Below are 56959 nucleotides of genomic sequence, written 5' to 3'. Positions count from 1 at the left end.
AACAGCAGCCCGGCGTCGGTACGGCTGCCCGCACCGGACAGGCTGGCCGCGACGGTGCCGGCGGCGGTGCCGCTGCGGGTGGCGTTGCGCTGGGTGAACCGCTCCTTCGCCACCGGCCTGGACGTGCAGCGGGCCACCAACCCGACCTTCACCAGCGGGCCGGGCACCACCGCCGTCCCGGTCTGCAACCACCACGTCGACTCCGCGGTGGCCCCGGACACCACCTACTACTACCGGGTCCGGACGACGTATCTCGGTGCGGCGTCACCGTGGTCGACGGTGGCCACGGCGGTCACCCCGCCCCTGCCGGGCCCGCCGACCGGGCTGGTGGCGACGGTCGGCGTCCCCGCGTCGGACACCGCGACGGTGTCGTTGAGCTGGGCGGCGGGCCTCCCGCCGGGGCCGGGGGCCGGGTTCGTGGTGCAGCGCGCGGTGGATCCGCAGTTCTGCCGGGAGCTGGCCAGTTTCACCGTGACCGGTCGGGTGTTCACCAACACCGGTCTGGCCCGGGGCGTCACCTACCACTACCGGGTCCGCTCGTTCAACGTGGTGGGCAGCTCCCCCTGGACCGTCCCGGTGCCGGTCAGCACGCCCCGCTGAGACCGGCTCAGCGGGTGGGGGCGCGCAGGGGTTCGCCGACGGTGCGCAGCTCGGCCAGGGCGGCGGCGACCCCGTGCAGCAGGTCGGTCGCCTCCATCAGCCGGGTCGCCGCCGGGTCGGCGACGACCTCCGGGTGGGCGTCCTCGGCGACGTAGCCGGCGGCGGCGGCGACCAGCCCCTCGTAGGCGGTCACCCCGGCGACCAGCTGGTCGCGCAGCGCCCGGTGCGCCTCGGCGAGCCGGGGGCGGGCCTCGACCGGGGCGAGCCGCAGCGCGCGTTCCACGCCGGCCGTCCGGTCGGCCAGATCCCGCAGCGAGCGGTCGGCGGCAGCGGCCTCCAGCACCGCCGGCTCGGCCAGGCCGGTCAGTCGGGGCGCGATCCCGGCCAGGGTGAGCGCGGCCCGGTCCAGCCGGGCCCACGACTCGGCGGCGGAGGTGCCCCGCAACGCGAACCGGGAGCGGAACCGGCGGGCCTCGGCCAGCACGCCGGGGCCGACCGGGAGCCGTTCGACGGCCGCGACCAGCCGGGCCCGGGAGCGGGCGGCGGCCTCGGCCGGGTCGAGGGCGGGCGGAACCGGGCGGGCGGCGAACGCCCGCAGGTCGATCCAGCGCCAGGCGGCCAGCGCGACGGCGCTGCCGGCGGCACCGGCCCAGGCCGCGTCGGGCAACCCCAGCCCCGCGTACGGCGTCAGCACCGCCGCCGCACCGGTGAGCCCGCCGGCCAGTACGCTCCACCGGCGGGCGGAGCGCCGGAGTCTGCCCAGTCGACGGAAGTGTCGCGTTCGCTCGTCGGCCACCCGTACCTCCTCGTGCCGGCCGCTCAGCCGGCGCTGCTGTCCCCCACGCCGCGGTCGCGGCCCATGCTGGCCCGGATCTCGTCCAGCCGGGCGGCGGCGGCCGGGTCGGCCGTCGGCGCGGCGGGCTGCGCCTGCTGCTGCACCGCCGGCTGCTCCTGCCGGCCGCCGAGCTGGTCGCCGGCCATGCTGGCCCGGATCTGCTCCAGCCGGGACGACCCGGCGCTGTCCAGGGTCGACTTCTGGATCTCCAGCATCCGCCCCTCGACGGAGTTGCCGGCCAGCTCGGCCCGACCCATCGCGTTGGCGTAGCGGCGCTCGATGCGGTCGCGCACCTCGTCCAGCGACGGGGTGTTGGTGGGCGCGGTCAGCGAGGACATCGACTCCAGGGAGCGGGCGACGCTCTCCTGCATCTTGGCCTGTTCGAGCTGGCTGAGCAGCTTGGTCCGCTCGGCGAGCTTCTGCTGGAGGATCATCGAATTGTTCTCGACCGCGCGCCGGGCCTGGGCGGCGGCACCGAGCGCCTGGTCGTGCAGGGTCTTCAGGTCCTCGGTGGCCTGCTCGGCGGAGACCAGCTGGGTGGCGAGCACCTGGGCGGACTGCTCGTAGCGACCGGCCTCGGCCTCGTCGCCCTTGGCCCGGGACTGGTCGGCGAGGACCAGCGCCTGCCGGGCGTTGCCCTGGAGCCGCTCGACCTCGGTCATCTGCCGGGAGAGCTTCATCTCCAGCTGGCGCTGGTTGCCGATCACCGCCGCCGCCTGCTGGACCAACGTCTGGTGCTGACGCTGCGCGTCCTCGATGGCCTGCTGGATCTGCACCTTCGGATCGGCGTGCTCATCGATCTTGGCACCGAAGAGCGCCATCAGGTACTTCCAGCCCTTGACGAACGGGTTCGCCATCTCCGCGGTATCCCCTCAGTAGCGTCGCTGCGCCTCGGCCACACCGGGGGCCGGACGGGCCGCACGGCACGCCCCCATCGTCGCAGCCGGACGCCAGCAGGGCCGTTCGTACCGCGGGGTGCCCCGGCGGCCTGCGATCAACACTACGCGGCGTCTGCCAGCCCGGCCACGGGACGGACCCGGGTCAGGCGGCGCAGACCACGTCGCGGTCGCTGGGACGGACCCGGGCGCTGCGCAGGGTGGCCTTCAGCGGGGAGTCCTGGCGCACCGAGACGGCGACCGCGCCGTCGGTGGCCATCTGGCGTACCCCGCGGCCGGTGGCCTTGCGCACCGGACCGGCGGCTGACCCGGCGGCGACCGGCTCGTCCTGGACCGGCATGAGCACGCCCGGCAGCTGCTCGGCGAGCGCGACGGTGTCGCTCACCTCGCGCAGCAGCTCGGACAGCCGGGCACCGAGTGCGTCACAGATGGCGGCGAGCAGCTCGCTGGAGGGCTCCTTCTGGCCGCGTTCGATCTCGGACAGGTAGCCGAGGCTGACGTTGGCGGCGGTGGAGACCTCGCGCAGGGTGCGGTGCTGACCCTGGCGTCGCGCGCGAAGTGCGTCACCGATCACCCGGCGTAGCAGGACCATCGCACCTCCCCCTGACGGGATCTACTCTCCGGGCGGCTGATCGCCCGCGCCGGACGCGGTGGACCGCGCCGCCGCCGACACCGTACGCCGGAGCCTTCCCGCAACCGTACCCGTTGGTCGGCCCGGCGACATCCCGCCCCGCCTGTCGGATCTGGGCAGGGCCGGTCAGCGCCGCCGGGTGCCGGTCGGCGGGGCGTCGGACGGCGGCCCGGGGCGCGGGGCGGGGCCGACCGCCGGGAAGGACCCGTGAATCCGCTCCGCGAGCAGGCGCAACGCCTCGGTCACCGCGGTCGCCCGGATGCGGTCGCGGCCCCCGTCGAGGTCCAGCCGACGGACCACCGGGCCGCCCGGCCCGGCCACCGCGACATAGACCAGGCCGACCGGTCGGCCGTCCTGCGGCTCGGGACCGGCGACCCCGGTGGTGGCCAGCCCCCAGTCGGCGGCGCAACGCCGCCGGCCCCCCTCGGCGAGGGCGACGGCCACGTCCGGATCGACCGGTCCGCGTTCGGCCAGCAGATCCTCGGGTACGTCGGCCAGCCGCGCCTTCAACTCCGTGGCGTACGTCACGAGCCCACCCCGGTAGACGGCGCTGACCCCGGCGATCTCCACGATCGCGGCGGCCAGCAGGCCACCGGTCAGGGACTCGACGGTGGCCAGGGTCTGCCGCCGCTCGTGCAGGCTGTGCACCACGCCCGCCGCCGGGCTACCCACCGTCGGGCTGCCCACCGTCGGCCCGTGTTCCGTACCGGTCCCCATGCCGTCCTCCTTCCCCCGGGTCACCCCGCTACTCATCTTCCGGGCCGCCGGTCCGGCCGCCCGGGGGGGCGACCAGCCGGCGTCCCCACCCGAGGGACGGCCAGCCGGCGTCCGTGACGGGCGGTCAGCGGGGTGGCCGGCGTCCCCGGCCGGCAGGGTGGTCAGCCGGTGAGCCCGACGTCCCGGGCGAGCAGGGCGGCCTGCACCCGGTCGGCGACGCCGAGCTTGGCGAAGACGGCCGAGAGCTGGTTACGGACCGTCTTCTCACTGAGCCCGAGGTGCCGGGCGATCCGGGCGTTGGTGTCCCCGCCGGCCAGCCGGCGCAGGATGTCCCGCTCCCGGGGGGTGAGCCGGTCGAACGGGGGCGGCAGCTCGACCGGCTGACGACGCAGGCTGGTCAGCACCTGCGGACCGACCCGGGGGCCGAGGACGAGCCCGCCGCCGGCCACCGTGCGCAACGCGTCGACGATCACGTCCGGGTCGGTGTCCTTGAGGACGTAGCCCCGGGCACCGGCCCGCAGCGACCGGCCGACCACGTCCTCGTCGTCGGCCATGGTCACCATCAGCACCCGGATCTCCGGTCGGGCCTGCACGATCCGCCGGGTCGCCTCCACGCCGTCGCCGTCCGGCAGCGCCACGTCCATCGCGACCACCCCCACCGGCTCGGTCGCCGCGATGCCGACCGCCTCGGCGCAGGTGGCGGCCTCCAGGACGCCGTCGACCCAGGCCTCGCCCTCCAACATGGTCCGCAGGCCACGGCGGACCACCGGGTGGTCGTCCACGATCAGCACCCGGACCGCCCCGCCGCGCGTCGCCCCTCCGGTCAATGCCCTCCCCCTCCCGCAGCGTCTTCCTCCACACGACCCCCACCCGCCGCGCCCCCCGCCGGGTTCCGGGAACCCCCGGTGATCAAGAGCTTGGCGTCATCCTCCGGCCGGATCCTGACGCAAACCTCTTGATCACCGGAAGCGGGTGGGCCGGGGGCGGGGCGGCGGGGGTGGGCGGGGGGTCGTCGTCGGACGGGAGGGGGAGCCGGACCCGGACCAGGGTGCCGTGCGGGACGCGGGCGACGAACTCGCAGTCGCCGCCCAGCTCGGTGGCCCGCTCCCGGATCGAGTCCAGGCCCACCCCGCCCGGCCGGCGGGCGACGATGCCGGTGCCGTCGTCGGACACCTCGACGACCAGCGCCCGGCCCCGGCGTACCACCACGTCGCAGCAGGTCGCCCCGGCGTGCCGGGCCGTGTTGGCCAGCGCCTCGCCGACGATCCGGTACGCCGCGACCTCGACGGCGGCCGGCAGCCGGTGCAGGGCGTCCGGCACGCTCAGCCGGACGGCCAGGGCCGGGCCGTCGAAGCGCTGGCACTCGGCCCGCAACGCCGACTCCAGCCCCCGGTCGAGGGCCGCCGGCCGGAGCTGGTCGACCAGCTGGCGTACCTCGCCGGTGCAGGTGAGCAGGTCGGCGGCGAGCCCGTCGAGGATGCGGGTCAGCCGCTCCTGGTCGGCCGGGACGATCTTGCGGGCCGCGCGTACCTGCATGGCCATGCCGGCGAGGGTCGGACCGAGACCGTCGTGCAGGTCCCGGCGCAGCCGGCGGCGCTCCTCCTCCCGGGCCGTCACCAGCCGCTCCCGGGAGTCCCGCAGGTCGCCGATCAGCCGGGCGGTCGCGGCGGCCACCGAGGCGTGCATCGCGACGTCGCGGAGCAGCCGCCGCTCGACCGGGGTGAACCGGGTGCCGGCCGCCCGGTGGGCCACCACCAGACGACCCACCCGTTCCCCGTGGGTGACCATGTCGAAGCGCTCCAGCGAGGTGGTGGCCCGGCCGTACGCGGCGTGCACCCGCCCGGGGTGGCCCGCGTCGACGTGCTCCCCGCCCAGCTCCACCGCCACGTACGGCACCTGGAGCGAGCGGGCGATGGTGCCGGTGAGCAGCGGCAGCACCGCCTGCGGCTGCACCGTCCGCTCCAGCAGGTCACCGAGCCGGGCCAGCACCGCGTACGGCTCGTCGCGGTCGCCGTAGAGCAGCCGGTTCACCCCGCGCTGCACCCGGTGCCGCAGCGGCTCGAAGGTCACCGCGATCAGGCCGGTCGCCACCAGCGACGCGTTCGAGGTGTCCCCGCGCAGCACGAGGTCCCGCAGCAGGGCGACGACCCCGACGAAGGCGGCGATCACCAGCAGGCTCATCACCAGCCAGACCAGGGTCCGGTTGATCACCTGTTCCAGGCCGTAGAGCCGGTAGCGGAGCACCGCCAGGGTCATCGCGCCCGGAATGGCGATCACCATCAGCAGCCACGCGCCGGAGAGGCCGAGCCAGTCCAGCAGCAGGCCGAGCAGGAACAGCGTACCGGCGGCCAGCAGGCAGGCGAGCTGCTGCCGGACCTCGCCGACGGCCCGCCGCCAACGACGGGCCAGCGACCCGAGCACGGCGGCCACCAGCAGCAGCTCCACCGCGACGGTCAGCAGGGCGAGGCGGACCAGCAGCCGCGCGGTCGGGTCGGCGGCCGGGGCGGCGGACAGCAGCAGGCCCCGGGGGTCGCTGGTGGCGGCCACCGCCAACGCCACCGCCACCACCGCCGTGGTGACCACCAGCCCCACGGCGACCGGCCGCCAGCGCCGGCCCGGCAGCCGGCCGTCCGGGAAGACCAGCAGGGCCAGGAAGACCAGGCCGTACGGCGGCCACCAGAGCCACTGGCTCAGCCACGCCAACGGGGTGACCACCGACCAGCTCAGCGCCAGCACCGTCGTGCCCGCGACGAGACCGGCCGCCAGCATCAGCCGGCCGACCGGGTGGCCGGGCAGCCCGGCGAGCACCAGCCCCCCGAGCGCGGTGAACGAGACGGCGATCGCGCCGGTCAACGCCGCCGGCCCGGCCGCCGCCGGGTAGGGATCCCGCCACTGCCCGACCAGGACGAGCACGGCGACGACCAGCCCCACCCCGGCCAGGACCCGGCGGGGGGTGGACAGCGCGGCGATGGTCGACGGCACGGCAGGCCCTCCGGGGTGGTCGTCGGTGGTCGGGGCGGATGTCGGGTCAGTCCGCCCAGCCGGCGGCGTGCATGGCGTTGTGCAGCCAGTTCCCGGAGTCGTGTTCGAGGTGCTCCGGCAGGGCGCCGATGACCTCGGAGAGGTCCGGGTCGTCGAGGCGGGGCAGCTCGGACAGCGCCCGCTCCAGCGAGATCCGGGACCGGATGAGCACGTCCGGATGGTCGTGGACGTACCGCGTCACGTGCGCCACCACCGTGGCCAGCCGCTGCCGGACGAGGTCGGGCACGGCCGGGCCGGTGCCGGCCTGCAACGCCTCCAGCCGCCAGTCGGCGGAGAAGACCGGGTGGAGCCGACGCCCGGTGACGTCGAAGAACTCGACCGCCCCGGCGAGCTTCTCGCCGTGGTCGGCGGCGGCCAGCAGGTCGGCCAGGTCCTGGTAGACGTGGCAGAACGTGTCGTTGGTGGCGATCAACAGGATCCGTCGGTCGTCGCCGGCGTGCAGCGTCATGGTCACTCCTCGGATGCCGGGCGCGGACGACGGGGCCGGTCTCCCGGCACCCGTCCCGCCGCAGCGTAGGTGGTGGATCGTCCACAGTGGCACCGCCGGGTGGGCCGGCGGTCGACGGTGAACGGCCGAACCATCGTCGTCCGTCGGCTGTCCCGCCGGCCCGGGGCGGACGTCCCGGGCCGGCGGGACCGATCGGCGTCAGCCCGCCGGGTGGACGCCCACCGTGGTCGCCCGGGTCATGTCGGTCGTCGCCGTGACCTCCGGCAGCCCCTCGGTGTGCCCGCCGGAGCGGATCCGCGCCGACCAGTGGTCGTACCGCTCGCCGAGCTGCCCGACCCGCACGTACGCCGCGCCGGCCAGGCAGGCGCTCAGCGGGTCACGCGGCTTGTCCGGCATGGTGGCCTGGGCACAGCCGGCACCGTACTGGCCCTGGTCGCGCAGCGGGTCGAAGCCCGACCGGTCCCCGTCGCACGGGTTCCAGTCGAACGTCTGCACGCAGTCGGCGTAGTTGGCCACCGCCTGCGTCATCGCGTTGCGCAGGTGCTGGTGGGCCGACTGGTCGGCGTCGCTGCGCGGCCGGGTGTAGTCGGCGGGCAACCCGTTGCCGCCGAGGAGCAGGCCGGTCAGGCTGTCGTCGAGCTCCAGCGCGGTCCCCCAGCCCAACTCGGTGTACGCCTGCAACAGCCGCAACGCGTCCGCGACGGCCTTGCCCTTCTGCCAGAGCACCCGGGACACCTCCCAGGTGTCGCCGCTCGGCGGGTTCGGCCCGGTGCCGGCCCGCATCACCCGGTAGAAGTACTTCTGCCGGCCGGAGAGCATCGCGGCGGCCTTGGTGCGGGCGGTCGTCGCCTGGGTCGCGTTGACCGGGACCGCCGCCGACTCGAACGCCGGCTTGTACGTCCCCGCCCACCGCTCGGTGAGGTACTTGTTCTCGTCGTGGCAGTAGCCCTGCGGGATCGGGGACCGGACGTCCCACGAGCAGATCGTGCCGACGGGGAACGTCCGGGTGGTGTTCTGCACCTCCTGCCAGTCCCCGCCGGCCCACTTGACCCGCGACCGCAGGGTGATCTGGAGATCGCCGGTGGTGGTCACGAACCGGGGGCCCTCGTGCTCCTCGACGTTGACGAAGTTCGCGTCGTAGCAGGTGGAGAACGCCGGTGCGTGCCCCGGCGGCATGGCGTGGTGGGCCAGGTGGAAGGCGTTGGGCAGGTTGCTCCGGCGTACCGTCGAGGGGGTCGGCCGGGCGACCCGGGTCGGGCCGCACCCGCCGATCGACTCGGTCTCGGGAATCCGGTTCGCCGCCGGGAGCTCCTGGTCGGGGCTGCCCCACATGTCGTGCACCGGCAGGGTGTCGCTGCCGTTCCAGACCACCGCCTTGCGGACGTTCTCCACCTGGGCGTTCCACCCGGCGACCGCGGTGCGGTAGTCGGCCATCAGCGCGGTGAACAGCGGGTTGGTGCGGCCGTCGGCCGTCGGTTGGCTGAACTGACGGACCCGCTCGTTGACGGTCCGTCCGGCCTCGGTCACGGCCTCCCCCCGGCCGGCGGCGACCTGCCCGGCGAACTGCGGGTTTTCCAGCTGCAGGATGTTGTAGACCCGGGCGGCGGTGGTCCAGGCGGCGGCGTTGGCGACCGGACCGGTGGTCCACTCGCCACCGACCCGGTCCCTGGCCCACCGGCCGAGGTAGTTGATCGAACCGGCCGGCAGGTGGGTGTCGAGCACACTGACCGGGTCGGCCAGGCTGGCGCCGGCCGGGGCGGTGAAGGTGCCCTCGTCGGATGCGGTGACGGTGGCGAAGGTGAAGGTCGGCGACTCGGCCTTCGGGAAGTAGGTGCCCAGGTAGTCCGGGATCGGCTGCCCGGTGATCTCCCTGTGGTGCACGTACGTGGTGATCACCTGGTTGAGCGGGCTCTTGGCGATGTTCTCCAGGGCCACGTGGGTGGCGAGCGCCATCGAGTCGACCTTGCGCTCGATGGTCTGCAACTGGGTGGCGATCCGACCGAGGTTGGCGCGTACCTCGTCGAGGCCCTTGGTGAGCGCGTCGAGCTGGGCGACCAGCCCGGCGTACATCTCCTTGAGCGCCGACTCGATCCGGTCGAACCGCTTGTCGATCCCCTTGGCCAGCCGGTCGATCTGCTGGCGCAGCTTGCCGATCTCCGCCTGGATCGCGGCGTTCGGATCACCGCCACCGGCGAAGAGGCCGATCAGGCTCACCGCCGCGCCGAGCAGGTTGCCGGTCAGCACCGCCGTGCCCATCGCCGTCGCGGCCATGGTCAGCCCCTGCCCGAGCACCGTCGTCACGTACGTGTTGATCGCGGTCACCGAGGTCACCACGGCCTTGCCGATGGTCTCCAGCTGCTTGCCGAACTTCTTGTCCACGAAACCGACCAGGGTGGACAGCACCGTGACGGTGGACCCCAGCCCCTCGAAGATCTTGCGGTTGAGCTCGGTCTTCGCCTTCTCCGCGTCGACCACCGCCTGACTCGGCTTCGGGTCCTGGTTGAGCGGGTAGCTGTTGGCGTAGCCGACCACCTCGGTGATCCGGTTGTTGCCGTCGGTGTCGAGCACCTTCAGGGCGGCGTACGCCCGCTCCTGCACCAGCGTCCGGAAGGCGGCCGGGTCACCGCGCAGGTCACGGATCGCCGCCAGCGGCACGTAGTGGCCGAGGGTGCCGGTGTTGCCGTCGGCGCGCGGCTCGTGGATCCGCGCGGCCAGCAACCCGTCGACCGGGGTACGCACCCCGGTGCCGGTCCGCCCGGCGAAGGCGCTGTCCCAGCCGGCGGCCAGCGCGTCGTCGGTGGCGGCCCGTCGGTGCAGCTCCCGCCAGGTGTCCTGGGTCAGGTCCCGGGAGCGGGCGTTCCACGCCGCCTCCTGGTAGCCGCCCCGGACCAGGTTCAACGCGTCCGGCACCACGTTCGCGCCCTCCGCGCCGACCGTGCTGGCCAGGAAGGCCCGCACCGCCGGGCCGGTGGTCACCGCGCCGGTGGAGTCGCCGAGCCGGGCCAACACCGCCATCGCCACCGCGAACCTGGACCGGTCCTCGGCCCGCGCGTCGCCGACCGCCGCGTCGGCGACCGCCCGGGTGGTGGCGACGTGCCCGGCCACCTGCGTCGCGTCGGCGCCCGGCTGACCGGTGCGCCAGTCCAGCAGCTCGGCGGTGAGCAGGGCGTCCTTCAGCCCGGCCGCCCCGGCGTCGCGCAGCTGCACCACCGCCCCGAACAGTGCCCCGTGCACCGCCTGCTCGTCGAAGGGCACCGGGTCGGCGGCACGGGCCGGGGTCTGGTGCATGGTGACCGCCAGCACCGCCGTCAGGCCGGCGGCCCACAGCCGTCGGCCCCGCCACCCGCCGCCCCGGGAGCGTCCCCGGATCTGTCTCGTCGCTGTCCCCACCGCTGTTCCTCCCGCCACCGGGCGCAGACCGCCCGCCGTCGCCGGGCGACGACCCGACCGGGCCGACGCCGCACCGGACCGCAGGGGCCGGTGCGGTGACGACTCTGCGGGGCATGGCGTCCCGGCCGGCAGGGACAGCCGTCCCACCTGCCCCGGGATTCCGGTGCGGTCACCGAGGCGACAGCGGGACGCCTCCCGGTCAGGCGGTGACGACGGGACGCCCGGCCGGGCGGTGACGGTGGGAAGCTCCGGCCGGGCGGTGACGGTGGGAAGCCCCGGTCAGGGGCGGGGGCGGCGCAGGCGCACGGCCTGGGCGACGTAGTCGAAGCCGGTGACCACGGTGACCAGCACGGCGGCGGCCATGATCCAGGGACCGACGGCGGCGAGGGCGGCCGGCATCGGCCACAGGTACCAGGCGATGGCCAGGATCTGCAACGCCGTCTTGAGCTTGCCGCCCCGGCTGGCCGCGATCACCCCGTGCCGGATCACCCAGAACCGCAGCCCGGTGATGCCCAGCTCGCGGGCGAGGATCAGCACCGTCACCCACCAGGGCAGCCGGTCGTAGACGGAGAGCAGCACCAGGGCCGCGCCGGTGAGCGCCTTGTCGGCGATCGGGTCGGCCACCTTGCCGACCGAGGTGACCAGGCCGAACCGGCGGGCGATCCAGCCGTCCACCAGGTCGGTCATCGAGGCGAACGCGAAGATCAGGCAGGCGGCGATCCGCCACCCGGTGTGGGTCATCCCGGAGGCGGTCACCGAGACCGCGAAGACCGGCACCAGCACCAGCCGCAGCAGGGTCAGGCCGTTGGCCGCGTTGAGCACCGGCACCCGGGCCACCGGCGGCGCGGACTCCGCCGCCCCGGTCACCGCCGGACCCCGCTCCGGCCGTCGAGGCCCACCTGGCACCGCCCCACCTGGCTCCCCCGCTCCGTCCGGGCCCACCGTCACCGTTCCGCGCCGGGCGCCGCCGAGATCATCTCATCCGGCACGGCCACCAGGTCGACGCCCTCGGTCGCGGTGACCGTGGCCCGGACCAGGTCGCCGGGGCGCAACGCGGCCAGGTCGACCCCGCCGCCGACCGGGGCGACCAGAGTGGTCGAGCCGTCGACCTCGGGGGCCTGGTGCGCCGCCCGGCCCTCCACCACACCGTCGTCGACCGTGTCGACCAGCACCTCGACCGTGCTGCCGAGCCGCTCCTCGGCCCGCTGCGAGCACAGCTCGTCGGCGAGTGCGGCGAGCCGGTCGTAGCGGCGCTTGACGGTGGCGGCGGAGAGCTTGCCGGGCAGCCCGGCGGCCTCGGTGCCGTCCTCGTCGCTGTAGTCGAACACGCCGATCGCGTCGAGCCGCGCCTCGGTCAGGAAGCGGGTCAGCTCGGCCACGTCCTGCTTGGTCTCGCCGGGGAAGCCGACGATGAAGTTGCTCCGCGCCCCCGCCTCGGGCGCCAGCGCACGGGCGCCGGCCAGCAGCTCCAGGAACCGGTCGGTGGAGCCGAACCGGCGCATCCGGCGCAGCACCGGCTCGCTGGAGTGCTGGAACGACAGGTCGAAGTAGGGGGCCACGCCGGGGGTGGTCGCGATCGCCTCGACCAGACCGGGCCGGGTCTCGGCGGGCTGGAGGTAGCTGGCCCGCACCCGGACGATGCCGTCGATCGCGGCGAGCTGCGGCAGCAACTTCTCCAGCGCCCGCGGGTCGCCCAGGTCCTTGCCGTACGACGTGGAGTTCTCGCTGACCAGCACCAGCTCGCGGACGCCGGTCTTGGCCAGCCACTCCGCCTCGGCGAGCAGCTCGTCGGGGGTACGCGAGACGAACGCGCCCCGGAAGGCGGGGATGGCGCAGAACGCGCACCGCCGGTCGCAGCCGCTGGCCAGCTTCAGCGAGGCCACCGGGCCGGTGTCGAGCCGGTGGCGCAGCACCTGCCGCAGGTGTGCCGGGGTGTGCGCGTCGGTCTCCGGTGCGACCCGGGTGGGGGTGCCGTGGCCGGGCAGGGACACCGCCGACTCCCGCCGGGCGACCGGGGTCAGCGGCAGCAGCTCGCGGCGGTCGCGGGGGGTGTGCGCGCCGATCGCCTCGCCGGCCAGCACCGCGTCGAGCCGGGCGGCGATGTCGGGGTAGTCGTCGAAGCTGAGCACCGCCTGCGCCTCGGGGAGGCTGTCGGCCAGCTCCCGGCCGTACCGTTCGGCCATGCAGCCGGCGGCGACCACCTTCGCCCCGGTGTCGGCGGCGGCGAGCAGCGTCTGGATCGAGTCCTGCTTGGCCTTCTCCACGAACCCGCAGGTGTTGACGACCACCACGTCGGCGCCCTCGCCGTCGGTGGTGACCTGCCAGCCGTCGGCGTGCAGTCGGGCGGCCAGCTCCTCCGAGTCGACCTCGTTGCGGGCGCAGCCCAGGGTCAGCAGGGCGACCCGGCGGCCGTCGGCGGGCGGCTGCTCCGGGGCGCGGCGGGACGGGCCGGCATGGTCGGGCGTGGGGGTGGCAGACACCATCCGAGGGTACCGGGCGCGGGAGCGGGCCTGACCGACGGCAGCGCGCGGTGTCGGCCGGTTCACCCCGCCGCCCGGCCCGTCGTTGATCAAATGACGAAAATGCACACGACACGCCGGGAACACTCGCCGCCACCGCAATCTGATCGTGGCGCATCGGCGGGGACGTTCAGCTGGTGATCGCCGCACCCACCCGGACCAGCCGGTCCAGCAGGGCGACCTCGGTGCCGGCCAGCCCGGTGGAGCAGAACACCGACACCTGGTCCGCGCCGGTCCGGCCGGGGACCGCGCCGGCCAGCACCGCCCCCAGGTCCCGCAGCCTCCCCCGGTACGGCCCGACGGCGGTCAACAGCGGCGGGTCGTACGCCGCCGCCTGGGCCGGCGAGTCGGTGACCAGCAGGTCGGCGGCGTCGAGCAGGTCGGTGCCGAACTCGTGCCGGTGCACCTGCTTGAAGCCGACGGTGTTGACGTGGGTGCCGGGGGCGAGATCGGCGGCGGCCAGCACCGGGGTGACGCTGGTGGTGGCGAGGACCACCACGTCCCGGTCGCGGACCGCCCCGGCGGCCGAGCCGACGGCGCGGGCGGGGATCCCCAGCTCGGCGCGGACCCGGGCGGCGAACGCCTCCCGGCGGGCCGTCGAGCGGCTGTGCACTGTCACCTCGCGCAGCGGCCGGACGGCGGCGGTCGCCCACACCTGCGTCCACGCCTGCCCGCCCGAGCCGATCACCCCCAGGGTGGCGGCGTCCGGGCGGGCCAGCGCGTCGACCGCCACCGCGCCCAGCCCGCCGGTACGCCGGGAGCCCAGCTCCGCGCCGACGGCGATCGCCCGTACCGCCCCCGTCCGGGCGTCGTGCAGCACCACCAGCTGCCCGCCGGCCGGGTGGCCGAGGGTGTCGTAGGAGCGGAAGCCGTACCACTCGTCGGTGAGCTGCCCGGCGGTGAGCACCATCCGGCCGCCCGTCAGGGGTGCGGACGCCCGGGGTGGGGCGACGAGCCGGCCGGCGTGGGCGGCCAGCAGGGCGTCCCGCATCGCCGCGACGGTGGTCGGTGCGTCCAGGGCGGCGGCGACCTGCCGGTCGTCGAAGAGCAGCGTCATGTCGTCATGCTGCAACCTGAAGCTGACTTCAGCTCAAGAGGTGGTGGGAGGGATCACCCCACCCCGGCACCCGGCGGTGCTAGCGTCGGTCGTGGTGGCCCGCGCGGCCACCCCGGACGAGTCGTGGGCGTACCCGGTCAGGCCAAGACGCCCCGTACCGAACCGACTCGTCCCCGGTCGCGGCCCGGGACCGACCCACCGAGGTGATGCCCGATGGCCTGGATCGTGCTGGTGCTCTCCGGACTCCTGGAAACCGCCTGGGCGGTCTCCCTCGACCGCAGCGCCGGGTTCACCCGGCCGCTGCCCTCGGCCGTCTTCGCGGTCACCCTGGTCGCCAGCATGGTCGGCCTGGCGTACGCGCTGCGCGACATCCCCGTCGGCACCGGCTACGCGGTCTGGGTCGGCATCGGGGCGGTCGGCACCGCCGTGGTCGGCATGGTGGCGCTGGGCGAGTCGACGAGCCTGCCCCGGCTGCTCAGCCTGCTGCTGGTGGTGGCCGGCGTGGTCGGCCTCAAGCTCTTCCACTGAGCCGACCCACGGAAGCGGCCGGGCCGACCCACGGAAGCGGCCGGGCCGGCTGCCGGTGAACGGCCGGTCCCGGCCGCCGGGCCCGCTCCCAGGGAGCGCTCGACGGGTCAGGGCCGGCCCGCCTGCCGCAGCAACCGGAGCTGGCCGATCTCGGCGACGTTCTTCATCAGCTCGGCGTTCACCCAGGCGACCATGTGGGCGACGGTGTACGCCGGGTCGTCCCGCCAGGGGAACGATGCGGTCGCGTCGAGGTCGATGTCGCTGAGCTGGTCGAGCACCGCCAACCAGGTGGTACGCAGGTCACCCAGCCACGCCACCGTCCCATCCCGGTCGCCGGGCCAGCCGATCTCGGTACGCTCCCGCGGCCGACGCCCCCGGGCATGGTCGCCAGCGACCGTCCACCACCAGCCGATGTGCCAGGTGATCCAGCCGATCGTCGGGACGGGAACCGGGTCAGGCTCGACGTCGGCCCAGTCCGGCACCCACCCGCCGTCGGCATCCCGGCGCATCGTCCAGCAGAGCGGCCCGGGCTCCCAGAGCAGGTCCGCCGGCTCCAGGCGTTCCAGGTGGTATTCGAACAGCGCCCAGGTCAGCTCGAACTGCGCACGCAACAGGTCACCACGGGATGCCGGCATCGGATGACCCTGCCACACCGGCAGGCCCCGGATCGATCGGAATTCCCGGGCCGACGCCGACGGGCACGGGGTGGGAGGTCGCCGCCCGGTGCGTAGTTTTCGTCCGGTGTGGGTAGTGAGCGATCAACACCGCACTCAATGCTCCCGACCACGGAGGACGTCATGGCCGACACCCACGCTCCCGCCCGCCCGCGTACCAACGCCGCCCGCATCTGCACCATCCTGGCGTTCGTCTTCGCCGTCGTCGCGCTGCTGATCGCGCCGGTCATCTTCGGCATCATCGGCCTGGCGCTCGGCATCGTCGGCGCGGTCCTCGGCGACAAGCCGCTCGGCTGGTACGCGGCCGCCGCGAACGTGGCCGCCATCATCCTCAGCCTGGTGCTCGTCAGCGCCATGATGAACAGCTGACCCGCCGCCTCCTCACGCAGGGCCTGCCGGCACCCCGGCAGGCCCTGCGTTCAGCAGGGGTCGAGGTAGTCCGGATTAGGTCGACTGTTATCCTCCAACTCTGGCGGAAAGTGATGGCTGGCGTAGTACGTGCGCCAGGTGTTACTGCGAATAAACTCTTTGATCGACGCGGTGAGTAGCTTGCACATCGCCGTGTCGCCATGCTTGAAGCCGATGCCGTACTCCTCGGACTTGCCGAAGAAGAGGTCCGGCACGACCTCCACCGCCCCCGCCTCGGCATTGACGAATCCGTGCAGGATCAACAGGTCCGTGGAGACGGCGTCCACCTGGCCTGCCTTCAGTAGGTCGACGCACTGCTGGAAACCGTCGAGCAGCGTGAGCCTGGTGACCCCCTGTTGACCAAGTTGCTCCTCGGAGGTGGTGCCGGCCACCGTGCAGACCGACCTGGGCTGTAGATCGTCGGTGGACCGGATACGTTTGTCTCCGGCCCGCACCAACACGCCCTGCTGGGTCTTGAGATAGGGGCCCGCCATCCCCACCACCTCGCGACGCTTGTCGGTGATCGAGTAGGTGGAGATGACGATCGTCTCGCCGTCGACGTCTTCCTGGATGACCTTCTCACGATCTTTGGAGGCCACCACGAAGGGCTTCGCGTTCCAATTGTTCTGACCCGTCAACCATTGCACCAGCTCGGCATCGAAACCGTCGTACTTTCCCACTCCGGTCATCACACTGAAGCCGGGCTGGTCCCCATCCACGCCGACGGACTTGACGAGCGGACCGCCCGGCCGCACCGCCGGCGTCGGGGTTGCCGTCGGCTCCACCACCGGCGCAGCAGGGCAACCGGCGAGCAGCATCACGAACGCCGGACCCACCCACGACCACTTGCGCCACCCCACCATCAGCGACTCCCTGGGCTAGTTGAAGAGGACTGCCTGCCGCACGTCCAACCGGTAGGAGCACTCGGAATCTTCGCGTCGAACACCGACCTTGACCTCCGCTCGCCTGGTGGCACCGGCCAAGGGCAACTTCGCCTCCTTGCCCGAGCGCACCTCGACCGTTGCCGCCGCCACCCCGTCGACGGTCGGCTGCAGAGTCAGAATTGCCGGCCCTGCGCAGTTGCCGGTCTTGTCGACATTCTCCAGAGCGAGCGTCAACGCCAGCCATCGTCGTCGAGGGGGGCCACCGGGTACCGGCAGCGTCAACTCGGTGCCGGGGCCGAAGGCGGCAGCGGGCACGGCCTCGGCCATGTCGACAGTGACGTTGAGATTGTTGCGCCCACTGACACGCCACACCACCACGGTGCACACACAGGCCAGGACCGCCGCCACGAGAGCCACCCACAACCGCCGCCACCGTAGGCGGACGGGAGGGCGGGCCGCCCGGGGTCGCCATCTCTTTTCGTAAACGGTGACCAGAAGGGACACCATGGCCGCCGTAAGGCTCAGCACCTGGGCGATATCGTTACCTTTTGTTCCCAGGGCGAGAAGATAGACGGTGCCCGCTCCGAGTCCTACCACGAGGAGCAGAATTCCCCCCAGGGACGACCAGGTGCCTTGAGCATCTGCGCCGCGGGAATCCGCACTGCGAGCAGATACTTCGTTCGGCACGGATCCCCCTGGCCCCGGTGATATCGGATGCCCACTCTAAGGCACCGACACCCCACGAACCCCATACCTCGATTGTCGTTCTTCCGATAAACGATGGTTAATGGGGGCTCAGTCCACGTCGCCGCGCAGGCCGTCCAGGACCTCTTCCAACTCGTCCGGCTTGACCAGCACGTCGCGGGCCTTGGAGCCCTCGGACGGGCCGACCACCCCCCGGGTCTCCATCAGGTCCATCAGCCGGCCCGCCTTGGCGAAGCCGACCCGCAGTTTGCGCTGGAGCATCGAGGTCGAGCCGAACTGCGAGGTGACCACCAGCTCCACCGCCTGCACCAGCAGGTCGAGGTCGTCGCCGATGTCCTCGTCGATCTTCTTCTTGCTGTCCTGTGCCGGGGCCAGCACGTCGTTGCGGAACTCCGGCTCCCGCTGGTCCTTGCAGAACTTCACCACGTCGGCGATCTCGCGCTCGGTCACCCAGGCGCCCTGGATCCGGACCGGCTTCGACGCGCCCATCGGCAGGAACAGCCCGTCGCCCCGGCCGAGCAGCTTCTCCGCGCCCGGCTGGTCGAGGATGACCCGGGAGTCGGCCAGCGACGAGGTAGCGAACGCCAGCCGGGACGGCACGTTCGCCTTGATCAGGCCGGTCACCACGTCGACGCTCGGCCGCTGGGTGGCCAGCACCAGGTGGATGCCGGCGGCGCGGGCCAGCTGGGTGATCCGGACGACCGAGTCCTCCACGTCGCGCGGGGCGACCATCATCAGGTCGGCCAGCTCGTCCACGATCACCAGCAGGTACGGGTACGGCCGCATCTCCCGCTCGCTGCCCGGCGGGGCCTTGATCTCGCCGTTGCGCACCTTGCGGTTGAAGTCGTCGATGTGCCGGACCCCGTTGGCGGCGAGGTCGTCGTACCGCATGTCCATCTCGCGGACGACCCACTCCAGCGAGTCGGCCGCCTTCTTGGCGTTGGTCACGATCGGGGTGACCAGGTGCGGGATGCCCTCGTACCCGGTCATCTCGACCCGCTTGGGGTCGATCAGCAGCAGCCGCACCTCGTCCGGCGTGGCCCGGGTCAGGATCGACACCAGCAGGGTGTTGAGGCAGCTCGACTTGCCGGCGCCGGTGGCCCCGGCGATCAGGATGTGCGGCATCTTGGCGAGGTTGGCCACCACGAAGCCACCCTCGATGTCCTTGCCGAGGGCCACCACCATCGGGTGGTGGTCGCTGGTGGCGGCCCGGGAGCGCAGCACGTCACCGAGGGCGACGTTCTCCGGGTCGGTGTTGGGGATCTCCACGCCGACCGCGCTCTTGCCCGGGATGGGGCTGAGGATCCGCACGTCCGGCGACTTCACCGCGTACGCGATGTTGCGGGAGAGCTGGGTGATCCGCTCGACCTTGACCCCGTGGCCCAGCTCGACCTCGTACCGGGTGACGGTCGGGCCCCGGGTGAAGCCGGTGACCTCCGCGTCCACCCCGAACTGGTCGAAGACGCCGGTCAGCGCGGCGATCACCTCGTCGTTGGCCTTGCTGCGGGTCTTCGGGGCCGCGCCGCCGGTGAGCATGTTGGCCGGCGGCAGCACGTAGTCGCCGGCGAGCCCGGTCAGCGCGAGCTGCTCGGCCCGGGTGGGCGGGGCCGAGTGCTCGGGCGGCTCCACCGGTTTGCGGCTGGCCGGCACCCGGCTGGCCGGCCGGCGGGGCAGCACGATCGTCTCCTGGAGATCCACCTCCGGGCCGACGTCGTCGAAGTCGTCCGGGTCGACCGGCGGCGGCGCGGCCTTGCGGGGCCGGCGACGGGCCGGCTTGGCGACGGTCTCCGCCGGCTCCGCGACCTCCTCCGCCGGGGCCTCGGGCGGGGCGACCAGCGTGCCGGCGAGCAGGCCGAGCCGTTCCGGGATCCGGTTGATCGGGGTGGCGGTGACCACCAGCAGCCCGAAGACGAGCAGCAGGATCAGCAGGGGCATGGCCACCCAGGCCGTCATCGCCCGCTCCAGCAGGTCGCCGACCCCCGCGCCGATCAGGCCACCGGCGTAGTCACGCTGCACCGGGTCGACCGGATTCTGTCCGATGTGCAGCATCGCCGCCGTGGCGACCAGCATGGAGCCCCAGCCGACCAGGCCCCGCCCCCGGTGCTCCGGGTCCGACGGGGTACGCATCAGCCGCCAGGCGCCGATCATCAGCAGCACCGGCACCACGACCGCGATCGCCCCCAGGAAGAGCCGCACGGTGTCGGCGAGGCGCGCGCCGAGCGGGCCCGCGCCGGAGAACCAGATGCCCACAGCGCTGAGGATGGCCAGGCCGAACAGCAGCAGCCCGGCGCCGTCGCGGCGGTGCTCCGGGTCCAGGTCCCGGGCGGAGGCGGCCTGCCGGCCGGCGGCCCGGAAGCCCCAGCCGACACCGTGCGCCAACCCCATCCACAGTGCCCCGACGGCCCGCCCGACGTACGCCGCCGGAGCGGGCCGGGCCACCGGCCGCCGCCGGGGGGTCGCCCGGGTCGTCTTCTTCGCCGGCTGACGGGCACGACTGTTCGTGGTGCCACGCGGCGACGCGCCGCGCCGCCGACTCGCCTGAGGGGTACGGCCCGCCATAGAGTCACCGTAACGGCGTTACCCGGCAGATCGCCGCTTTTCCGGGTCGTGTCCGCGCGTCGCAACACGGACCACGCCCGCAGACGTGTTATTCGCCATAGAAGGGATGCCCGATGGCGTCGCCTGCCTTCGCGGACCGTCCGGACCCCCTGGCGGGTGACCCGCAGGCCCTGCGTCCGCTGACCGCCGAGCTGGTCGCCGCCGTGCTGCGCAACCGGGGGTACGTCGTCGTCACCGACGAGGACGGCGACCTCCTCGGCCGCTGGGACGACAGCCTGGTCTGGTTCCTGCGCCAGGGCGCCCTCGGCGAACTGCTCCAGGTCCGCACCCTGGCGGCGCCGACCTTCGGCATCGAGCACGTGCCGGCGCTCTACGCCTTCTGCAACGCGTGGAACCGCGACCGGCTCTGGCCCAAGGCGTTCGTGCACGTCGACGACGACGGACGCGCCCAGGTCTGCGGTGAGGTGATCACCGACCTGGAACGCGGGGTCACCCCGCACCAGCTCGACCAGCTGCTCGACCGGGGCATCACCACCGGCTGCCAGCTCGCCGCCGCCGTCGGCCTGTTGCCCGGCGGGACACCCGGATGACCGCCGAGTTCCACCCCCCGACGGACCGGCCGGCCGTCCACCGCGACCCCGGCCTGGCGTCCGCGCTCACCGACGCCGCGGAGCTGCCCGACGGGGAGACCCGACTGGCCGAACTCGACCGGATCGCCGCCCGCGCCGACGCGCTCGGCGACCCGCACTCCGGCCTGGACGCCCGTTTCGCGCTGGTCGAGGCGTACCTGCGGGGTGGAGGCCGGTGGCGGATCGTCGAGCCGGTACGCCGGCTGCTGGCCACCGTCGACCGGTCCCCCGGCCTGCTCGACGCCCGCCCCGGCGACGCGGAGCTGCTGCGACGGCACCTGCGGCAGGCGGTGGAGGCCGCCATCGGCACCCCCCGCATCGGGCTGACCCAGGCCCACGCGCTGCTCGACGCGCTGGCCCGACGGGTCGGCGAGGACGCCGCCGTGGTCGCCCAGCTCCGCTGCCGGCTCGCCGACCACCGGGGTGACGAGCCGACCGCCCGCCGGTGGTACGACCGGTGGACGGCCACCGACCCGGACCCGGCCGCCGGCTGCCCCGGCTGTCTGCCGGTCCGTCGGGCGGAGCTGCTGGCCGGCTGGGGGGACGACCGGGCGGCGCTGGACGCGCTGCGGCCGGTGCTCGACGCCGTGGTCGAGTGCTCCGACCAGCCGGAGGGCGCCCTCGCGGTGGGTCTGCTGCCCTGGCTGCGCACCGGGGCGACCGCGCGGGCCGCGTCGGCGCACCTGCGGGCGTACCGGCGGCACCGGGGGGAACGGCGGGCGATGCCGTACCTGGCCGCGCAGCTGCGGTTCTGTGCGCTGGCCGGGCACCCGGAACGGGGCCTGGACATCCTCGCCGAGCAGTTGCCCAGGCTGGACCACCCGTACGACGACCTGTCGGCGCTGGAGTTCGCCGCCGCCGGGGCGCTGGTCTGCGCGCTCGCCGTCGAGTCCGGACGCGACGGTCGACGGGTGCACCGCCCCGGCCACGCCGACCGGCCGGCCGCCGACCTGGACGTGGCGACCCTCGGCACCGACCTGCTGGCCGTGGCGACCCGGCTGGCGGGCAGCTTCGACGCCCGCAACGGCACCGGTCACCACGCCGGCCGGATCGCCGCCTGGCTGGCCGAGCGGCCGACCGGTGACCCGGTGCCGGTGCCGGCGGGGGAGAGTGTCGCCGAGCCGGACGACGAACCGGCCCCGCCCGCGGCCGACGAACCGGCCCCGCTGAGCCTGGCGCAGCTCACCGCCGTGCTGGACGCCCGGGGTGACGTGTACGCGGTGGACGCCGGTGGCGTGGTGGTCGGCCGCTGGGACGATGCGGTGATCCAGTTCTCCCAGTTGGGCCGGCAGGGGGAGGTCCTGCACGCCCGGGTGGTGGCGGCCCGGCGGCTGGCGGCGGGACGGCTCGCCGAGGCGTACGAGTTCTGCAACGCCTGGAACCACGACCGGCTGCTGCCCAAGGCGTACGTGCACGAACTGCCCGGCGGTGAGCTGGTACTGGCCGGCGACGTCAGCACCGACCTGGCGTACGGGGTGGCCCCGGCGCAGCTCGGCATCCTGGTCGACGCGGCGGTGAGCACCGGCGTCGCGTACGCCAGGGCCGTCGCCGCCCTGCCCTGACCCGACCGCCCTGGCCCGACCGCCCTGACCCGACCGCCCTGACCCGACCGCCCTGACCCGACCGCCCTGACCCGACCGTGCCGCCCTGACCCGGGCGGCGGGGCCGGACGCGGAGCGGCCCCCGACCCCCGGGCGGTGGGGGTCGGGGGCCGCGGTACCGGTGGCCCCGGCGCGGCCGGTCGACGGCGGCCGGGGCGCGGGGTGCGCGCTCAGCGCACCGATCCGGGGGCGGTCCGCGCCCGCAGCCGGGTGTTCGCCTGCGCGTCCTGCCGGCCGTCGGCGGTCACCAGGGTCAGGTTGTTGCGCTGGAGGATCTCGTTGACCGGCTGGAAGAAGGTGACCCCGCCGACGGTGCAGTCACCGGAGCCGCCGGAGGTGACGCCCTGCGCCTGGTCGCCGGAGATCCACGAGCCGCCGGAGTCCCCCGGCTCGGCGCAGACGTCGGTGCGGGTCAGCCCGGTGACGGTCCCCTCCGGATAGTTCACGGTGGCGTTGCGGGCCTGGACGACACCGCAGCGGGCACCCGTGGTCGAACCGGAGCGGCAGATCGACGCGCCGGCCGGCACCTCGGTGGAGCCGTTGACCGGCACCACGCCGCCGTTGAAGTCGCTCACCACCCCCTGCGGGGTCCACTGGCCGTTGGTGCGGACGAACGCCCAGTCGTCGCCGGGGAACGACGACGCCGCGAAGACGCCCTGCCGGGCCTGGTTGAAACCGGTGGTCCGGTCGCCGACCCGGCCGCAGTGCCCGGCGGTGACGAACCCGCCCACCACCGAGAAGCCGATCGAGCAGCGACCCACGTCGTTGATGAAGAACGGCTCGCCGCCGACCAGGTCGAACAGGGGGCGCGGCTGCTCCCGGGAGGTGGTGATCCGCACCGCGTCGGCCGGTGCCCCGCTGCCCGCCGCCCACCGGCGGGCCCGCGCCTCGGCACCCGGCTGGGCGAGCACCACCACCGTGTTGGTGGCGACGTCGACGTACCAGCCGGTGATGGCGGGCGACGCCTGCCGGCCCACCGCGTCGAGCCGGCTCTTGGCCGCGTCCAGCTCGCCGACCGGGCGGTCGACCTGCTTGGGCACCGCACCGGCGGCCCGCACCCGGTCGGCCTGGGCGGGGTCGGCGACCGCCACGTTGAGGGTCGACCCGTCGCCGCTGATCCAGGCCCCGCCGTAGGTGTCGCCGAGGGTGGCCCGCAGCCGGGCCAGCCGCCTGGCGGCCTGCTGCTCGGCGGTCAGCCGCCGGACCGCCTGGTCCCGGCTGATCCGCAGGTCGCGGCTGAGGGCGTCCACCACCTCGGGGGCCACCCCGCCGGTGGCCCGCGCGTCGGCTCCACCGGCCTCCGGCGCGCCCTGGTCACCGGCGAACGACGGCAGGGTCACCGCCGCCGTCAGGCCCGCTGCCGCCAGCACGACGCCGATCGCTGTCATCCGTCTGCGGTCCATCCGTCATGCTCCTCCCGGCCGACGCGGGGTACGCCCGCCGGTCGGAGGTACGGAAACGGACACCGCCCGGTTGAGGAGATCCACAGATATCGACGGAACGTGTCCACGCCGTCACGCAGCCGGCCGCCCTGGCTACCCCTGACAGGGTGTGGTTGGCCGGGTGGCCGGTGCCGATACTGGGAGTCATGCAGGCATCAGGACAGCTCGGCGAGTTCCTCCGCTCACGCCGCTCCCGGCTCAGCCCGGAGGAGGCCGGGGTGGCCACCTACGGCGGGCGGCGGCGGGTTCCCGGGCTGCGTCGGGAGGAGCTGGCCCTGCTGGCCGGGGTGAGCGCCTCGTACTACGCCCGGCTGGAGCAGGGCCAGGCCACCAACGCCTCACCCGAGGTGCTGGACGCGCTCAGCCGGGCGCTACGCCTCGACGCCACGGAACGCCGCCACCTGACCGGACTGGCCGCCGGGCACCGACGCCCGGCCGTCCGCCGGTCGCCGCCGGAGCGGGTCGACCCGGCCGTACGCCAGCTCGTCGGCGCGCTCGGGGACGTGCCCGTGCTGGTGCTCGGCCGTCGGCTCGACGTGCTGGCCTGGAACACCGCCGGGCACGCCCTCTTCGCCGGCCACCTGGACCCGGCGGCGGTGGACCGGCCGGACCGGCGGCCCAACATGGCACGGCTGGTCTTCCTCGACGCGCACACCCGCGAGCTGTACGTCGACTGGCCGGCCAAGGCACGGGCGGTGGTGGCCACCCTGCGGATGGCCTCCGGGCAGCACCCGGCGGACCCGTTGCTCGCCGCGCTGGTCGGCGAGCTGGCGGTCCGCAGCCCCGAGTTCGCCGCCGGGTGGGCCGACCACCGGGTCAAGGCCGGCGGGGCCGCCGGCTACGTGATGCGGCACCCGGTGGTCGGCGAGCTGACCGTCACCCAGCAGACCCTGCGGACCACCGACGACCAGGCGGTCGTCGTCGCCACCACCGCACCGGGTTCCCCGTCGCAGGCGGCGATGACGCTGCTCGTGCACGCCGCGGTCACCGGCCGCGCCGCCACCCGGCAGCCGCTCCCGGCCCACGGCTGACCGGTCCTGCCCACCCCTGGCCGACCCACCGGCGGCTGACCCACCCACCGCCCATCGGCGGCCACTATCCACCGGCGGCACCCGCCGCTGCCCTACCGGCGGCAGCGCTGCACTGCTGCCCTACCGGCGGCAGCGCTGTGCTGCTGCCCCCGCCGGCCCCGGCGGGGGCAGGCCACCGGACCCGGAGACGGTCCGGCCGGTCGACGCCGCGGCGACACCGTAGGACGAGGGCACCTGAACGGGTGCCGGATCGTCCGCGCCCGAAACCGGGTCCGCTCCCGGACCCCTCACCAGAAGGACGAACCATGCGCAGCAGAATCCTCACCCTCGCCGTCGCCACCGCGGCGGCCGGCGCCCTGGTCATGCCATGGGCGGCTCCGGCACCGGCGAGCACCCCGGCCGCCGTCGTCACCCCGGCCGGGTCGGCCCCCGTCACCCCGGCCCGGTCGGCCCCGGCGGCCCGGATCGTGACCCACTTCGACCTGGCCAAGGGGCAACTGCCGGAGAACATCGCGCTGGGCCCCGACGGCACGGCCTACCTCACGTTCGCGGCGGCCCGGCAGGTCGTCGCCGTCGACCGGACCGGGCGCACCCGGGTGCTGGCCACCCTGCCGGCCCCGGCCGACGGCGGCGTCGCCACCCCGGTGCTCGGCTTCGCCCTGACCAGCGGCATCGTCCGCACCGGCGACGGCGCGCTCTACTTCCTGTACGCCAGCGGCGACGCCGCCAGCACCGGCCTCTACCGGATGCCGCCCGGCCAGCAGCCCCGACGGATCGCCGCGCTGCCGGCCGCCGGGCTACCGAACGGCCTGGCCCTCGACCCGACGAGCCGGACGTTCTACGTCACCGACTCGGTGCTCGGCACCATCTCGACCGTTCCGCTGGCCGGCGGCACCGCCCGGGTCTGGTCGTCGGCGTCCGCGCTCGCCGCCACGGGGTTCCTCGGCGTCAACGGCGTCAAGGTGCGCGACGGCGCGGTCTGGGTGACCAACCTGGACCAGGGCACCCTGCTGCGGATCCCGCTGCGGCAGGGCCGGGCCGGCAGTGTCGAGACCAGGGCGACCGGGCTGGTCGGCCTGGACGACTTCGCCTTCGCCCCCGACGGCCGGGTGGTCGCCACCCTCAACGGCCCGAACACGGTGGTGGTCGTCGACGGCGACGGGCGGACCCGGACCCTGCTGACCGGTGCCGACGGTCTCCAGAACCCGACCTCGGTGGCCGTCCGCGGGCACACCCTCCTGGTGGCCAGCGCCGCCTACACCACCGCGACCGACCCCAACCTGATCGCGGTGCCCCTGCACCACCGCTGAGCGCACCGCAGGTGCGCGGGCCGGCCGCCGTCGTGACGACGGCGGCCGGCCCGCAACGCTGTCGGTACGACGACCCGCTCAGACCTCCACGACGGTCGGGACGATCATCGGGCGGCGGCGGTACGCGTCGTTGACCCAGCGCCCCACGGTGCGCCGGACGATCTGCTGGAGCTGGTGCGGATCGGTGACGCCGTCCGCGGCGGCCCGGTTCAGCGCCTCGGTGACCAGCGGGATCACCGGGTTGAACGCGGCCGGGTCCTCGGAGAAGCCCTTCGCCGACAGGGTCGGGCCGGCGACCACCTTGCCGGTGACCGAGTCGACCACCACGGTGGTGGCGATGAACCCGCCGTCGCCGAGGATCCGCCGCTCGGTGAGCAGCGACTCGCTGACGTCGCCCACGGCCAGGCCGTCGACGTAGACGTACCGGCTCTTCACGTGCCCGACCACGCTGGCCCGGCCCTCGACCAGGTCGACCACGTCGCCGTCCTCGCAGATGACCACCCGGTCCGGGGCGACGCCGGACTCGATGCCGAGCCGGGCGTGCGCCCGCAGGTGCCGCCACTCGCCGTGCACCGGCATCAGGTTGCTCGGCCGGACGACGTTGAGCAGGTAGAGCAGCTCGCCGGCCGGGGCGTGCCCGGAGACGTGCACCTTGGCCACGTCCTTGTGCACCACCACCGCGCCGGCCCGGGCCAGCCGGTTGATCACCCGGTAGACCGAGGTCTCGTTGCCGGGGACCAGCGAGGAGGCCAACACCACCGTGTCACCGGGGGCGATGGTGATGTGCCGGTGGTCGCCACTGGCCATCCGGCCCAGCGCGCTCATCGGCTCGCCCTGCGAACCGGTGGACATCAGCACGATCTGGTCGGGCGGCAGCGTGGTGGCCTCCTCGATCCCGATCACCAGACCGGCCGGGATGTTGAGCAGGCCGAGGTCGCGGGCGATGCCCATGTTGCGGACCATCGACCGGCCGATCAGCGCCACCTTGCGGCCGTGCTCCAGCGCCGAGTCGAAGACCTGCTGCACCCGGTGCACGTGCGAGGCGAACGAAGCGACGATGATCCGCCCCCGCGCCTTCGCGAAGATCGAGTCGAGCACCGGCCCGATCTCCCGCTCCGGCGTGACGAAACCGGGGATCTCGGCGTTGGTCGAGTCCGACAGCAGCAGGTCGACGCCCTCCGCGCCGAGCCGGGCGAAGCCGGCCAGGTCGGTGATCCGGCCGTCCAGCGGCAGCTGGTCCATCTTGAAGTCGCCGGTGTGCAGCACCAGGCCGGCCGGGGTCCGCACGGCCACCGCGAGCGCGTCCGGGATGGAGTGGTTGACCGCGAAGAACTCGCACTCGAACGGACCGAGCCGCTCCCGGCCCCCCTCCCGCACGGTCAGCGTGTAGGGCTGGATCCGCCGCTCGGCCAGCTTCGCCTCGACCAGGGCCAGGGTGAACTGGGAGCCGACCAGGGGGATGTCCGGCTTGTGGGCGAGCAGGTACGGCACCGCGCCGATGTGGTCCTCGTGGCCGTGGGTCAGCACGATCGCCTGCACGTCGGCCAGCCGGTCCAGGATCGGCCCGAAGTCGGGCAGGATCAGGTCCACGCCGGGCTGCTCGACGTCGGGGAAGAGCACCCCGCAGTCGACGATCAGCAGCTTGCCGTCGTACTCGAAGACGGTCATGTTCCGACCGATGGCACCGAGTCCGCCGAGCGGGATGATCCGCAGGCCGCCCTCGGGCAGTGGCGGGGGCAGTTCACCCTCGAATTGCGCCTCGGTCACGCGTCCACCTCATTCTGCGACGCCGTAACCCGGCGTCCGTCGTGTCGTTCGGTCATTCGGGCAGGTCCAGGCCTGCCGCCGCGCAGTCCGCGCGCAGCAGGGCCAGTTCGTCGTCGGTGGCGTCCACCAGGGGCGGACGCACCGGCCCGGCGGGCAGGCCCATCGCGTTCAGGCCCGCCTTCACCAGGATGGTCCCCGGGCTGCGGAAGATCCCGGTGAACAGGGGCAGCAGCCGCCGGTGCAGGGTCAGCGCGGCGCCGGTGTCCCCCGCCTCGTACGCCTCGATCATCCGCTTGGCGAGCGCGCCGGTGAAGTGGGTCGAGGTGCCGACCAGGCCGACCCCGCCGACCGCCAGGGTGGGCAGGGTGAGCGCGTCGTCGCCGCTGTAGAAGGCGAGGTCGGTGCGGCTGGTCACCCAGCTGGTGGCGGTCAGGTCGCCCTTGGCGTCCTTGACCGCGACGATCCGCTCGTGCGCGGCGAGCCGCACCAGCGTCTCGGTCTCGATCGGCACCCCGGCCCGGTGCGGGATGTCGTACACCATCACCGGCAGGCCGGTGCCGTCGGCGACCGCGGTGAAGTGCCGCACCAGGCCGCGCTGCGGGGGCTTGCTGTAGTACGGCGTCACCACCAGCAGGCCGTGCGCCCCGGCCTTCTCCGCCGTGGCGGCCAGCTCGATGGTGTGCCGGGTGTCGTTGGTGCCCACCCCGGCCACCACCTGCGCCCGGTCGCCGACCGCCTCCACCACCGCCCGGACCAGGGACTCCTTCTCGGCGTCAGTGGTGGTCGGCGACTCACCGGTGGTGCCGTTGACCACCAGCGCGTCGTTGCCCTGCTCGTCGACGAGGTACGTCGCCAGCCGTGCCACGCCGTCGAGGTCGAGGGAGCCGTCGGCGGTGAACGGCGTCACCAACGCGGTGAGCAGACGCCCGAAGGGGCGGGAGGTGGCCCGGTCGGGGGCGGCAGGGTGGTCGTGCGTCATGCTCACAACCTAGCGGACGAGCACCGGACGTCCGGTGGGGAAGGGCTCAGGACAGCTGTGCGTGCGGGCTCGTCGCCACCTCGGTGCCGTCGGGCAGGGTGGCGACGACGAAGTCGGCGAACACGTTCGGGGCGACCCGCTGGAGCTGCCGCAGACACTCCACGGCCAGCTCACGGATCTCCACGTCGGCGTGCTCGGTGGCCCGCATCCCGATGAAGTGCCGCCAGGCCCGGTAGTTGCCGGTGACCACGATCCGGGTCTCGGTGGCGTTGGGCAGCACCGCCCGCGCCGCCTGCCGGGCCTGCTTGCGGCGCAGCGTCGGGTTGGGCTCGTCGGCGAACCGCTGCTCCAGCCCCTCCAGCAGCTCGGTGTACGCCCGGACGCTCGCCTCGGCGGCCTCGACGAACCGCTTGTGCAGCTCCGGGTCGTCGGCGATCACCGCCGGCTCGACCATCGCCGCGTCCCGCTCCGGCACGTAGCGCTGGGAGAGCTGGGAGTAGGAGAAGTGCCGGTGCCGGATCAGCTCGTGGGTGAACGAGCGGGACACCCCGGTGAAGTAGAACGTCACGCTGCCGTGCTCCAGCACCGACAGGTGCCCGACCTCCAGGATGTGCGCCAGGTAGCCGGCGTTGGTGGCGGTCGCCGGGTTCGGCTTCTTCCAGCTCTGGTAGCAGGCCCGGCCGGCGAACTCGGCGAGCGCCTGGCCGCCCTCGGCGTCGGTCGACCACGGCACGTCGTCGGGGGCCTGGAACTGGGTCCACGCGATCAGCTGCACCTGGGGCTGCACCATCTCCGGCATTCCTGCGACTGTAGTGGCCCGACGGGCTGCGGGGAAACTCGGGCCACCGCGCTGACCAGCGAGATCATGGACAGTTCCGCCCCGGGGCGGCGACGGGTGGCCAACGTCTCCCCCGGCGGCGGCGGGTCAGACGTAGAGGGCGGTGAACGGTGCCCAGGGCAGGTTGCGAAGCACCGAGAAGGCCATCCAGACGGCGAGGAAACCGCCGATCACCGGGGAGCTGAGCCGCAGCTCCGGCAGTCGCCAGCCGAACGCCTGCCGGCCGGCCCAGGCGACGAAGAGGTAGGCCAGGAACGGCACCGCGAAGACGAAGAGGAAGTGGTGCCGGGCGGCGGCCGGCAGGTCGGCGTGCAGCAGGTACCACAGCGCGCGGGTGCCCCCGCAGCCCGGACAGTCCAGCCCGGTGGTGAGCTTGAGCAGGCAGCTCGGCGGGGCGTCCGGGTCGCTGGTGGTCGGGCCGCTGATCAGTGCGTACGCCATCCCGGCACCGACGCAGCCGAGCGCGGCCAGCGGCACCGCCCACCGCGGCGAACGGTCGTAGAGGCGGACCACGAGCCGGGTCAGGCGGTCCGGCTCGGGCTGCTGCCACGCCACGGGCGGCCCGGCCGACCAGGAGTCGGGCGGCATCGGGTCGGTGCCCGGCCCGGCCGACCAGGAGCCGGGCGGCATCGGATCGGTGTCCTGCCCCGACCGGCTCGGCCCGGTCGGCCCGTCAACGCTCGTCACGGCCTCACGGTACACCGGTGAGGCGATGCAGCGCGGCGGCGAGCGGGGCCGCCAGGTCGCCCGCCGCCGGTGGGGCGACCGCGTCCAGACCGAGCCAGCCGGCGAGCCGGCGCAGCTCGGCGGCGAGCGCGACGGCCGTCTCCCCCGGGTCGACGCCGGGCTCCTGCCAGGCCGCCGGCACCAGCAGCACCCCGGCCTTCCGGTCGGCCTTGAGGTCGACCCGGGCGGTGAACCGCTCGCCCTGCAGGAACGGCAGCACGTAGTAGCCGTGCACCCGCTGCGCGGCCGGCACGTAGATCTCGATCCGGTAGCCGAAGCCGAACAGCCGCTCGGTGCGGGCCCGCTCCCAGACCAGCGGGTCGAACGGGCTGACCAGGGTGTTGACCCGTACCCAGCGGGGCAGCCGGGCGTCGACGTGCCGCCAGGCGGGCTGCCGCCACCCGGGCACCGTCACCGGCACCAGCTCACCGGCCTCGACCAGCTCGGCGACGGCCTGCCGGGCGCCGGCCAGCGGGAGCCGGAAGTAGTCCCGCAGCTCCGGCTCGGCGGCCACCCCGAGCGACCGGGCCGCCACCGCGACCAGGGTGCGGTACGCCTCGGCGTCGGTCGGCGTGGGCGCGTCGAGGACGGCCGCCGGCAGCACCCGCGCGGGCAGGTCGTACCGGCGGGCGAAGGAGGGGGTACGGGTGGCGGCGGTGACCTCCCCGGCCCAGAACAGGAACTCCAGCGCCCGCTTCACCGCCGACCAGTTCCACCCCCAGTTGCCGGTCTCCCGGGGCGCGTCGTGCTCGATCTCGGCGGCGGTCAGCGGCCCCCGGGCGGCCACCTCGTCGCGGACCCAGGCGACCAGTTCGGGCTGCTCCTGGGCGATCCGCCGCATCCCGCCCCAGGCGTCGTCGCGGGCCTTGGCCATCCGCCAGCGCAACGCGGCGTGCAGCCCCACCGGCACCAGGGACGCCTCGTGCCCCCAGTACTCGAACAGCTCCCGGGGCGGACGGTAGGCGGCGGTGTCGAGCAGGCTCGTCGGGTAGGGGCCGAGCCGGCTGTAGAGCGGCAGGTAGTGCGCGCGTTGCAGCACGTTGACCGAATCCATCTGGATCAACCCGACCCGGTCGAGCACCCGGCGCAGGTGCCGGCGGGTGGGCGCCCCGGTGGGCGGCGGGTCGGCGAAACCCTGGGCGGCGAGCGCCATCCGCCGGGCCTGGGCGAGCGAGAGCGATTCCGGTGCGGCCATCGCCGACGACCCTAGACCAGCGGTACGACACCGGACCGGGTACTGGACCGAACCCCCGCCGGGGCATAGAACGGACACATGCTCACCATCCGCCGCGAGGAGCCGGACGACGCCGAGGCGATCGCCCGGGTGCACATCCACGGCTGGCAGGCCGGGTACGCCGGCTTCATGCCGGCCGAGGTGCTGGCCCGGCTCAACCCGGTGGCCTGGGCACAGCGCCGACGGGACCTGGGCACCGCCGACCCGGAGCACCCGTTCACCACCCTGCTCGCCGAGATCGACGGGGTGCCGGCCGGGTTCACCACCTTCGGCCCGTACCGCAGGAACCAGGACCGGGGCGACCTCGACCCGGCGTACGGCGAACTGCTGGCGATCTACGTGGAGCCGGCGCACTGGGGCGACGGCACCGCGCGGACCCTGCTCGCCGCCGCCCGGGACGGGCTGGCGGCACGCGGCTGGCGGGAGTACCGGGTCTGGGTGCTGGCCGACAACGCCCGCGCCCGCCGGTTCTACGAGCGGGCCGGCCTGTCAGCCGACGGCCGACGGTCCCGCTACCCGGTGCCGCTGGCCGGCGGCGGACCCCCGGTCCACCTCGACGAGCTGCGCTACACCGGCCGGCTCCCCGGCTGACCCGAGCGGACGCGGCGGCCCGTCGCCCCGGCCACCGACCGGGGCGGCCCAGGCCCGGACCGGCAGCAGCACCAGCAGGGCGAGGCTGATCCAGACGTAGGTGTTGCTGCCCAGGAAGCCGCCGACCCCGGTGAAGTCCTTCTCCCAGGCCCAGACGATCCGGCTGCACAGCAGCGCGTAGCCGACCACCGCCAGGGCGAGCAGCAGCCACCGCCGCAGGCCGCCGGCGGGGGCGGCGACGGCGTTGTCGACCAGCAGGATCAGCGCCGGGATCAGCCAGACCAGGTGGTGCACCCAGGTGACCGGGCTGACCAGGCACATCACCGCGCCGGTCAGCGCCAGCCCGGTGGCCTCGTCGCCGACCGCCACGGCGGCCCGGCAGCGCCAGGCCCAGACGACCAGGGTGAGCAGCACCAGGACCAGCCAGGCCAGGGTGCTCGGATGCTCCGGGTTCAGCCGGGCCACCACCCCGCGCAGCGACTGGTTGGACACGAAGGCCAGCTCGCCCACCCGGTCGGTGTTCCACAGCGCCGACGTCCAGAACTCCCGGGCGGCGTCGGGGAAGAGACCGGCGGCGAGCAGGGTGGCCGCCGCCGCCGCGGCGACCGCGGTGCCGGCGGCCCGGAACCGCCGGGTGACCAGCAGATAGACGATGAAGACGCCCGGGGTCAGCTTGATCGCGGTGGCCAGCCCGATACCGACCCCGGCCCACCGGTTGCCGGCCGGCAGCAGTCGCAGCAGGTCCACCGCCACCAGGAAGAGCAGCAGCATGTTGACCTGGCCGAAGTTGACCGTCTCGCGCATCGGCTCGAACGCGGCGGCCAGGCAGAGCGCCACCGCCAGGGTGAACCAGCGGGTCCAGCCGGCCCGCCGGGCGACCGGGTCGAGCAGCCACCAGACCAGCACCGCGCTGACCACCACCGTGGCCGCCACGCTGACCGAGATCGCCACCGGCCACGGCAGGTAGGCCATCGGGAGCATCACCAGGGCCGCGAAGGGCGGGTAGGTGAAGCCGTACTGGGTGCCGGGCTTGAGGTAGTCGTAGATCTCGCCGTGGTCGTGGACCCAGAAGTGCAGCGCCCCGTAGTAGACCTTGAGGTCGAAGAAACCGTGCCGGACGGCCGCCACGGAGAGGAAGGCGGTCACCGCGACGGCGAGCGCCACCACCGCGACGACCTGCCCGGTCGTCCGCCTGGCACCCTGCGCCACCGTCGTCTCCCTCGCTGTGGCCTAGGCTTTCGTGCCATGGCTCTGGGGTTCGTCCGCCCGGCGCGTCCGGAGGACGCCGCCGAGATCGCCCGTGTGCAGCTCGCGACCTGGCGGGTCGCGTACCGTCGACTGCTGCCCCGGCACGTGCTCGACAACCTGGACGAGGCGTGGCTCGCCCGGCGGTGGAGCGCGGCGGTGCAGGAGCCGCCCTCGGCCACGCACCGGGTGCTCGTCGCCGTGGAACAGGCCGAGCAATCCTATCTGGTGGGTTTCGCGGCTTCCGGGCCGGCGGACGCCGAGGCGCTCGCCCCGGGCGAGCCGCCGGCCGCGCTGGGGGCCGGCGTGGCGGCGGTGACCGACCTGCTGGTCGAACCGCGCTGGGGTCGGCGCGGGCACGGCAGCCGGCTGCTCGCCGCCGCCGTGGACGGCTGGCGGGCCGACGGGTTCACCCACGCGGTGGCCTGGGCGTTCGACGGGGACGAGGCGACCCGCAAGTTCCTCACCAGCACCGGCTGGGAGCCGGACGGCGCGGCCCGCGCGCTGGACGTCGACGACATGCTCGTCCCCCAGGTACGGCTGCACGTGGCGGTCCCCGCCGAGCCGGCCGACGCGCCCTGACCCGGCCGGTTCTGTCGGCCCGCCCTGGTAGACCGGAGGCGACAGGGTGCCACCGCCGGTGAGGAGACGACCATGTTCCGGGACACGAAGGCGTTCAGCGGGTTCTCGGCCGACGACACCGACCGGGCGCGGGAGTTCTACGCCGACACCCTCGGCCTGCGGGTGTCGCAGCTCGGCGGCCCCGGCGGACTGCTGAAGCTGCACCTGGCCGGGGACCGGGACGTGGTGGTCTACCCGAAGGCCGACCACGTGCCGGCGACGTTCACCGTGCTCAACTTCCCGGTGCCCGACGTCGACCGGGCGGTCGACGAGCTGACCGCCCGGGGGGTGCGGTTCGCCCGGTACCCGGGGTTCCCGCAGGACGACCGGGGGATCATGCGCGACAACGGGCCGACGATCGCCTGGTTCACCGACCCGGCCGGCAACATCCTGTCGGTGATCGAGCAGGAGTGACGCCGTGCAGGGGTCAGCGGCGGAGCTCGGCGACCAGTTCGTCGTCCTCCACCACACCGGTGGGCGCGAAGCCCAGCGAGGTGTAGAGCCGGGCCGCGGCCGTGTCGGCCACCGCGCGCCAGTTGTCGTCGCCCGCCGGGCGCAGGGTGACCCGCCGCCCCAGCCGATCGGTATGTCCGGAATCCAGCACCGGGGCAGCGTAGGGTCCGGGCCGGCGCACCGCCAACGAATTCGCCCCCCGGCGCCGACCCGCGACCGGCTCGGCTCGGCACAGCGGGGCGGGGCCAGCGCGTTACGGCGCGGTGCGGCGGCCTAGTCGAGCAGGGCGTCCAGGCCGATGGTCAGGCCCGGTCGTTGCCGGACCGACCGCACCGCCAGCAGCACCCCCGGCATGAACGACACCCGGTCGTACGAGTCGTGCCGGATGGTCAACGTCTCGCCCAGGGTGCCGAACAGCACCTCCTGGTGGGCGAGCAGGCCGGTCGCGCGGACCGCGTGCACGCGTACCCCGTCGACGTCGGCTCCCCGCGCGCCGGGCACCTCGTCCCTGGTGGCGTCGGGGGTCGGGCCGAGACCGGCGTCGGCACGGGCCTGGGCGACCAGCCGGGCCGTGTGGGTGGCGGTGCCGCTCGGCGCGTCGAGCTTGCGCGGGTGGTGCTGCTCGATGATCTCCACGGACTCGAAGTGCCGGGCCGCGCGGGCCGCGAACTGCATCATCAGCACCGCGCCGATGCCGAAGTTGGGGGCGATCACCACCCCGACGTCGGGCCGGTCGGCCAGCCAGCCGCGCACCTGGTCGAGCCGCTGCCCGGTGAAGCCGGTGGTGCCGACCACCGCGTGCACGCCGTGCTCGACGCACCAGCGCAGATTGTCCATCACGGCGTCCGGGGTGGTGAAGTCGACGACCACCTCGGCGGCGGAGAGGGCGGACAGGTCGTCGCCCTGGTCGACCGCCACCACCAGGTCCAGGTCGCCGGCCCCGTCGACGGCCCGGCACACCTCGGCGCCCATCCGGCCCCGGGCCCCGAGCACACCGACCCGGATCGACCCGTCCCGGCCCTTCGTCTGCTCCTCAGTCACGGGGCACAACCTATCCCAATCGGGACGCGGCCCACCGCCGGACCACCACCGTCCCACGCCCGCCACGCGGCACGCCCCGCCGGCCGGGCCACCGCCCGCGCCCGCGCCGGGTCACCGCACCGCCGCCCGCGGGGCGGCAGCGGCTCAGCCGACGAAGTCGCGCTCCCCGAACGGCCCGACCACCGCCAGCGACATCGGCCGGCTCAGCAGCTCGGCGGCCAGGGTGTTCACGTCGGCCACGGTCACCGCGTCGACCCGGGCCAGCAGCTCGTCCACCGGCGTCAGGTCGCCGTAGAGCAGCTCGCCCTTGGCCAGCCGGCTCATCCGGGAGCCGGTGTCCTCTAGGCCCAGCACGAACGAGCCCTTGCTCATCCCCTTGCCCCGGGCCACCTCCGCCTCGGTGAGCCCGTCGGCGGCCACCCGGGCCAGCTCGGCGCGGGTGAGCTGGAGCACCTCGTCGACCTTGCCCGGCGCGCAGCCGGCGTAGACGGCGAACAGGCCGCTGTCGGCGTACTGGCTGGCATAGGAGTAGACCGAGTAGGCCAGGCCACGGCGTTCGCGGATCTCCTGGAACAGCCGGCTGGACATCCCGCCGCCGAGGACGTTGTTGAGCACCCCGAGGGCGAACCGCCGGTCGTCGACCCGGTCGATGCCGGGGCAGCCGAGGATGACGTGCGCCTGCTCGGTCTCCTTCGGCTCGACCAGGACGGTGGCCGGCTTCGTGCGTACCGCCGGGGTGGTCGGCCGGGGCGTGCCCGGCTCGGCCGGGGCGGTGTCCAGCGGAGTGCCGTGCAGCGCCCGGCGGACCAGCCGGACCACGGCGGCGTGGTCGAGGTTGCCGGCGGCGGCGACGACGATCTGCGGCGCGGTGTAGCGGCGACGGTAGAAGCCCTGGATCTGCCGGCGGGTCATCGGGGTGACCGTCTCCTCGGTGCCGGAGATCAACCGGCCGAGGGGGTGGCCACCGTAGACGGCGCGGGCGAACAGGTCGTGCACCTCGTCGCCGGGCTCGTCGTCGTGCATGGCGATCTCTTCGAGGATGACCCCGCGCTCGGTCTCCACGTCGGCCGGCTCCAGCAGCGAGTCGGCGACCGCGTCGCACATCACGTCGATCGCCAGCGGCAGGTCCTCGTCCAGCACGCGGGCGTAGTAGCAGGTGTATTCCTTGGTGGTGAAGGCGTTGGTCTCACCGCCCACCGCCTCGATCTCCGAGGAGATCTCCAACGCGGTGCGCCTGTGGGTGCCCTTGAAGAGCAGGTGCTCCAGGAAGTGCGCGGCCCCCGCCTGCGGGCCGGTCTCGTCGCGCGAACCGACGGCTACCCAGATACCGAACGAGACACTGCGCATCGTCGGGATCGCCTCGGTGAGCACCCGCAGGCCGCTCGGCAGGACGGTCCGCCGCACGGTGCCGCCCAACGGGTCGTCACTGATCGTGCGGGTGACCGCCCGGGACGCCGTGCCGGCGCGACCGGCCGGCCCGGCGGTGGCGTGCCGGACGACACCGGGCGGGGTCACCGGCCGTCGAGCCGGGGGGAACGGCGAACGGCTCACGCAGACCTGCTCTCCGTGCGACGAGGGGTGGGAGGGAGACGCACCGGCCGGGTGACGACGACGTCGTCACCCGGCCGGTCACTGCTCAGCTGTGCCGGGTACGCCGACGCGGACGCTCGCCGCCGTCGCCACCCTCGCCGCCACCCGGGCCGCGCTCGCCGCGCTCCGGGGCACGACCACCCCGGTCGCCGCCCCGGTCACCGCGGTCCCGCGGACCCCGGTCACCACCGCGGCCGGCCGGGCGGTCGCCACCGGCGGCCTCACCGGCCTCACCGGCGGCCGGCGCCTCGGCGCCCTCCGGACGGACCTTGTCCAGGTAGATCTTGCCGCGGGCGTCGATGTCCGCGATCTCCACCTCGACCTTGTCACCGACGTTGAGGAAGTCCTCGACCCGCTCGACCCGCTTGCCGTCGCCCACCTTGGAGATGTGCAGCAGGCCGTCCCGGCCGGGCAGCAGCGAGATGAACGCCCCGAACGCGGCGGTCTTGACCACCGTGCCGAGGAACCGCTCGCCGGCCTTGGGCAGGGTCGGGTTGGCGATCCCGTTGATCCGGTCCACGGCGGCCTGCGCCGACGGGCCGTTGGTCGCGCCGACGTAGATCGTGCCGTCGTCCTCGATGGAGATCTCGGCGCCGGTCTCGTCCTGGATGGCGTTGATGGTCTGCCCCTTCGGGCCGATCACCATGCCGATCTTGTCCACCGGGATCTTGACGGTGGTGACCCGCGGCGCGTAGTCCGACATCTCGGCCGGCGACTCGATCGCCGCCTGCATCACGCCGAGGATGGTCTGCCGGGCCTCGTTCGCCTGCTGGAGCGCGGCGGCGAGCACGTCCGACGGGATGCCGTTGAGCTTGGTGTCGAGCTGGAGCGCGGTGACGAACTCCGGCGTGCCGGCGACCTTGAAGTCCATGTCCCCGAACGCGTCCTCGGCGCCGAGGATGTCGGTCAGCGTCACGTACTGGGTCTTGCCGTCCACCTCGTCGGAGATGAGGCCCATCGCGATGCCGGCCACCGGCGCCTTGAGCGGCACACCGGCCGACAGCAGCGCCAGCGTCGAGGCGCAGACCGACCCCATCGAGGTCGAGCCGTTGGAGCCGAGCGCCTCGGAGACCTGCCGGATCGCGTACGGGAACTCCTCGCGCGTCGGCAGCACCGGCAGCAACGCCCGCTCGGCCAGCGCGCCGTGGCCGATCTCCCGCCGCTTCGGCGAACCGACCCGGCCGGTCTCCCCGGTCGAGTACGGCGGGAAGTTGTAGTTGTGCATGTAGCGCTTGCGGTTCTCCGGCGAGAGGGTGTCCACCATCTGCTCCATGCGCAGCATGTTCAGCGTGGTGACGCCGAGGATCTGGGTCTCGCCCCGCTCGAACAGCGCGGAACCGTGCACCCGGGGCAGCACGCCGACCTCGGCGGTCAGCGCCCGGATGTCCCGCGGGCCCCGGCCGTCGATGCGGACCTGCTCGCGCAGCACCCGGTTGCGGACCTCGGACTTGGTCAGCGACCGGAAGGCCGCGGACAGCTCCTTCTCCCGGCCCTCGAACCGGCCGCCCAGCTCCTCGGCGACCTTGGCCTTGATCCGGTCCAGGGCCTCCTCGCGGTCGGCCTTGCCGGCGATCTGGAGGGCCTCGGCCACCTCGGCGCGGACCAGCTCGGCCACCGCCTGGTAGGCGTCGTCCTGGTAGTCCAGGAAGACCGGGAACTCGGTGACCGGCTTGGCGGCCACCTCGGCCAGCTCGCTCTGCGCGCGGCACAGCTCGCGGATCGCCGGCTTGGCGGCCTCCAGGCCGCTGGCGACGATCTCCTCGGTCGGGGCGGTCGCGCCGCCCGCGATCAGGGCCACGGCGTTCGGCGTCGCCTCGGCCTCGACCATCATGATCGCGACGTCGCCGTCGTCGAGCGCGCGGCCGGCGACCACCATGTCGAAGGTGGCGCGGGCCAGCTCCTCCAGGGTCGGGAAGGCCACCCACTGGCCGTCGACGTGGGCCACCCGGGTCGCCCCGATCGGGCCGGAGAACGGCAGGCCGGACAGCTTCGTCGACATCGAGGCCGCGTTGATCGCGACCACGTCGTACGGGTGCTGCGGGTCGAGCGCGAGGACGGTCTCTACGACCTGGACCTCGTTGCGCAGGCCCTTGACGAACGACGGGCGCAGCGGCCGGTCGATCAGCCGGCAGGTGAGGATCGCGTCCTCGCTGGGCCGGCCCTCGCGGCGGAAGAACGAACCGGGGATCCGGCCCGCGGCGTACATCCGCTCCTCGACGTCGACGGTCAGCGGGAAGAAGTCGAACTGCTCCTTCGGGTGCTTACCGGCGGTGGTGGCGGAGAGGACGACCGTCTCGCCGAGCTGGGCGACGACGGAGCCGGCGGCCTGCCGGGCCAGCCGGCCGGTGGAGAAGGTGATCTCACGGGTGCCGAACGACCCGTTGTCGATCACGGCGGTACGGGATTCGGTGCCGAGGTTGGTCTCGGTCATGTGCGGTGGTACTCCTTCGCGTCGTGGGCCCACGACACCGGAGCTGCTCAGACGGCCGGTCTTCGATCGAAGCGCCCGGGTGGCCGGCATGATGCCGGGTTGCCCGGGGGCCACTACCGGAGACCGGTACGCTGACCGGCTCCCTGTCGGGTGGTCGCGCGGCCCTCTTCTTCTGGTGGTGCGCGGAACGGGGGAGCGACCCGGTGGCCACTCCCCCGTCACGTCATCGGCGCAGGCCGAGCCGCTCGATCAGCGACCGGTAGCGGTTGATGTCCTTCTTCTGGACGTAGTTGAGCAGCCGGCGGCGCCGACCGACCAGCAGCAGCAGCCCGCGGCGGCTGTGGTGGTCGTGCTTGTGCACCTTCAGGTGCTCGGTCAGCTCCGCGATCCGCTTGGTGAGGACCGCGACCTGCACCTCCGGCGAACCGGTGTCGCCCTCGGCGGTCGCGTACTCCGAGCGGATCTTGGCCTTGGCTTCCTGGTCGAGCGCCATGTTCTCCCTGTTTCGGTGGGTTGACAACTGATGTCCGTCGTACGGATCCGAGTGGACCGGGGACGGACGAACCTCGCACCCGCGGCGTCGTGCAGGCACGCGAGGCCCCGCGTCGGTCATCCGACGTCACCGCCACCTTACCAGCCCGTCGCGGAACCGCCCGGTCAAGGCCCACGCGCCGGCCGCGACGGCGCATCCCGGCCAGGCTGCCGAGGACGCCGGCCCGCCGACGGCCCGACCGGTCAGCCGACCGCCCGGCGGGTCCGCTCGACGTCCTCGGCCATCTGGACGAGGAGCGGCTCGATCGCGTCGTAGCGGATCTGGCCGCGCAGGTGGGCGGCGAAGTCCAGGGCGACGTGCTCGCCGTACAGGTCGCCGGAGAAGTCCAGGACGTGCGCCTCGACCCGGCGCTCCCGGCCGGCGAACGTCGGGTTGGTGCCGACCGAGATGGCCGCCGGCAGCCGCTCGGTACCCCCGCGCACCAGCCAGCCGGCGTAGACCCCGTCGGCGGGCACCGCCGCGTGCGGCGGGCAGCGCAGGTTGGCGGTGGGGAAGCCCAGTTCCCGGCCGCGCTGGTCGCCGAGGACCACCACCCCTTCGAGCCGGTGCGGTCGGCTGAGCACCGCCGCTGCCGCCGCCACGTCACCCGCCTCGACCCGGGACCGGATGTACGTCGAGGAGAAGACCGTCCCGGCGGCGGCGACCAGCGGGGCGTGCTCCACCTCGAAGCCGGAGTCGCGGCCGAGCCGTTCCAGCAGCTCGACGTTCCCGGCGGCCCGGTGCCCGAACCGGAAGTTGTCCCCCACCACCACCAGCGCGGCGTGCAGGTGCTCGACCAGGATGTCGTGCACGAACGCCTCGGGCGGGAGCAGGGAGAGCTCCTTGGTGAACGGCACCACACAGAGCACGTCGACCCCGAGCGCCTCGATCAGCTCGGCCTTGCGGGCGGGCTCGGTGAGCACGGCCGGGTGCGAGCCGGGGCGGACCACCTCGACGGGGTGCGGGTCGAAGGTCACCACCACCGAGCCGATGCCCAGGTCCCGGGCGCGGGCCACGGCGTGCCCGATGGTCGCCTGGTGCCCCCGGTGCACGCCGTCGAAGACGCCGATGGTGACGACCGACCGCCCCCACCCACCGGGCGTCGCCTCGTACCCCCGCCACCGCTGCATGCCGCTCCTCCCCTGCTCCGCCGCTGACCGGCCCACCGTGCCCACCACCACCGACCCGTCCCGGCCGCTGTCCCCGCTCGTCGCGCCGTACCGTCCGTCGCCCGCGTCCACGCCGCTCGGCGCCCGGTCAGGCCGGGGCGAGGACGATCTCCGCGCGGGCCCGGCCGTCCCGCTCGCTGACGATAGCGATCAGGCCGCCGTCCGGTCCGAAGACGGCGTACGGCCCGGCGATGCCCACCGGGTCGAGCGGGCCACCGTGCGAGAGCACCCGCGCCTCGTCGACCCCCGCGTCCCGGCGGGGGAAGTACCGGCCGGCGGCCGTGTCCAGGGGCAGATCGACCACCTCGGGCGCCCGCTCCTCCAGGGCGGCGAGGGTGGCCGCCTCGGCGAGGGTGAAACTGCCCACAGCGGTCCGCCGCAGCGCGGTGAGGTGCCCGCCGACGCCCAGCGACCGGCCGGCGTCCCGGGCCAGCGCCCGGATGTACGTCCCCGACGAGCAGGTGACGTCGACGTCGACGTCGACCACGTCCGGGGTGTCCCGGCGGATGGCCAGCACGTCCAGCCGGTGCACGGTGACCCGCCGGGCGGGCAGGTCGACGCTCTCCCCGTCCCGGACCCGCTTGTAGGCCCGTTCACCATTGATCTTGATGGCGCTGACCGCGCTGGGCACCTGGTCGATCTCCCCGGTCAGCGGCCCGAACGCGGCCCGGATCGCGGCGTCGGTCAGCTCACCGGCCGGCGTGCTGGTGAGCACGTCGCCCTCGGCGTCGTCGGTGACGGTGGACTGGCCGAGCCGGACCGTCGCGGTGTAGCTCTTGCCGGCCCCGATCACGTACGTCAGCAGCCGGGTGGCCCGGCCCACCCCGATCACCAGGACCCCGGTGGCCATCGGGTCGAGGGTGCCGCCGTGCCCGACCCGGCGGGTCCGGGCCAACCGGCGGATCCGCGCCACCACGTCGTGCGACGTCATGCCGCCGGGCTTGTCGACCACGATCAGACCGTCACCGTTCACGACCGCCAAGCCTGCCAGACGGGATGGCCGCCCCCGTCACCGCACGGCGACGACCGGGACCGTGGTGCCCGCCACCCGTCGGAGCGCCGTGCCGGGCGGGCGGTCCCGCCCTGCTCAGCCGCGTACCGCGCCGACGACCGCCCAGCCGCCGGAGCGCAGCCGCAACAGCAGGGCGACCAGCCGCAACAGCACGAAGAGGGTCAGCCCGGCCCAGATGCCGCCCAGGCCCAGATCGAACGCGTAGGTCAGCCAGATCGCCGGCAGGAATCCGCCGAACGCCGCGACGATCGTCAGGTTGCGCAGGTAACGCACGTCTCCCGCGCCGATCAGCACCCCGTCGAGGGCGAACACCACGCCGCCGAGCGGTTGCAGGGCCACCAGCCAGGGCCAGGCGACCATGGCCTGTTCGCGTACCCGGGCATCGGAGCTGAACAGGCCGGGCACGACGCCGGCCCCGACGGCGATGAGCACCGCGAACGTCACTCCGCAGGCGGCCCCGAGCAACGCGAGGCGGCGGGCCAGGGCGCGGGCGCCGGCCGCGTCGCCCGCCCCGAGCGCCGCGCCGACCAGCGCCTGCCCGGCGATCGCCAGGGCGTCGAGCAGCAGGGCGGTAAGGAACCACAGTTGTACGGCGATCTGGTGCGCGCCGACCGACGCCGCGCCGAACCGGGCCGCGACAGCGGTGGCGGACAGGAAGCTGGCCTGGAAGGCGACGCCCCGGACCAGCAGGTCCCGGCTGAGCATGAGCTGCTGGCGGAGCACCGCGGGACGGGGACGCAGCGCCACCCGCTCGCTGATCAACGCGGCGACGAACAGCCCACCGGCGACGGTCTGGGCGAACGCGTTGGCGACCGCCGAACCGGTCAGCCCCCAGCCGACGGGATAGACCAGCACCGGGCAGAGCAGCGCGGAGAGCAGGTTGGGGCCGAGCACGAACCACAGCGGCCGGCGGGTGTCCTGCACCCCGCGCAGCCAGCCGTTGCCGGCGGCGGCGAGGAGCAGGCCGGGAGCGCCGAGCGCGGCGACCCGCAGCCACCGCTCGGCCGCCTCGGCCACCTCTCCCGGCCCGGCGAGGAGGTCGGCCAGCGGGCCGGCGCCGAGCTGCATGCCGAGCGCGACCAGCAGCCCCACCCCGAACGCCAGCCAGGAGGCCTGGACGCCCTCGGCGACCGCGGCGGACCGGTCCCCCGAGCCGAACCTGCGGGCCGCCCGCCCGGTGATCCCGTACGCCAGCACGGTGCCCAACCAGGCGATCAGGGTCAGCACCGTGCCACCGACGGCCAGCGCGGCGAGCGCCACCCGGTCGAGGTGCCCGGCCACGGCGGTGTCGACCAGGACGTAGAGCGGCTCGGCGGCGAGCACCACGAGGGCGGGCAGCGCCAGCGCGGCGATCCGGCGCGGCGCGGCGACCGTGGGTGGGGTGACGGAGGTGGTCATCGGAGCCGATCCTGCCATGATCAGGTAAGGATCACAATAGGTGCCATTCCTTACGTGAGCGAATTCGGCGGAATGGTCGAACGAGCAGCCTTCCGGCACGTCGTCGCGCCATTCCCGGAAACAGGTACCGATAGCGGAAAACAGGAACGCCGCCGCCCGACGGCGGCGGCGAAGCGGATGGCGAGGGTCCAGCGGAACCACCGGACCGGCGGTCGCACCGTCGTCGGCTGCACTCCCCCGTGCCGGGCGTCGGCGACGGCGCGGAATGTGGGTGCGTGACCGCGGCGGGCAGGGGCGGCACGGAAGGAACCCGGGTTCCAGCACGGTGGTCAGCCGGCACCACGCGCCTGCCCGGGCACTCTGTTTCGCCGCCGGGAACCTCGGCGTACCGGCCAGGGCGTCGCACCCGGCGGCCGGGACCACACGCGGAGCCGGCGACCGTCGCCCGACCGGGGCACCTTCGGGGGCGGAAGGCGCCGCCACCCGCCCCGGCCAGGTCGTCCCGCCGCCGGGACGGCCGGGGCGGGACACCGCTGCGCACCCCGGGAGGGGATCGTCACAGCCACCGAGGCGGACGGCGCTGCCGCGCGCCCCGGGGATCGTCACACCGCCCGGGGCCACCGGCGGACCGCGCGACGTGGTCAGCGCGGCGGCCGTCGACCTCGGGGTCGAGCATCCCCTGACAGGTGTCGAGCATCCTCTGACGGGGAGCGTCGGAGCAGGAGTGCCGGCCCCGGACAGGCGTCGCCGTCATGAGCTGGACCGGCCGGCGGCAGGAAGACCCACCGGCGGCCCGCGGTGACGCCGACGAGTCAGCGTCACCCTCGGTAGGTCAGTTCACTGCCGGGTGTCCATCGAGGTCTGCAACGCGCGACGCATCTGCTCGCGGGCCTCGTCGGTGGTCTCGGTCTTGGGCTTGGTCGCCATGGCGGTGTCCTTCCAGGGTGCGGGTCACCGGAACAGGTGGCCCCACGGGCGGTCCTGCTGAGCGCCGGGAGGGCGGCCCGGGATCACCGGAACGGCTCGCCTGGCAGCGTGAGCCCGGGTCGGTCAGACCCTGGAGGGAGGCGGCACCGGGTGTGGCACCACCGCCCACGACCTGCGTCGCGACGCGACGTCGGCCTTTCCCAAGTTAACGTTTACTTTCCACATGCTGTCCACTCTTCCCGCCATCTGGACGGGAGGGGAGGAACCGGTCCGGGCGACCCCGCCGGTGACCGAGCCACCAGCGCGCAGGCCGCTGACGAGCCACCAGCGCGCAGGCCGCTGACGAGCCACCAGCGCGCAGGCCGCCGCCATCGGCAGCGCGGGAGAGCAGGCAATCCGCACGTGTCGACCCCATACCGGCCTTCGACACGTCGACGGGCGGACAGCAGCATCGACGCTGGTGCTCGACGACACCGGGGTCCGACCGCACACGGGATCGGCGGCGACGCGGCTCGACGACACCGGGTCGACCGCACACGGAATCGGCGGCGACGCGGCTCGACCACACCGGGGTCCGACCGCACACGGAATCGGCGGCGACGCGGCTCGACCACACCGGGACGACAGCCGCGACACGGCGACGGTCAGCGGGACCGCTGGCCCGGTGGCGGATGGTCGACGCTCAGCGGGCCAGGAAGTGCCAGCCCAGCCACCACCAGAACCCGAACAGTCCGATCCGGCCGACCGGCACCGGGCCGACCTCGTACCGCATCACGTAGGCGCAGACGTCGCCCAGGGACGGAATCCGGGAGCCCTCCCGACGGGCGGCCCATTCGACCGCCGCGAACAGCACCAGCGAGGCGAGGAACCCGCTGATGGCGAGGGTACGCATCATCGCCGCACCAACCCCCAGAACGCGGCCAACCAGGCGAACCAGGCCGCCGAACGGACCAGTTCGTCCTCCAGCAGCGGGTCGGCCAGCCGGGAGAAGGTGGGAAAGTCGTCCCCGACCGACATCACGAAGGTGGCACCTTCGAGGACACCGAACACCGCCGCCGGGAGCAGCCACCACACGGCGCCCCGGCCCAGCCGGCGCGGTGCCGGACGACGCTGCACCCGGTTGCCCAGGCCGAGCCAGATCAGCGCACCACCGGTGCTCAGCGTCCAGAGGTTGGCCTGGGCGGAGAACGACGGAAACTGCCCGCCGACCAGCGAGATGCAGGCCAGCACCGGCACGGTGACCACCGGCCTGTCCCAGGTACGGGAGGCTTCCAGGGCGATCTCGTGCGGCTGCTCCATCGTCCGATTCTCCCCGGGCTCACCCTGTGCGGGAAGACCGACACCCGTCGACATCGGCGCGGCTCCCCGTCAGGGCACCGGGCAGCTCGGCTCGGATGAGGGCGATGACCTGCTCGGCGTCGCCGCGTCCGGTGAACCCGGCGGCGAAGCGGTGACCTCCGCCACCCAGCGCCACCGCCACCGCGCTCACGTCGACCGCTCCCTTGCTCCGCATCGACACCGCCCACTCGTCCGGCCCGACCTGCTTGAGCACACACGCGACGTCCGCCTCGGCGGTGCACCGCACCGAGTCGATCAGCGACTCCAGCACGTACGGTCGCTGGTCGTGCCGGGTCAGGTCGTCGAGGGTGGCCTGCGTCCAGACCAGACCGTGACCGGCGGCGGCCTCCGGTTCGAGCCGCGACCGGCCCAGCACCTCGCCGAAGAGACGGACCGCGCCGAACGGCCGGGTGTCGAAGACCTCGCGGGAGATGTCACCCGGGCGCAGGCCGGTGGCGAGGAGCCGGGCCGCGAGCTGGTGCACCTCCGGCGTGGTAGCCGCGAACCGGAACGAGCCGGTGTCGGTGGTCAGCGCGACGTAGAGGCCCGCCGCGATCTCCGCGTCCAACGGCACGTCGAGCCGGGCGAGCAGCTGGGCGGCGACGACCGAGGTGGCCGCCGCCCCCGGGTCCACCAGGCTCACCGTACCGAAACCGGTGTTCGAGGCGTGGTGGTCGAGGACCACCGCCGTGCCGGCGGTGTCGAGCCGGTCCACCAGGTCACCGAGGCGCGACTCCGCCGCCGCGTCGAAGCAGATCACCAGATCCGGATCGGGGTACGCCTCCGTCGCCGGCACCAGCAGGTCGATCCCGGGTAGCCAGCGGAACGGCTCCGGCACCTCGGGCGGCCCCGGAAAGGTGGCCTGCAACCGGCGTACGCCGAGCCGACGCAGGCCCAGCCCGAAGCCGAGCATGCTGCCCAGCGCGTCACCGTCGGGATTGACGTGACAGATCAGCAGCACCCGGGCATCGGCCGGCAGGCCGCGTACCGCCGCGACGGCGGCGGCCCAGTCGTCGTCGCCGGGGCCGGTGGACGGCGAACCGGTGCGGAGCCCGTCGGCTGTGCCCGGGGCGGCGGTCACCGTCGGTCCGTCACGGACGGGTCGGCGTCGGCGTCGACGGCGTCGTCCGCATCGTCGTCGTCCTCGTCGACCCGGTACGGCTGGGCGTCGCCCGCGTACTTCGCCTGCGCGGCCAGCCGCTGCACCTCGGCGTCGGCGTTGCGGGCCTGCGCGAGCAGGTCGTCGATCTGCTTGACCTGGTCCTGTACGTCGTCCAGAGCGAAGGTCAGCGAGGGCGAGTGGCGCAACCCGAGGGCCTTGCCGACCGTGCTGCGCAGCATCCCCTTGGCGCTCTCCAGCGCGGCGGCGGTGCTCGCCTGGGCCGTCGCGTCACCGAGCACGGTGTAGAAGACGGTGGCGTCGCGCAGGTCGGCGGTGATCCGGGCATCGGTGATGGTGATCATCCCCAGCCGGGGGTCCTTGATCTGGCTCCGCACCACCGAGGCGACCAGTTCGCGGATCCGCTCGGCGTGCCGGCGAACCTTGGCCGGATCAGTCATGTCCCCCACCTCCAGGGCTTTCCTCCCGCGGCCGGAGCGGCGACGCCGAACGCCACCGAACCAACCACCCAACACCCGAACACTACCCGCGATCCACCTCCACCCACCCACCCCACCCGCCCGCTCCCCCACCCCACGCCCCACCTCGCCCGATCCCCCACCCCGCCGGCTCAACCCCACCCGTCCGCCCACCCGTCCACCCCACCCACCCACCCAACCAGCCCCACCCCGGAGTCTCCCGCCCTGGTGCCAACCGCCCCGGTGATCAAGAGGTTCAGGTCGCCACCCACCGGTGATCAAGAGGTACAGGTCACCACCCAGCGGAAACCCTGACGCGAATCTCTTGATCACCGGGGCGAGGCGGGACGGACCAGGGCGGGGCGGGGGGCCGAGGCGGGACGGGCGGGGCCGGCGGGCGGGGCGGGGCAGGGCGGGTCAGGTTTCCGGGGTGTGGAGGTCGCGGCGGACGGAGAGGAGGTCGATCTCGGGGCGGGCGGCGACCAGGCGCTCGCAGGAGTCGAGCACGTCGCGGACGTGGGCGGCCTCGGCGGCCACCACGGCCACCCCGATCTCGGCCCGACCGAGCAGGTCGAGCGCACCCACCTCGGCGGCCGACACCTCGAAGCGGCGCAACGCCGCCACGATCGGCCGGACATACGATCTCTTTGCCTTCAGCGATCGGGAGTCGCCCGGCAGGAGCAGGTCGAAGAGTGCGGTTCCGGTATACATCGCCCAGGACGTTACGGAACCGTCCCGGACATGCTCAAGGGGTTTACGCCGGTCGGCGTAAACCCCTTGAGCACTGTGTCAGCCCCGGATCAGGAGCGCGGCTTCTCCCGCATCTCGAAGGTCTCGATGGTGTCGCCGACCTGGACGTTGTTGAAACCACCCAGGGTCAGACCACACTCGAAGCCTTCGCGGACCTCCGTCGCGTCGTCCTTGAACCGCTTGAGCGAGCTGATGGTGAGGTTGTCCGCGATGACCGCCCCGTCCCGCAGCAGCCGCGCCTTGGCGTTGCGGCGGATGATGCCGGACCGGACGATACAACCGGAGATGTTGCCGATCTTGGACGAGCGGAAGACGTCGCGGATCTCCGCGGTGCCCAGCTCGACCTCCTCGTACTCCGGCTTGAGCAGCCCCTTGAGCGCGGCGTCGATCTCCTCGATGGCCTGGTAGATGACCGTGTAGTACCGGATCTCCACGCCCTCGCGGTCGGCGATCTCGCGGACCTTGTTGGCGGCCCGCACGTTGAAGCCGATGATCGTGACCGCCTCGGACGAGGCGCTCGCGAGCATGACGTCGCTCTCGGTGATCGCACCCACACCCCGGTGGATGATCCTGAGCTGGACCTCCTCGGGGATGTCGAGGTTGAACAGCGCGTCCTCGAGGGCCTCCACGGAACCGGAGACGTCGCCCTTGAGCACCAGGTTGAGCGAGGTCTTCTCGCCCTCCTTGAGCTGCTCCATGAGCGTCTCGAGGGTGGCCCGGCCACGGGAGTTGGCGAAGGACGCCGCCCGCCGCCGTGCCTGCCGCTGCTCGGCGATCTGCCGCACCGTACGGTCGTCGGCCGCCGCGAGGAAGGTGTCACCGGCACCCGGCACCGCGGTCAGACCGAGAACCAGCACCGGACGGGCCGGACCTGCCTCGGTGACCTGGTTGCCGTTCTCGTCGAGCATGGCACGGACCCGGCCGTGGGCCCCACCGGCGACGATCGAGTCGCCGGCCCGCAGGGTGCCCTTCTGCACCAGCACCGTGGCCACCGCGCCGCGACCCTTGTCCAGGTGTGCCTCGATGGCCACACCCTGGGCCGGGCCGTCGATCGCCGCGGTCAACTCGAGCGACGCGTCGGCGGTCAGCAGGACCGCGTCCAGCAGCTCGTCGATGCCGATGCCCGGCTTGGCCGCCACGTTGACGAACATGGTGTCGCCGCCGTACTCCTCGGCGACCAGGCCGTACTCGGTCAGCTGCTGGCGGACCTTGTCCGGGTTGGCCTCCGGCTTGTCGACCTTGTTGACGGCCACCACGATCGGCACGTCGGCCGCCTTGGCGTGGTTGAGCGCCTCGATGGTCTGCGGCATGACACCGTCGTCGGCCGCCACCACCAGCACCACGACGTCGGTGACCTGGGCACCACGGGCACGCATGGCGGTGAACGCCTCGTGACCCGGGGTGTCGATGAAGGTGACCGCCCGGTCCTCGCCCTCGTGCGGGACGTGGACCTGGTACGCGCCGATGTGCTGGGTGATGCCGCCCGCCTCGCCGGCCACGACGTTCGCCTTGCGGATCGCGTCGAGCAGCTTGGTCTTACCGTGGTCGACGTGACCCATGACGGTCACCACCGGTGCCCGGCTGACCAGGCGGTCCGCCGCGACCTCGGCGTCGAGGTCGATGTTGAACTGCGCGAGCAGCTCGCGGTCCTCGTCCTCCGGGCTGACGATCTGCACGTCGAAACCGAGGTGCTCACCCAGCAGCAGCAGGGTCTCGTCAGAGCAGGACTGGGTCGCGGTGACCATCTCGCCCAGGTTGAACATCTCCTGGACCAGCGAACCCGGGTTGGCGTTGATCTTGTCGGCGAAGTCCGACAGCGAGGCGCCACGGGAGAGCCGGACGACCTGACCCTGGCCCCGGGGAGCACCCGAGGACATGGTCGGGGCCGACAGGTTGTCGAACTCCTGTCTGCGCTGCTTCTTGGACTTGCGGCCACGGGTCGGCCGGCCACCCGGACGCCCGAAGGCACCCGCGGCGCCACCGCCACGACCACGGCCACCGCCACCGGGGCGGCCACCGCCACCAGCCGGGGCACCCGGACGGAAACCGCCACCGGGAGCACCACCGCCACCACCGGGGCCACCACGGTAGCCACCGCCGCCGGCTCCACCGCCGCCGCCGGGACCGCCACGGAAGCCACCGCCGCCGCCACCGCCACCGGGGCGGAAGCCACCGCCGCCGCCACCGGGACGACCGGCGCCGCCACCGGGGCCACCACGACCGCCACCGGGACCACCGGGGCGACCGGTGGTGGGCCGCTGGCTCGGCATCGAGGCCGGGCTGGGACGCGGCGGCATGGAGGCCGGGCTGGGACGCGGCGGCATGCCGGCCGGGTTGCCGGGCCGGGGACCACCAGCACCGGCGGCCGGCGGCCGCTGGGGCTGACCGCCCTGGATCCCGAACGGGTTGTTACCGGCGCCGCGCGCCGGCGGACGACCACCGGGCCGGGCACCCGGACCCGCCGGGGCGCCACCGGGACGACCGGCGGCCGGGGTACCCGGACGCGGCGGCACGGCGTTCGGACCGGGACGCGGACCCGGACGGGGACCACCCTCGGTCGGGGGCTCCCGTCGGACGGTGTCCCGCTGCTGCTGCCGGGCGGCCTGGGCGGCCTTGACCGCCGCCTCCTGCTCGGCCTTCAGCGCGGCGGCGCGCGCCTCGGCGGCCGCCACCTCGATGTCGTGGGCGCTCGCCGGCTTGGCAACCGGGGTCACCGGCTGCGGCGGACCGGGGACCGGGCCCTTGGGCCTCGGTCCAGGGGTCGGCGCGGCCGGCCGCCGGGGCGGCATCGGTCGGGCCGAGACCCGGGGGGCACCCGGGGTCGGGGTCGGCGTCGGGGTCGGTGCCGGGCTCGGGGCCGCCGCCGGAGCGGACGGTGCCGACGAACCACCGGCGGACGCGACGAATGCGCCACGCAGCCGACGGGCGACGGGCGCCTCGACGGTGCTGGACGCGGACTTCACGAACTCGCCCATTTCCTTCAACTTGGCGAGCACTGTCTTGCTCTCGACCCCGAGCTCCTTCGCAAGCTCGTGTACGCGGGCCTTACCTGCCACTGCACTCCTCACTCCGAGGTCGTGCGGGCAGCACCCGCAGCGACCTCACTCCTGCACTTGAAGCCTGGTCATTTCAGGGACTTCATCGTGTGCTCATGTCGGTCGTCCTACCTTGCTAGCGACCCTCGCCCGGTCGGGTTGACCGGACGTAGTGGTTGGCGCATCGACGTGCTCCGCGACGGCACCGTGGTCAGGAACCCCGGTGAGCCGCAGCGCCCGCCCGAAGGCGCGACGCCGCACCGCCAGCGCGAAGCAGGCCGGATCCGGGTGCAGGTTCGCTCCCCGACCCGGCAGACTGCGGCTCGGATCAGGCCGGAGACTGTGACCATCCTCGTCACCGACCGCGACGATCCGCAGCAGTTCGCTGGCCGGCGCGCGTTTCCGGCAACCCACACAGGTGCGCTCCGGTTGCGCGCGTCGTACCACTGGAGGAAGTCTACCCCTAGCCGCCCGAGATCGCTCCGCCCGGCTCCGGGACGCCCCCGGCCGCCTCCCGGCCGCCGGCGCCCGCCTGCTCCGCGTCGGAGCGGATGTCGATCCGCCAACCGGTCAACCGGGCGGCAAGTCGGGCATTCTGCCCCTCGCGCCCGATGGCCAGGGAGAGCTGGAAGTCCGGCACGGTCACCCGGGCGGTACGGGTGGCCAGGTCGACCACCTCCACCCGCAGCGCCTTGGCCGGGGAGAGCGCGTTGCCGACGAAGGTCGCCGGGTCGTCCGACCAGTCGATGATGTCGATCTTCTCACCGTGCAGCTCGCTCATCACGGCGCGGACCCGCTGGCCCATCGGCCCGATGCAGGCCCCCTTGGCGTTCACGCCCGGGGTGGTGGAGCGTACGGCGATCTTGGTGCGGTGACCCGCCTCACGCGCGATCGCCCCGATCTCGACGGTGCCGTCGGCGATCTCCGGGACCTCCAGCGCGAAGAGCTTCTTCACCAGCGCCGGGTGCGACCGGGAGAGGGTGATCTGCGGACCGCGCATCCCCTTGGTCACGTGCACCACCACGCAGCGGATCCGCTCGCCGTGGTGGTAGCGCTCCCCGGGCACCTGCTCGGACTGCGGCAGCACGCCCTCCAGCTTGCCGAGGTCGACGCTGACGATGCCCTTCTCGCTGCGGGCCTCGTGCGCCTGCACCACGCCGGTGACCAGGTCGCCGTCGCGGCCGACGTACTCGCCGAAGTGCACCTCGTCGGTGGCCTCCCGCAGCCGCTGGAGGATCACCTGCTTGGCGGTCATCGCCGCGATCCGGCCGAAGTCGTGCGGGGTGTCGTCCCGCTCCCGCACCACGCTGCCGTCGTCGTCCAGCTCCTGGGCGTAGACCAGGGCGGCCCCGGTCCTACGGTCGATCTCCACCCGGGCGTGCGACTCGGCGCCGTCGGTGTGCCGGTAAGCGGTCAGCAACGCGGTCTCGATCGCCGCGAGGATCGTGTCGAACGGGATCTCCCGCTCGCGCTCCAGTGCGCGCAGCGCCGCGAGGTCGATGTTCACCTCTCCTCGCCCTCCACATCATCATCGTCGTCGTCATCTTCGTCGTCGGCGTCGTCGCCGGCCCCGTCGCCCAGGTCCGCCTCGTCGATCTCGTCGAGGCGGTGGAACTCGATCTGCACCCGGCCGGGACCGAGGTCGGCGTGGCGGTGCTCCACCTGGCCGGCGTCGGTCTCCAGCACCACACGCTCGTCGTCGACCGCGACCACCCGGCCGGTCACCTGACGGTCCGCCGCGGGCTGCCCGTCGGGTCGCGCGACCCGGGCGGTCACTTTGACCAGCCGGCCGGTGCTGCGTCGCCAGTGCCGGGGCAGCGTCAGCGGACGGTCCACCCCCGGGGAGCTGACCTCCAGCTGGTACTCCCCCGCCACGATGTCCCCGCCGGACTCCTCGGCCGCGTCCAGCGCCGCCGAGACCAGCCGGGAGACGTCCGCGACGGCGTCCAGGTTGATCCCGCCGTCGGCGTCCACGATCACCCGCACCACGTGCCGGCGGCCGGCCCGGGAGACGGAGACGTCCTCCAGGTCGTAACCCGCGCCGGTGACCACCGGTGTGATCACGTCACTCAGCGTGGCCCGGCGGGCGGCCAGGTCGCCCCGGGACGCGCCCGCACGGTCCCCGCCCCGGGGGCCGTCGGTGCGCCGGGACCGTCCCGTCGGCGCCGCCGGCCTGGTAGCACGACCACGCTGCGTCATCTGGGCACCCTTCTCCTGGTCAACGGCGGTCGTCGGAACGGCACGCCGGGACGCCACCGGAGCGGCGGCGCCGGTGGCTGCGCAGAGCGTAACGCGCCGCCGGGGGGACGGCCCCGGCGGCGCACCGACGGCGGTCGCCCGACGGTCGGCACGGATGGTGTTGACTTGTCCGGTGGCCACCGGCAGAACGACGACTCACCACGACGGAGCGGGGCGATCCCGGCGTGCCGTGCTCCGCACCGGCGCGCTCCTGGCGGTCGGCGTGGCCGCCGTCCCGCTGACCGGTTGCGACCTGCTCGACCGCGACGGGCCGGACCGGCCGCCCGACCCGCTGGAACCCCTCGCGGGCGAGTCCCGGGCACTGGCCGACCGGTACCGGGCCGCGATCGCCGCCGACCCGGGGCTGGCCGACCGGCTCACCCCGATCGCCGACGCGCACGCCGCGCACGCCGAGGAGCTGCGCCGGCTGATCGGCCGCCCCGCGCCCAGCGGCCCGGCGACCCCGGAGCCGACCGTCGCCGCCGGCGCACCCGCCACCGTCCTGGCCGGGCTGCGGGCCGCCGAGCAGAACGGTCGGGACAACGCGGCGAAGGCGTGCGCCGACGCGCCGGGCGACCGGGCCGCGCTGCTCGGCTCGATCGCCGCCGCGCGGGCCACCCACCTGGAGGCGCTCAAGTGAACCGCCGTACCGCCCCGTCCGCCCCCGGCGGCGCGCTGGCCGACGCCCTGGCCGCCGAGTACGCCGCCATCTACGCCTACGGCCCGATCGGGGTACGCCTCACCGACGCCGACCGGCGGGCGGCCCGCGCCGCCGAGGCGGCCCACCGGTCCCGCCGGGACGCGCTGGTCCTCCAGCTCAGTGCCGCCGGCGGCACGGTCCCCGCCGACCAGGCGGGCTACGCGCTGCCGTTCCCGGTCACCGACCGGGCCAGCGCGCTGCGGCTCGCGGTGCAGGTGGAGGAGCGCACCGGGGCGTTCTGGCGGGCGGCGCTGCCGGTCACCACCGGCGCGGACCGCACCCGGGCGCTCAACGCGCTGACCGACTGCGCGGTACGGGCCACCCGGTGGCGGCGCAGCGCCGGCACCACCCCGCTGACCGTCCCGTTCCCCGGCCGCCCCACCTAGCCCCGACGCCGTCCGCACGACGGGCCACCGGGTGACGCCGGTCACGCCCCGGTGCTCGCTCCGGTTGCGCTGCGCATACGGGGTATGCATACTCCGTTGCCATGTCCATCCGTCACGGCCTGCTCGCCCTGCTCGAGCGTGGCCAGATGTACGGCTACCAGCTCCGCGCCTCCTTCGAGGAGTCGACCGGCTCGACCTGGCCGTTGAACATCGGTCAGGTCTACACCACCCTCAACCGGCTGGAACGCGACGGCCTGGTCCGTTCGCTGCCCGAGCACGAGGGCGGCCAGCGGCCGTACGAGATCACCGACGCCGGACGGGCGGACCTGGCGCTGTGGTTCGTCACCCCGATCAGCCGCACCGACCGGCCCCGCGACGAGCTCTCCATCAAGCTGGCCCTGGCGCTGACCACCCCCGGGGTGGACGTCCGGGCCGTGGTGCAGACCCAGCGCAGCGCGACCATGCGTACCCTCCAGGAGTTGACCCGGTTGAAGTACACCAGCGACCGGCCGGAGGACCTGCCCTGGCGGTTGGTGCTGGACGCGATGATGTTCCAGGCCGAGGCGGAGGTCCGCTGGCTGGACCACTGCGAGACCAGCCTGGTCCGGCACCGACCCACGGCGCCGACGACCCGCACCGGGTCACCGCCGGAGGTGGTGGACCGGGCCGACGAGGAGGCCCACCGGTGACCGGTTCCGACTGCGCGGTGCTCGAACTCCGCGACGTGCACCGTACCCACGGCGGCGGCGCGGCGGCGGTCCACGCGTTGCGCGGGGTGAGCATCACCGTGCGTCCGGGTGAGCTGGTGGCCGTGATGGGGCCGTCCGGTTCGGGCAAGTCGACCCTGCTCACCCTGGCCGGCGGGCTGGACCGGCCGACCGCCGGGGAGGTGCTGGTCGAGGGGGAGCCGCTCGGCCGGCTGGACGGGCGACGACTGGCCCGGCTGCGCCGCCGCCGGATCGGCTACGTCTTCCAGGACCTGAACCTGCTCGGCAGCCTCACCGCCGCCGAGAACGTCGCGCTCCCCCTGGAACTCGACGGGGTGGGGGTACGACCGGCCCGGCGGGCGGCGCTGGAGGCGCTGGAGGAGGTCGGCCTGACCGGGCTCGGCGGGCGCTTCCCCGACCAGATGTCCGGCGGTCAGCAGCAGCGGGTGGCGATCGCCCGCGCGCTGGTCGGCCAGCGGCGGCTGGTGTTGGCCGACGAGCCGACCGGAGCGCTGGACTCGCAGACCGGGGAGGCCGTGCTGCACCTGTTGCGCCGCCGGGTCGACGCGGGCGCGGCCGGTGTGCTGGTGACCCACGAGGCCCGGCACGCGGGCTGGGCGGACCGGGTGGTCTTCCTCCGCGACGGCCGCATGGTCGACTCGACCGCGCCGCTGACCGGGGTCGAGCACCTCCTCTCGGGCATCGGCCGGTGAGCCGACCGCCCCGCCCCGAACGGTCCGGGCGGCTCGGCGAGGCGGTCGGGTCCTGGCGGGCGGCGCTGCGGATCGCCCGGCGGGAGGCCCGCCGGGCGCGGGGGCGTACCGCGCTGGTGCTGGCGATGATCGCGCTGCCGGTGCTGGCGTTGAGTTTCGTGGCGGTCAGCTACGACATGGCCGCCCTCACCCGGGCGGAGAGTTTCGACCACCGGGTCGGTGACGCCGACGTGGAGCTGCGCTGGTTGTCGGAGAATCCCCTGCATCAGGACACCTGGGGCGAATCGACCTGGCCCCGGCAGGGTGAGCAGGTGGACCGGGAGCGGCCGGTGGACCGCCGGGAGATCGAGACGTTGCTCCCCGCCGGCAGCCGGATCAGCCGGATCCTCTGGTGGGTGCCGTTCGAGGTCCGGATCGGTGACCGCACCGAGACGATGGACGGGCGGGTGCTGGACTTCACCGACCCGCTGGCCCGCTCGACGGTGCTGCTGCGGGCCGGTCGGGCGCCGACCGCCCCCGACGAGGTGGCGGTCAGCAGGCGGGCCGCCGCCCGGCTGGGCGTACGGGTCGGTGGGACGGTCGCCCCGGCCGACGGTTCCGGCCGGTGGCGGGTGGTCGGCGTGGTGGAGTTCCCCAGCCAACTCGGCGAGGTGGTCGCGGTGGCCCCGGGCGGGCTCCCCCGCCTCGGCCCGGGCCACGAAGAGAGCTGGCTGGTCGACCTCCCCGGCACGCTGGACACCGCCCTGGTGGACCGGCTCAACGCGCACGGCGTCATGGTCCGCGCCCGCACCGCGGTGCCCGGCGGGCAGCCGCCCGGCGGGGGGCCCGAGCGCGTCACGCTGCCCGATCCGGTGGCGGCGAGCAACTCGGTGCTCGTCGGTGGGCTCGGCCTGTTGGAGGTCGTCCTGCTGGTCGGCCCGGCCTTCGCGGTCGGGGTCCGCCGCCGCCGACGGGATCTGGCGCTGGTCGCGGTGGCCGGCGGTGACCCGGTGCACCTGCGCCGGATCGTGCTCGCCGACGGGGTGGTGCTCGGTGGCCTCGGCGCGGTGCTCGG

At 74.0% G+C, this 56959-nt stretch carries 54 protein-coding genes and 1 riboswitch (2 of these 55 only partly in view); of the genes, 15 read left to right on the top strand and 39 right to left on the bottom strand.

What is annotated here, in order from left to right:
• Positions 1-600: the final stretch of a hypothetical protein gene (locus O7625_RS15345; protein ID WP_282346668.1), read on the top strand. 3003 nt of this gene lie to the left of the window's left edge; only the last 600 of its 3603 coding nucleotides appear in the window; its start codon lies off the left edge, out of view; its stop codon occupies positions 598-600.
• Between the two features lie 7 nt (positions 601-607).
• Here O7625_RS15345 and O7625_RS15340 read toward each other — a convergent pair whose 3' ends face one another.
• From O7625_RS15340 to O7625_RS15290, 11 genes are all read right to left on the bottom strand, one after another.
• Positions 608-1396 (bottom strand): hypothetical protein, encoded by a 789-nt coding sequence (locus O7625_RS15340; RefSeq protein ID WP_282346667.1) that lies wholly within the window; start codon positions 1394-1396, stop codon positions 608-610.
• A gap of 23 nt (positions 1397-1419) precedes the next feature.
• Entirely contained in the window at positions 1420-2292 is an 873-nt protein-coding gene (locus tag O7625_RS15335) for a PspA/IM30 family protein (protein ID WP_282346666.1), read from the bottom strand.
• A gap of 184 nt (positions 2293-2476) precedes the next feature.
• The gene (locus tag O7625_RS15330) at positions 2477-2923 is read right to left on the bottom strand and encodes a helix-turn-helix transcriptional regulator (protein WP_067302700.1); all 447 of its coding nucleotides are present in this window, start codon (positions 2921-2923) and stop codon (positions 2477-2479) included.
• A 165-nt stretch (positions 2924-3088) separates the two neighbouring features.
• Positions 3089-3679 (bottom strand): CinA family protein, encoded by a 591-nt coding sequence (locus O7625_RS15325; RefSeq protein ID WP_282346665.1) that lies wholly within the window; start codon positions 3677-3679, stop codon positions 3089-3091.
• 161 nt (positions 3680-3840) lie between these two features.
• Positions 3841-4461 carry a response regulator transcription factor gene (locus O7625_RS15320; protein WP_282346664.1) on the bottom strand — a complete coding sequence of 207 codons (621 nt, stop codon included), beginning with the start codon at positions 4459-4461 and terminating at the stop codon, positions 3841-3843.
• Positions 4462-4588: 127 nt separating this feature from the next.
• The gene (locus tag O7625_RS15315) at positions 4589-6661 is read right to left on the bottom strand and encodes a histidine kinase (RefSeq protein WP_282346663.1); all 2073 of its coding nucleotides are present in this window, start codon (positions 6659-6661) and stop codon (positions 4589-4591) included.
• Positions 6662-6707: 46 nt separating this feature from the next.
• Complete coding sequence (locus tag O7625_RS15310; protein ID WP_282346662.1) at positions 6708-7169, bottom strand: hypothetical protein; 462 nt, start codon at positions 7167-7169, stop codon at positions 6708-6710.
• 198 nt (positions 7170-7367) lie between these two features.
• On the bottom strand, positions 7368-10559 hold the full coding sequence (locus O7625_RS15305) for a hypothetical protein (RefSeq protein ID WP_282346661.1): 3192 nt from the start codon (positions 10557-10559) through the stop codon (positions 7368-7370).
• A 279-nt stretch (positions 10560-10838) separates the two neighbouring features.
• The gene (pgsA, locus tag O7625_RS15300; protein ID WP_282346660.1) at positions 10839-11426 is read right to left on the bottom strand and encodes a CDP-diacylglycerol--glycerol-3-phosphate 3-phosphatidyltransferase; all 588 of its coding nucleotides are present in this window, start codon (positions 11424-11426) and stop codon (positions 10839-10841) included.
• Positions 11427-11503: 77 nt separating this feature from the next.
• On the bottom strand, positions 11504-13039 hold the full coding sequence (gene rimO / locus O7625_RS15295) for a 30S ribosomal protein S12 methylthiotransferase RimO (protein WP_282346659.1): 1536 nt from the start codon (positions 13037-13039) through the stop codon (positions 11504-11506).
• Positions 13040-13208: 169 nt separating this feature from the next.
• Entirely contained in the window at positions 13209-14135 is a 927-nt protein-coding gene (locus O7625_RS15290) for an ornithine cyclodeaminase family protein (RefSeq protein ID WP_282346658.1), read from the bottom strand.
• A gap of 91 nt (positions 14136-14226) precedes the next feature.
• Positions 14227-14292, top strand: a riboswitch (guanidine-III (ykkC-III) riboswitch).
• Between the two features lie 56 nt (positions 14293-14348).
• Here O7625_RS15290 and O7625_RS15285 point away from each other — a divergent pair.
• Positions 14349-14663 carry an SMR family transporter gene (locus tag O7625_RS15285; protein ID WP_282346657.1) on the top strand — a complete coding sequence of 105 codons (315 nt, stop codon included), beginning with the start codon at positions 14349-14351 and terminating at the stop codon, positions 14661-14663.
• Positions 14664-14770: 107 nt separating this feature from the next.
• Here O7625_RS15285 and O7625_RS15280 read toward each other — a convergent pair whose 3' ends face one another.
• A complete protein-coding gene (locus O7625_RS15280; RefSeq protein ID WP_282346656.1) occupies positions 14771-15298 on the bottom strand; it encodes a DinB family protein in 528 nt (175 codons plus the stop codon).
• A 162-nt stretch (positions 15299-15460) separates the two neighbouring features.
• Here O7625_RS15280 and O7625_RS15275 point away from each other — a divergent pair, with 162 nt between their 5' ends.
• Positions 15461-15706: a hypothetical protein gene (locus tag O7625_RS15275; protein WP_067302756.1), complete on the top strand. Its 246-nt coding sequence runs from the start codon at positions 15461-15463 to the stop codon at positions 15704-15706.
• A 50-nt stretch (positions 15707-15756) separates the two neighbouring features.
• Here the strand turns inward: O7625_RS15275 and O7625_RS15270 are convergent, their stop codons facing one another.
• The 3 genes from O7625_RS15270 to O7625_RS15260 all read right to left on the bottom strand — a co-directional run bounded on the left by O7625_RS15270 (position 15757) and on the right by O7625_RS15260 (position 19893).
• Positions 15757-16608 carry a transporter substrate-binding domain-containing protein gene (locus O7625_RS15270; RefSeq protein ID WP_282346655.1) on the bottom strand — a complete coding sequence of 284 codons (852 nt, stop codon included), beginning with the start codon at positions 16606-16608 and terminating at the stop codon, positions 15757-15759.
• A gap of 15 nt (positions 16609-16623) precedes the next feature.
• On the bottom strand, positions 16624-17037 hold the full coding sequence (locus O7625_RS15265; RefSeq protein WP_282346654.1) for a hypothetical protein: 414 nt from the start codon (positions 17035-17037) through the stop codon (positions 16624-16626).
• A gap of 387 nt (positions 17038-17424) precedes the next feature.
• Positions 17425-19893 (bottom strand): DNA translocase FtsK, encoded by a 2469-nt coding sequence (locus O7625_RS15260; protein ID WP_282346653.1) that lies wholly within the window; start codon positions 19891-19893, stop codon positions 17425-17427.
• 113 nt (positions 19894-20006) lie between these two features.
• Here O7625_RS15260 and O7625_RS15255 point away from each other — a divergent pair, with 113 nt between their 5' ends.
• Both O7625_RS15255 and O7625_RS15250 read left to right on the top strand, forming a co-directional pair.
• Positions 20007-20483 carry a YbjN domain-containing protein gene (locus O7625_RS15255; RefSeq protein ID WP_282346651.1) on the top strand — a complete coding sequence of 159 codons (477 nt, stop codon included), beginning with the start codon at positions 20007-20009 and terminating at the stop codon, positions 20481-20483.
• The gene (locus O7625_RS15250; protein WP_282346650.1) at positions 20480-22084 is read left to right on the top strand and encodes a YbjN domain-containing protein; all 1605 of its coding nucleotides are present in this window, start codon (positions 20480-20482) and stop codon (positions 22082-22084) included. The genes O7625_RS15255 and O7625_RS15250 overlap by 4 nt, the downstream gene beginning before the upstream one ends.
• Positions 22085-22293: 209 nt before the next feature.
• Here the strand turns inward: O7625_RS15250 and O7625_RS15245 are convergent, their stop codons facing one another.
• Positions 22294-23526, bottom strand: coding sequence for a S1 family peptidase (locus O7625_RS15245; RefSeq protein WP_282346649.1), 1233 nt, complete (start codon positions 23524-23526; stop codon positions 22294-22296).
• Between the two features lie 185 nt (positions 23527-23711).
• Between O7625_RS15245 and O7625_RS15240 the strand changes: the two genes are divergently transcribed.
• Both O7625_RS15240 and O7625_RS15235 read left to right on the top strand, forming a co-directional pair.
• Positions 23712-24596, top strand: coding sequence for a helix-turn-helix transcriptional regulator (locus O7625_RS15240; protein ID WP_067302666.1), 885 nt, complete (start codon positions 23712-23714; stop codon positions 24594-24596).
• Positions 24597-24901: 305 nt separating this feature from the next.
• Positions 24902-25906: an SMP-30/gluconolactonase/LRE family protein gene (locus O7625_RS15235; RefSeq protein ID WP_282346648.1), complete on the top strand. Its 1005-nt coding sequence runs from the start codon at positions 24902-24904 to the stop codon at positions 25904-25906.
• 78 nt (positions 25907-25984) lie between these two features.
• Here the strand turns inward: O7625_RS15235 and O7625_RS15230 are convergent, their stop codons facing one another.
• From O7625_RS15230 to O7625_RS15210, 5 genes are all read right to left on the bottom strand, one after another.
• The gene (locus tag O7625_RS15230; RefSeq protein WP_067302660.1) at positions 25985-27673 is read right to left on the bottom strand and encodes a ribonuclease J; all 1689 of its coding nucleotides are present in this window, start codon (positions 27671-27673) and stop codon (positions 25985-25987) included.
• 52 nt (positions 27674-27725) lie between these two features.
• The gene (gene dapA / locus O7625_RS15225) at positions 27726-28652 is read right to left on the bottom strand and encodes a 4-hydroxy-tetrahydrodipicolinate synthase (protein WP_282346647.1); all 927 of its coding nucleotides are present in this window, start codon (positions 28650-28652) and stop codon (positions 27726-27728) included.
• Between the two features lie 46 nt (positions 28653-28698).
• Positions 28699-29442 carry an FAD-dependent thymidylate synthase gene (thyX, locus tag O7625_RS15220; RefSeq protein WP_067302752.1) on the bottom strand — a complete coding sequence of 248 codons (744 nt, stop codon included), beginning with the start codon at positions 29440-29442 and terminating at the stop codon, positions 28699-28701.
• A 135-nt stretch (positions 29443-29577) separates the two neighbouring features.
• Complete coding sequence (locus tag O7625_RS15215; protein WP_282346958.1) at positions 29578-30120, bottom strand: DUF2752 domain-containing protein; 543 nt, start codon at positions 30118-30120, stop codon at positions 29578-29580.
• A gap of 61 nt (positions 30121-30181) precedes the next feature.
• Positions 30182-31411 carry a crosslink repair DNA glycosylase YcaQ family protein gene (locus O7625_RS15210; protein ID WP_282346646.1) on the bottom strand — a complete coding sequence of 410 codons (1230 nt, stop codon included), beginning with the start codon at positions 31409-31411 and terminating at the stop codon, positions 30182-30184.
• A gap of 78 nt (positions 31412-31489) precedes the next feature.
• Between O7625_RS15210 and O7625_RS15205 the strand changes: the two genes are divergently transcribed.
• The gene (locus O7625_RS15205) at positions 31490-32041 is read left to right on the top strand and encodes a GNAT family N-acetyltransferase (protein WP_282346645.1); all 552 of its coding nucleotides are present in this window, start codon (positions 31490-31492) and stop codon (positions 32039-32041) included.
• Here O7625_RS15205 and O7625_RS15200 read toward each other — a convergent pair.
• A complete protein-coding gene (locus tag O7625_RS15200; protein ID WP_282346644.1) occupies positions 31940-33250 on the bottom strand; it encodes a glycosyltransferase 87 family protein in 1311 nt (436 codons plus the stop codon). The genes O7625_RS15205 and O7625_RS15200 overlap by 102 nt on opposite strands.
• A 36-nt stretch (positions 33251-33286) precedes the next feature.
• Here O7625_RS15200 and O7625_RS15195 point away from each other — a divergent pair, with 36 nt between their 5' ends.
• Positions 33287-33868 (top strand): GNAT family N-acetyltransferase, encoded by a 582-nt coding sequence (locus O7625_RS15195; protein ID WP_282346643.1) that lies wholly within the window; start codon positions 33287-33289, stop codon positions 33866-33868.
• 72 nt (positions 33869-33940) lie between these two features.
• Positions 33941-34321 carry a VOC family protein gene (locus tag O7625_RS15190; protein WP_282346641.1) on the top strand — a complete coding sequence of 127 codons (381 nt, stop codon included), beginning with the start codon at positions 33941-33943 and terminating at the stop codon, positions 34319-34321.
• Between the two features lie 13 nt (positions 34322-34334).
• Here O7625_RS15190 and O7625_RS15185 read toward each other — a convergent pair whose 3' ends face one another.
• The 17 genes from O7625_RS15185 to rimP all read right to left on the bottom strand — a co-directional run bounded on the left by O7625_RS15185 (position 34335) and on the right by rimP (position 53360).
• Complete coding sequence (locus tag O7625_RS15185; RefSeq protein WP_282346640.1) at positions 34335-34511, bottom strand: hypothetical protein; 177 nt, start codon at positions 34509-34511, stop codon at positions 34335-34337.
• A 122-nt stretch (positions 34512-34633) separates the two neighbouring features.
• Positions 34634-35401: a 4-hydroxy-tetrahydrodipicolinate reductase gene (gene dapB, locus O7625_RS15180; protein ID WP_282346639.1), complete on the bottom strand. Its 768-nt coding sequence runs from the start codon at positions 35399-35401 to the stop codon at positions 34634-34636.
• 144 nt (positions 35402-35545) lie between these two features.
• Positions 35546-36832 carry a pitrilysin family protein gene (locus tag O7625_RS15175; protein ID WP_282346956.1) on the bottom strand — a complete coding sequence of 429 codons (1287 nt, stop codon included), beginning with the start codon at positions 36830-36832 and terminating at the stop codon, positions 35546-35548.
• 205 nt (positions 36833-37037) lie between these two features.
• Positions 37038-39422: a polyribonucleotide nucleotidyltransferase gene (locus O7625_RS15170; protein ID WP_067302627.1), complete on the bottom strand. Its 2385-nt coding sequence runs from the start codon at positions 39420-39422 to the stop codon at positions 37038-37040.
• A 223-nt stretch (positions 39423-39645) separates the two neighbouring features.
• The gene (gene rpsO / locus O7625_RS15165) at positions 39646-39915 is read right to left on the bottom strand and encodes a 30S ribosomal protein S15 (protein WP_067302624.1); all 270 of its coding nucleotides are present in this window, start codon (positions 39913-39915) and stop codon (positions 39646-39648) included.
• A gap of 242 nt (positions 39916-40157) precedes the next feature.
• Positions 40158-41084 (bottom strand): bifunctional riboflavin kinase/FAD synthetase, encoded by a 927-nt coding sequence (locus O7625_RS15160; protein ID WP_282346638.1) that lies wholly within the window; start codon positions 41082-41084, stop codon positions 40158-40160.
• A gap of 127 nt (positions 41085-41211) precedes the next feature.
• A complete protein-coding gene (truB, locus tag O7625_RS15155) occupies positions 41212-42096 on the bottom strand; it encodes a tRNA pseudouridine(55) synthase TruB (protein WP_282346637.1) in 885 nt (294 codons plus the stop codon).
• A 114-nt stretch (positions 42097-42210) separates the two neighbouring features.
• The gene (locus O7625_RS15150; RefSeq protein ID WP_067302612.1) at positions 42211-43533 is read right to left on the bottom strand and encodes an MATE family efflux transporter; all 1323 of its coding nucleotides are present in this window, start codon (positions 43531-43533) and stop codon (positions 42211-42213) included.
• A gap of 1609 nt (positions 43534-45142) precedes the next feature.
• Entirely contained in the window at positions 45143-45352 is a 210-nt protein-coding gene (locus O7625_RS15145) for a DUF6186 family protein (RefSeq protein ID WP_176738974.1), read from the bottom strand.
• Positions 45352-45759, bottom strand: a complete 408-nt coding sequence (locus tag O7625_RS15140; RefSeq protein ID WP_067315727.1) for a hypothetical protein — start codon at positions 45757-45759, stop codon at positions 45352-45354. Before O7625_RS15140 ends, O7625_RS15145 begins: the two co-directional genes overlap by 1 nt.
• Positions 45760-45778: 19 nt before the next feature.
• Positions 45779-46879: a bifunctional oligoribonuclease/PAP phosphatase NrnA gene (locus O7625_RS15135; protein ID WP_282346636.1), complete on the bottom strand. Its 1101-nt coding sequence runs from the start codon at positions 46877-46879 to the stop codon at positions 45779-45781.
• A complete protein-coding gene (gene rbfA, locus O7625_RS15130) occupies positions 46876-47358 on the bottom strand; it encodes a 30S ribosome-binding factor RbfA (protein ID WP_282346635.1) in 483 nt (160 codons plus the stop codon). The genes O7625_RS15135 and rbfA overlap by 4 nt, the downstream gene beginning before the upstream one ends.
• 435 nt (positions 47359-47793) lie before the next feature.
• Positions 47794-48087: a DUF503 domain-containing protein gene (locus O7625_RS15125; RefSeq protein WP_282346634.1), complete on the bottom strand. Its 294-nt coding sequence runs from the start codon at positions 48085-48087 to the stop codon at positions 47794-47796.
• An 89-nt stretch (positions 48088-48176) separates the two neighbouring features.
• Positions 48177-51182, bottom strand: a complete 3006-nt coding sequence (gene infB / locus O7625_RS15120; protein WP_067304986.1) for a translation initiation factor IF-2 — start codon at positions 51180-51182, stop codon at positions 48177-48179.
• 93 nt (positions 51183-51275) lie between these two features.
• Positions 51276-51608, bottom strand: a complete 333-nt coding sequence (locus O7625_RS15115; RefSeq protein WP_084261169.1) for a YlxR family protein — start codon at positions 51606-51608, stop codon at positions 51276-51278.
• A gap of 16 nt (positions 51609-51624) precedes the next feature.
• The gene (nusA, locus tag O7625_RS15110; protein ID WP_282346633.1) at positions 51625-52668 is read right to left on the bottom strand and encodes a transcription termination factor NusA; all 1044 of its coding nucleotides are present in this window, start codon (positions 52666-52668) and stop codon (positions 51625-51627) included.
• A complete protein-coding gene (rimP, locus tag O7625_RS15105) occupies positions 52665-53360 on the bottom strand; it encodes a ribosome maturation factor RimP (RefSeq protein WP_282346632.1) in 696 nt (231 codons plus the stop codon). The genes nusA and rimP overlap by 4 nt, the downstream gene beginning before the upstream one ends.
• Before the next feature lie 229 nt (positions 53361-53589).
• Between rimP and O7625_RS15100 the strand changes: the two genes are divergently transcribed.
• From O7625_RS15100 to O7625_RS15080, 5 genes are all read left to right on the top strand, one after another.
• The gene (locus tag O7625_RS15100; protein WP_282346631.1) at positions 53590-54039 is read left to right on the top strand and encodes a hypothetical protein; all 450 of its coding nucleotides are present in this window, start codon (positions 53590-53592) and stop codon (positions 54037-54039) included.
• Positions 54036-54485: a ferritin-like domain-containing protein gene (locus tag O7625_RS15095; protein ID WP_282346630.1), complete on the top strand. Its 450-nt coding sequence runs from the start codon at positions 54036-54038 to the stop codon at positions 54483-54485. Before O7625_RS15100 ends, O7625_RS15095 begins: the two co-directional genes overlap by 4 nt.
• 101 nt (positions 54486-54586) lie before the next feature.
• Positions 54587-55174 (top strand): PadR family transcriptional regulator, encoded by a 588-nt coding sequence (locus tag O7625_RS15090; protein WP_282346629.1) that lies wholly within the window; start codon positions 54587-54589, stop codon positions 55172-55174.
• Positions 55171-55905, top strand: a complete 735-nt coding sequence (locus tag O7625_RS15085) for an ABC transporter ATP-binding protein (RefSeq protein WP_067304973.1) — start codon at positions 55171-55173, stop codon at positions 55903-55905. Before O7625_RS15090 ends, O7625_RS15085 begins: the two co-directional genes overlap by 4 nt.
• Positions 55902-56959: the 5' end (the start) of an ABC transporter permease gene (locus O7625_RS15080; protein WP_282346628.1), read on the top strand. The gene runs 1684 nt beyond the window's last position; only the first 1058 of its 2742 coding nucleotides appear in the window; its start codon is at positions 55902-55904; the stop codon falls past the right edge of the window. The genes O7625_RS15085 and O7625_RS15080 overlap by 4 nt, the downstream gene beginning before the upstream one ends.

The sequence above is a fragment of the Micromonospora sp. WMMD714 genome (assembly GCF_029581315.1).
Taxonomy (GTDB): domain Bacteria; phylum Actinomycetota; class Actinomycetes; order Mycobacteriales; family Micromonosporaceae; genus Micromonospora; species Micromonospora rifamycinica.
This window is presented reverse-complemented; position numbering and strand designations above follow the sequence as displayed.

Coding starts and splice junctions, on each gene's coding strand:
- O7625_RS15140 (WP_067315727.1), bottom strand. CDS start 45,759: ATGGAGCAGCCGCACGAGATCGCCCTGGAAGCCTCCCGTACCTGGGAC.
- O7625_RS15125 (WP_282346634.1), bottom strand. CDS start 48,087: ATGTATACCGGAACCGCACTCTTCGACCTGCTCCTGCCGGGCGACTCC.
- O7625_RS15240 (WP_067302666.1), top strand. CDS start 23,712: ATGCAGGCATCAGGACAGCTCGGCGAGTTCCTCCGCTCACGCCGCTCC.
- O7625_RS15160 (WP_282346638.1), bottom strand. CDS start 41,084: ATGCAGCGGTGGCGGGGGTACGAGGCGACGCCCGGTGGGTGGGGGCGG.
- O7625_RS15090 (WP_282346629.1), top strand. CDS start 54,587: ATGTCCATCCGTCACGGCCTGCTCGCCCTGCTCGAGCGTGGCCAGATG.
- O7625_RS15290 (WP_282346658.1), bottom strand. CDS start 14,135: ATGACGCTGCTCTTCGACGACCGGCAGGTCGCCGCCGCCCTGGACGCA.
- O7625_RS15205 (WP_282346645.1), top strand. CDS start 31,490: ATGCTCACCATCCGCCGCGAGGAGCCGGACGACGCCGAGGCGATCGCC.
- O7625_RS15275 (WP_067302756.1), top strand. CDS start 15,461: ATGGCCGACACCCACGCTCCCGCCCGCCCGCGTACCAACGCCGCCCGC.
- O7625_RS15215 (WP_282346958.1), bottom strand. CDS start 30,120: ATGCCGCCCGGCTCCTGGTCGGCCGGGCCGGGCACCGACCCGATGCCG.
- O7625_RS15310 (WP_282346662.1), bottom strand. CDS start 7,169: ATGACGCTGCACGCCGGCGACGACCGACGGATCCTGTTGATCGCCACC.
- O7625_RS15260 (WP_282346653.1), bottom strand. CDS start 19,893: ATGGCGGGCCGTACCCCTCAGGCGAGTCGGCGGCGCGGCGCGTCGCCG.
- rpsO (WP_067302624.1), bottom strand. CDS start 39,915: ATGGCGCTCGACCAGGAAGCCAAGGCCAAGATCCGCTCGGAGTACGCG.
- O7625_RS15280 (WP_282346656.1), bottom strand. CDS start 15,298: ATGCCGGCATCCCGTGGTGACCTGTTGCGTGCGCAGTTCGAGCTGACC.
- O7625_RS15250 (WP_282346650.1), top strand. CDS start 20,480: ATGACCGCCGAGTTCCACCCCCCGACGGACCGGCCGGCCGTCCACCGC.
- dapA (WP_282346647.1), bottom strand. CDS start 28,652: ATGACGCACGACCACCCTGCCGCCCCCGACCGGGCCACCTCCCGCCCC.
- O7625_RS15325 (WP_282346665.1), bottom strand. CDS start 3,679: ATGGGGACCGGTACGGAACACGGGCCGACGGTGGGCAGCCCGACGGTG.
- rbfA (WP_282346635.1), bottom strand. CDS start 47,358: ATGACTGATCCGGCCAAGGTTCGCCGGCACGCCGAGCGGATCCGCGAA.
- thyX (WP_067302752.1), bottom strand. CDS start 29,442: ATGGTGCAGCCCCAGGTGCAGCTGATCGCGTGGACCCAGTTCCAGGCC.
- O7625_RS15170 (WP_067302627.1), bottom strand. CDS start 39,422: ATGACCGAGACCAACCTCGGCACCGAATCCCGTACCGCCGTGATCGAC.
- rimP (WP_282346632.1), bottom strand. CDS start 53,360: ATGACGCAGCGTGGTCGTGCTACCAGGCCGGCGGCGCCGACGGGACGG.
- O7625_RS15285 (WP_282346657.1), top strand. CDS start 14,349: ATGGCCTGGATCGTGCTGGTGCTCTCCGGACTCCTGGAAACCGCCTGG.
- O7625_RS15210 (WP_282346646.1), bottom strand. CDS start 31,411: ATGGCCGCACCGGAATCGCTCTCGCTCGCCCAGGCCCGGCGGATGGCG.
- O7625_RS15235 (WP_282346648.1), top strand. CDS start 24,902: ATGCGCAGCAGAATCCTCACCCTCGCCGTCGCCACCGCGGCGGCCGGC.
- O7625_RS15245 (WP_282346649.1), bottom strand. CDS start 23,526: ATGGACCGCAGACGGATGACAGCGATCGGCGTCGTGCTGGCGGCAGCG.
- O7625_RS15255 (WP_282346651.1), top strand. CDS start 20,007: ATGGCGTCGCCTGCCTTCGCGGACCGTCCGGACCCCCTGGCGGGTGAC.
- O7625_RS15270 (WP_282346655.1), bottom strand. CDS start 16,608: ATGGTGGGGTGGCGCAAGTGGTCGTGGGTGGGTCCGGCGTTCGTGATG.
- O7625_RS15330 (WP_067302700.1), bottom strand. CDS start 2,923: ATGGTCCTGCTACGCCGGGTGATCGGTGACGCACTTCGCGCGCGACGC.
- O7625_RS15145 (WP_176738974.1), bottom strand. CDS start 45,352: ATGCGTACCCTCGCCATCAGCGGGTTCCTCGCCTCGCTGGTGCTGTTC.
- O7625_RS15335 (WP_282346666.1), bottom strand. CDS start 2,292: ATGGCGAACCCGTTCGTCAAGGGCTGGAAGTACCTGATGGCGCTCTTC.
- O7625_RS15150 (WP_067302612.1), bottom strand. CDS start 43,533: ATGACCACCTCCGTCACCCCACCCACGGTCGCCGCGCCGCGCCGGATC.
- O7625_RS15195 (WP_282346643.1), top strand. CDS start 33,287: ATGGCTCTGGGGTTCGTCCGCCCGGCGCGTCCGGAGGACGCCGCCGAG.
- O7625_RS15190 (WP_282346641.1), top strand. CDS start 33,941: ATGTTCCGGGACACGAAGGCGTTCAGCGGGTTCTCGGCCGACGACACC.